Source organism: Prevotella sp. AGR2160 (genome assembly GCF_000424185.1).
Classification (GTDB): Bacteria; Bacteroidota; Bacteroidia; order Bacteroidales; family Bacteroidaceae; genus Prevotella.
The window spans coordinates 173,014-230,684 of sequence record NZ_AUJK01000003.1; the positions used below are offsets into that span (position 1 = coordinate 173,014).

Annotated in this window: 40 protein-coding genes and 1 tRNA gene (1 of these 41 running past the window's edge); 19 read left to right on the forward strand and 22 right to left on the reverse strand. The window is 52.0% G+C overall.

What is annotated here, in order from left to right:
* Positions 1-205, forward strand: the final stretch of a protein-coding gene (locus G604_RS0103580) for a GatB/YqeY domain-containing protein (protein ID WP_028909364.1). 248 nt of this gene lie to the left of the window's left edge; only the last 205 of its 453 coding nucleotides appear in the window; its start codon lies off the left edge, out of view; its stop codon occupies positions 203-205.
* A 30-nt stretch (positions 206-235) separates the two neighbouring features.
* Here G604_RS0103580 and recO read toward each other — a convergent pair whose 3' ends face one another.
* Positions 236-961 (reverse strand): DNA repair protein RecO, encoded by a 726-nt coding sequence (gene recO / locus G604_RS0103585; RefSeq protein ID WP_316928661.1) that lies wholly within the window; start codon positions 959-961, stop codon positions 236-238.
* A 199-nt stretch (positions 962-1,160) separates the two neighbouring features.
* Between recO and rpsT the strand changes: the two genes are divergently transcribed.
* From rpsT to G604_RS13405, 9 genes are all read left to right on the forward strand, one after another.
* Positions 1,161-1,415 carry a 30S ribosomal protein S20 gene (gene rpsT, locus G604_RS0103590; RefSeq protein ID WP_028909366.1) on the forward strand — a complete coding sequence of 85 codons (255 nt, stop codon included), beginning with the start codon at positions 1,161-1,163 and terminating at the stop codon, positions 1,413-1,415.
* Positions 1,416-1,659: 244 nt separating this feature from the next.
* The gene (locus tag G604_RS0103595) at positions 1,660-4,659 is read left to right on the forward strand and encodes a SusC/RagA family TonB-linked outer membrane protein (RefSeq protein WP_028909367.1); all 3,000 of its coding nucleotides are present in this window, start codon (positions 1,660-1,662) and stop codon (positions 4,657-4,659) included.
* Positions 4,660-4,675: 16 nt separating this feature from the next.
* Positions 4,676-6,172: a RagB/SusD family nutrient uptake outer membrane protein gene (locus G604_RS0103600; protein WP_028909368.1), complete on the forward strand. Its 1,497-nt coding sequence runs from the start codon at positions 4,676-4,678 to the stop codon at positions 6,170-6,172.
* A gap of 244 nt (positions 6,173-6,416) precedes the next feature.
* Positions 6,417-9,725, forward strand: a complete 3,309-nt coding sequence (locus G604_RS0103605; protein ID WP_028909369.1) for a SusC/RagA family TonB-linked outer membrane protein — start codon at positions 6,417-6,419, stop codon at positions 9,723-9,725.
* A 12-nt stretch (positions 9,726-9,737) separates the two neighbouring features.
* Positions 9,738-11,321 (forward strand): RagB/SusD family nutrient uptake outer membrane protein, encoded by a 1,584-nt coding sequence (locus tag G604_RS0103610; protein WP_028909370.1) that lies wholly within the window; start codon positions 9,738-9,740, stop codon positions 11,319-11,321.
* A 17-nt stretch (positions 11,322-11,338) separates the two neighbouring features.
* Entirely contained in the window at positions 11,339-12,271 is a 933-nt protein-coding gene (locus tag G604_RS0103615) for a putative zinc-binding metallopeptidase (protein WP_028909371.1), read from the forward strand.
* Positions 12,272-12,279: 8 nt separating this feature from the next.
* Entirely contained in the window at positions 12,280-13,581 is a 1,302-nt protein-coding gene (locus G604_RS0103620) for a DUF4302 domain-containing protein (protein ID WP_081657634.1), read from the forward strand.
* A 196-nt stretch (positions 13,582-13,777) separates the two neighbouring features.
* Entirely contained in the window at positions 13,778-15,091 is a 1,314-nt protein-coding gene (locus G604_RS0103625; protein WP_155941844.1) for a hypothetical protein, read from the forward strand.
* Between the two features lie 83 nt (positions 15,092-15,174).
* Complete coding sequence (locus tag G604_RS13405; protein ID WP_196801083.1) at positions 15,175-17,472, forward strand: M6 family metalloprotease domain-containing protein; 2,298 nt, start codon at positions 15,175-15,177, stop codon at positions 17,470-17,472.
* Between the two features lie 465 nt (positions 17,473-17,937).
* Here the strand turns inward: G604_RS13405 and G604_RS0103640 are convergent, their stop codons facing one another.
* Complete coding sequence (locus G604_RS0103640; RefSeq protein ID WP_028909374.1) at positions 17,938-18,213, reverse strand: hypothetical protein; 276 nt, start codon at positions 18,211-18,213, stop codon at positions 17,938-17,940.
* A gap of 206 nt (positions 18,214-18,419) precedes the next feature.
* On the opposite strand from G604_RS0103640, the gene G604_RS0103645 reads away from it, so the two are divergent.
* The 4 genes from G604_RS0103645 (at position 18,420) to G604_RS0103660 (ending at position 22,747) form a co-directional block, all read left to right on the forward strand.
* Entirely contained in the window at positions 18,420-19,634 is a 1,215-nt protein-coding gene (locus tag G604_RS0103645; RefSeq protein ID WP_028909375.1) for an SGNH/GDSL hydrolase family protein, read from the forward strand.
* A 191-nt stretch (positions 19,635-19,825) separates the two neighbouring features.
* Positions 19,826-21,346, forward strand: coding sequence for a 2,3-bisphosphoglycerate-independent phosphoglycerate mutase (gpmI, locus tag G604_RS0103650; RefSeq protein ID WP_028909376.1), 1,521 nt, complete (start codon positions 19,826-19,828; stop codon positions 21,344-21,346).
* A 145-nt stretch (positions 21,347-21,491) separates the two neighbouring features.
* A complete protein-coding gene (ung, locus tag G604_RS0103655; protein WP_028909377.1) occupies positions 21,492-22,157 on the forward strand; it encodes a uracil-DNA glycosylase in 666 nt (221 codons plus the stop codon).
* Positions 22,158-22,159: 2 nt separating this feature from the next.
* Positions 22,160-22,747, forward strand: a complete 588-nt coding sequence (locus tag G604_RS0103660; RefSeq protein WP_028909378.1) for a DUF3109 family protein — start codon at positions 22,160-22,162, stop codon at positions 22,745-22,747.
* A 101-nt stretch (positions 22,748-22,848) separates the two neighbouring features.
* Here the strand turns inward: G604_RS0103660 and G604_RS0103665 are convergent, their stop codons facing one another.
* The 11 genes from G604_RS0103665 to G604_RS0103715 form a co-directional block, all read right to left on the reverse strand.
* Positions 22,849-23,781 carry an alpha-L-rhamnosidase N-terminal domain-containing protein gene (locus G604_RS0103665; RefSeq protein WP_028909379.1) on the reverse strand — a complete coding sequence of 311 codons (933 nt, stop codon included), beginning with the start codon at positions 23,779-23,781 and terminating at the stop codon, positions 22,849-22,851.
* A gap of 184 nt (positions 23,782-23,965) precedes the next feature.
* Positions 23,966-25,936: a DNA topoisomerase (ATP-hydrolyzing) subunit B gene (gene gyrB / locus G604_RS0103670; RefSeq protein WP_028909380.1), complete on the reverse strand. Its 1,971-nt coding sequence runs from the start codon at positions 25,934-25,936 to the stop codon at positions 23,966-23,968.
* A 99-nt stretch (positions 25,937-26,035) separates the two neighbouring features.
* Positions 26,036-26,713: a ribonuclease HII gene (locus tag G604_RS0103675; RefSeq protein ID WP_028909381.1), complete on the reverse strand. Its 678-nt coding sequence runs from the start codon at positions 26,711-26,713 to the stop codon at positions 26,036-26,038.
* A 23-nt stretch (positions 26,714-26,736) separates the two neighbouring features.
* The gene (locus G604_RS0103680; protein ID WP_028909382.1) at positions 26,737-27,951 is read right to left on the reverse strand and encodes an aminotransferase class V-fold PLP-dependent enzyme; all 1,215 of its coding nucleotides are present in this window, start codon (positions 27,949-27,951) and stop codon (positions 26,737-26,739) included.
* Positions 27,952-27,960: 9 nt separating this feature from the next.
* Positions 27,961-29,304, reverse strand: coding sequence for a Fe-S cluster assembly protein SufD (gene sufD, locus G604_RS0103685; RefSeq protein WP_028909383.1), 1,344 nt, complete (start codon positions 29,302-29,304; stop codon positions 27,961-27,963).
* Positions 29,305-29,457: 153 nt separating this feature from the next.
* Positions 29,458-30,210 carry a Fe-S cluster assembly ATPase SufC gene (sufC, locus tag G604_RS0103690; protein ID WP_028909384.1) on the reverse strand — a complete coding sequence of 251 codons (753 nt, stop codon included), beginning with the start codon at positions 30,208-30,210 and terminating at the stop codon, positions 29,458-29,460.
* A gap of 93 nt (positions 30,211-30,303) precedes the next feature.
* A complete protein-coding gene (gene sufB / locus G604_RS0103695) occupies positions 30,304-31,749 on the reverse strand; it encodes a Fe-S cluster assembly protein SufB (protein WP_028909385.1) in 1,446 nt (481 codons plus the stop codon).
* Positions 31,750-31,902: 153 nt separating this feature from the next.
* The gene (gene infB / locus G604_RS0103700) at positions 31,903-34,629 is read right to left on the reverse strand and encodes a translation initiation factor IF-2 (RefSeq protein WP_028909386.1); all 2,727 of its coding nucleotides are present in this window, start codon (positions 34,627-34,629) and stop codon (positions 31,903-31,905) included.
* Positions 34,630-34,637: 8 nt separating this feature from the next.
* A complete protein-coding gene (gene nusA / locus G604_RS0103705) occupies positions 34,638-35,900 on the reverse strand; it encodes a transcription termination factor NusA (protein ID WP_028909387.1) in 1,263 nt (420 codons plus the stop codon).
* Positions 35,901-35,958: 58 nt separating this feature from the next.
* On the reverse strand, positions 35,959-36,426 hold the full coding sequence (rimP, locus tag G604_RS0103710; RefSeq protein ID WP_028909388.1) for a ribosome assembly cofactor RimP: 468 nt from the start codon (positions 36,424-36,426) through the stop codon (positions 35,959-35,961).
* Positions 36,427-36,627: 201 nt separating this feature from the next.
* On the reverse strand, positions 36,628-38,292 hold the full coding sequence (locus G604_RS0103715) for a S41 family peptidase (protein WP_028909389.1): 1,665 nt from the start codon (positions 38,290-38,292) through the stop codon (positions 36,628-36,630).
* 156 nt (positions 38,293-38,448) lie between these two features.
* Between G604_RS0103715 and G604_RS0103725 the strand changes: the two genes are divergently transcribed.
* Positions 38,449-38,522 (forward strand) — tRNA-Asn (locus tag G604_RS0103725).
* 471 nt (positions 38,523-38,993) lie between these two features.
* Here G604_RS0103725 and G604_RS0103730 read toward each other — a convergent pair.
* From G604_RS0103730 to G604_RS0103770, 9 genes are all read right to left on the reverse strand, one after another.
* Complete coding sequence (locus G604_RS0103730; protein WP_028909390.1) at positions 38,994-39,476, reverse strand: hypothetical protein; 483 nt, start codon at positions 39,474-39,476, stop codon at positions 38,994-38,996.
* Positions 39,466-39,978 carry an RNA polymerase sigma factor gene (locus G604_RS0103735; protein ID WP_028909391.1) on the reverse strand — a complete coding sequence of 171 codons (513 nt, stop codon included), beginning with the start codon at positions 39,976-39,978 and terminating at the stop codon, positions 39,466-39,468. The genes G604_RS0103730 and G604_RS0103735 overlap by 11 nt, the downstream gene beginning before the upstream one ends.
* Positions 39,979-40,055: 77 nt before the next feature.
* Complete coding sequence (gene argB, locus G604_RS0103740; RefSeq protein WP_028909392.1) at positions 40,056-40,829, reverse strand: acetylglutamate kinase; 774 nt, start codon at positions 40,827-40,829, stop codon at positions 40,056-40,058.
* Between the two features lie 6 nt (positions 40,830-40,835).
* Positions 40,836-42,728, reverse strand: coding sequence for a biosynthetic arginine decarboxylase (speA, locus tag G604_RS0103745; protein ID WP_028909393.1), 1,893 nt, complete (start codon positions 42,726-42,728; stop codon positions 40,836-40,838).
* An 18-nt stretch (positions 42,729-42,746) separates the two neighbouring features.
* Positions 42,747-43,283, reverse strand: a complete 537-nt coding sequence (locus G604_RS0103750; protein WP_028909394.1) for a shikimate kinase — start codon at positions 43,281-43,283, stop codon at positions 42,747-42,749.
* On the reverse strand, positions 43,280-45,622 hold the full coding sequence (topA, locus tag G604_RS0103755) for a type I DNA topoisomerase (protein ID WP_028909395.1): 2,343 nt from the start codon (positions 45,620-45,622) through the stop codon (positions 43,280-43,282). The genes G604_RS0103750 and topA overlap by 4 nt, the downstream gene beginning before the upstream one ends.
* Positions 45,623-45,764: 142 nt before the next feature.
* A complete protein-coding gene (locus G604_RS0103760) occupies positions 45,765-46,280 on the reverse strand; it encodes an NUDIX domain-containing protein (RefSeq protein ID WP_036904520.1) in 516 nt (171 codons plus the stop codon).
* Between the two features lie 2 nt (positions 46,281-46,282).
* On the reverse strand, positions 46,283-47,461 hold the full coding sequence (locus G604_RS0103765) for a TlpA disulfide reductase family protein (RefSeq protein WP_028909397.1): 1,179 nt from the start codon (positions 47,459-47,461) through the stop codon (positions 46,283-46,285).
* A 108-nt stretch (positions 47,462-47,569) separates the two neighbouring features.
* On the reverse strand, positions 47,570-50,452 hold the full coding sequence (locus G604_RS0103770) for a two-component regulator propeller domain-containing protein (RefSeq protein WP_028909398.1): 2,883 nt from the start codon (positions 50,450-50,452) through the stop codon (positions 47,570-47,572).
* A gap of 281 nt (positions 50,453-50,733) precedes the next feature.
* Between G604_RS0103770 and G604_RS0103780 the strand changes: the two genes are divergently transcribed.
* From G604_RS0103780 to G604_RS0103795, 4 genes are all read left to right on the forward strand, one after another.
* The gene (locus G604_RS0103780) at positions 50,734-51,873 is read left to right on the forward strand and encodes an arabinogalactan endo-beta-1,4-galactanase (protein ID WP_036904522.1); all 1,140 of its coding nucleotides are present in this window, start codon (positions 50,734-50,736) and stop codon (positions 51,871-51,873) included.
* A gap of 137 nt (positions 51,874-52,010) precedes the next feature.
* Positions 52,011-54,473 (forward strand): glycoside hydrolase family 2 TIM barrel-domain containing protein, encoded by a 2,463-nt coding sequence (locus G604_RS0103785; protein WP_028909401.1) that lies wholly within the window; start codon positions 52,011-52,013, stop codon positions 54,471-54,473.
* 175 nt (positions 54,474-54,648) lie between these two features.
* The gene (gene pnp / locus G604_RS13410; RefSeq protein ID WP_081657637.1) at positions 54,649-56,859 is read left to right on the forward strand and encodes a polyribonucleotide nucleotidyltransferase; all 2,211 of its coding nucleotides are present in this window, start codon (positions 54,649-54,651) and stop codon (positions 56,857-56,859) included.
* A gap of 144 nt (positions 56,860-57,003) precedes the next feature.
* Positions 57,004-57,633 (forward strand): DUF4840 domain-containing protein, encoded by a 630-nt coding sequence (locus G604_RS0103795; protein WP_081657638.1) that lies wholly within the window; start codon positions 57,004-57,006, stop codon positions 57,631-57,633.
* The last annotated feature ends 38 nt before the right edge of the window (positions 57,634-57,671 follow it).

Sequence of the window (57,671 nt, forward strand, 5' to 3'; positions counted from 1 at the left end):
TCAGGTGGCCGTGCTCGAGGAGTATCTCCCCAAGCAGCTCTCCGAGGCCGAGATCACGGAGAAGGTGAAGGCCATCATCGCCGCCACCGGTGCCTCTTCGATGAAGGACATGGGGAAGGTCATGGGACAGGCCACGAAACAGATGGCCGGTCAGGCCGACGGACGTGTCATCAGCACCATCGTCAAGAAGTTGTTGAACGCATGATACGCTGTAGGGACATGATGAATCATTTCTCTACCAAAGTTGCCTGAGAACCTCCAGGCTCTTCAGTTCGGGGAATTCCGGCAGATGGAGCCGATAATATTTGATGATTACCTCTGTGCAGTGATTCCGCTCCGTGCGGCTCATAGCACAGAGGTGCATTGTTTCATAGCGCAACCGCATGAGCATGACAAGCTGACGGGACTCCGTGGGGTTGAGGAAGTCGGGATGCGAGGGCGCGTAAGTGACGAAGGTACCTTCACGAAGGTCGAACCAGCGCCCCTCACGATAACTCTCCATATTCGGGAAAAAGCCGACGAACGGAGTGAGGCGCATCATCAGCACGAGATGAAAATTACCGATGGGGCGTGTTGTCGTGTCAAGCCAGAGAATACTTGCATGGAGGAAGGTGAAAAGAGGCGTGTCACGCTGTTCCTGTCGCGTCACATAGGAGAGGAACTCCGAAAGGAAGAGACTCACGGCGAGCTTTTTAGGATCAAAAGGGATGGAGACGAGAGGCTGCTCGATGCCCACGGTCTTCAACTTCTGTAATCGCTGCCGCTGGCGATAGTCATACTCCACCCTGAGGAGCATCAACGGCTGAAAGAGCTGTGGCCGGATTTTAGCTTTCGGACTATGCGAGATGCGGCAGATGAAAGACACCCTTCCCTGCGCCTCCGTTAGCGTGTCAACAATGAGTTGATCATCACCGAAACGGGTGATATGAAGCACGATAGCCCTCGTTTTCGTCAAAATCATGCCGCAAAAATACAAAAAAAATGGTTTTTGAGAAAAATTATCTTCAAAAATTTGCTCAATCCGATAAAAGTGGCTAACTTTGCACCCGCAAATCGGTGTAAGGCCTGTTCGTCTATCGGTTAGGACGAGAGATTTTCATTCTCTAAAGAGCAGTTCGACTCTGCTACAGGCTACAAATTAAAAAAGAAAGAATAATAAGATGGCAAATCACAAATCATCACTGAAAAGAATCCGTCAGGACAAGAAGAAGGCTCTGCATAACAAGTACTATGCAAAGACTATGCGTAACGCCGTGCGTAAGCTGCGTTCGCTGACCAACAAGGACGAGGCTGCAAAGCTCTATCCTACTGTACAGAAAATGCTGGATAAGTTGGCTAAGACCAACATCATCCACAAGAACAAGGCTGCCAACCTGAAGTCCAGCCTCGCTCTTCATGTGAACAAGCTCGGTTAATTCCCGAATCCATAGTTATTGAAATAAAGGCTGCAATCCGAGAGGGTGGCAGCCTTCTTTTTGTTTGCGCCACACGGCAAGATATGTTAAAAGCCAAAGAATATTTGCAAGTATTTGGTATTTTTATTACTTTTGTAGCCCCAAAACCAGAATAAGCAGCGCGTGAGCGTCCCCTTCAAAGCAAGCGTACATCAATAAAAGTACTTTACGAGAAAAAAATTAGTTTACATATTTAGAGAATTTTATGAGAAAAAAGTTAACGATGCTTCTTTCCCTCCTGTTCCTCTTCGTAGGAATGGCGATGGCTCAGAAGCAAGTATCGGGCACTGTCGTGTCCAGTGAGGATGGAGAGCCGGTCATCGGTGCCTCCATTAAAGTAATAGGTACCAACACGGGTGCCGCCACCGATATCGACGGACATTTCTCCTTCTCAGCCCCTGAGGACTGCAAGCTGGAGATTTCCTATATCGGTATGCAGACGAAAGTCGTCAAAGGTGGTGAGAACATGACCATTAAGCTCGTCAGTGACTCGAAGACCATCGACGAGGTCGTCGTCACCGGTTATGGTGTCCAGCGCAAGGCTTCTTTCACCGGTGCTGCATCCCTGATGGATGCCAAGGAGATTGAGAAGAAGAGTGATGCCAACTTCGTGAAGTCCCTCGAGGGTGCTGTCACTGGTGTGCAGATGAACAACTCCTCGAGCATGCCCGGTACATGGGGCTCTGTCTTCGTCCGCGGCCGTTCCTCTCTGAACTCCGGCACGCAGCCATTGTATGTCATCGATGGTGTACCTGTCAACTCTGACTACGATGCCATGAGTTCCACGGATAATAACCAGATTGACCCGATGGCCTCCATCAACCCCAGTGATATCGAGAGTGTCACCGTGCTGAAGGATGCCGCCGCCACGGCTATCTATGGTTCCCGTGCCGGTAATGGTGTCATCGTCATCAAGACGAAGAGTGGCAGCAAGGGCAAGATGAACATTGATGTCGATATCAAGCAGGGCTTTACCTATACCGGCAACAACAACATGAAGTTTGCCAATGCCGAACAGACCATGCGTGCCTATGCCACCGGTCGTGCCAACCGCTTTCAGGATGGTACTGCCGATGAGTATTATGATTATCTGAAGAACAACTACTACCACTGGGATGGCACCACCGATACCAACTGGCTGGATGAGATAGAGCGTCATGGTTATTACCAGGACTATAATGTCAGCGTCAGTGGTAAGGCCGGTGAGACAAGCTATTATGCCAGTGCCGGATATATGAACACGAAGGGTACGATTATCGGTAACGATTTCAAGCGTTATACCGGTCGTCTGAACGTGAACAGCAAGTATGGCATTTTCACCTTCGGCGCTACGGCCAACTATGCCTATACGCAGAAGAATGGTGGCTCACAGTCTATCAGTGGTTCAATGAGCTCCCCTGTCGTCGAGGCCATCACCACGATGCAGCCGTTCTACAGCATCTATAATGCCGACGGCACCTATGCCCACACGAATCTCTACAACCCCTTCGCCGTATGGGACGAGGACCTCGGTGGCCTCGACCGTATGACGACGAATACGCTGACGCTGAGTCCGTATCTCCAGCTCGACTTCGGCAAGGGTATCTATTTCAAGACCACCCTCGGCGTGAATATCTACGACATGGACGAGTATAGCTACGGCAGTGCCGTCTATGATCCTCAGTGGGCCGGTATTGGTGTCGGTCAGGACTACAGCTCCAAGACATCCACCGTTACGTGGAACAATATCTTGGGTTGGAACTATACATTCAACCAGCTCCATACGATCAGTGTTATGCTCGGTCAGGAGATGCAGAGCAAGAACTACCACTACGCTTATATGAGTGGTGACCACTTCCCCTATGCCTCCGACGGTCTCCGTGACCTCTCTACGGTAGGTCACTGGAATGATGGTGACTACTACAAGCGTCAGGCTCATCTCTCCTCCTTCTTCACGGATATCCATTATTCCTATGCCGACAAGTATTATATCTCCGCATCCTACCGTCGTGATGGCAGCTCCGTCTTCGGTAAGAACAACCGCTGGGGTGATTTCTGGTCCGTCGGTGGAAAGTGGCGCTTCACGTCTGAAGACTGGATGGGTCTGAAAGACTCTAAGGTTCTGACCAACGGTACGCTCCGTGCTTCCTATGGTACGGTAGGTAACCAGGATATTGACTGGTATGCCGCCCGTGAACTCTACTATACAGGTTACAACTATAATGGTGAGGCCGGTGCCATCTACTATCAGGCCGGTAACCAAAACCTGACCTGGGAGACCTCCCGTAAGTTTGACCTTGGCGTGGATCTGCAGTTCCTTCACCGCATCAACCTCAGTCTCGACTATTACAATGAGACCACGAGTGATGCCCTTTATGAGGTGCCTCTGTCCATGACCTCCGGTCTGACAAATGCCTATAAGAATCTCGGTAAGATCCGCAACCGTGGTCTTGAGGTCTCCGTCAATGCCACCATCATGCACCGTCATGATTTCGACTGGACGGCCTATGCCAACCTCACCTATAACCAGAACCGTGTCATCAAGCTCAATGGTGACCCGATCATCGGCAGCTACTACGGCATTGAGGAAGGCCGTGCCTACCATGAGTTCCGTCTGAAGGAATATGCCGGTATCGACCATGAGACCGGTCGTCCGCAGTGGTATAAGAATGCCACGGGTGACGAACTGACGACAAACTACAACGAGGCCGCCTACCGCTATCTCGGTCAGCCCGACCCGAAGGTATATGGTGGTTTCGGTACCTCTCTGAACTGGAAAGGCCTCGACTTCTCCATGACCTTCAACTACCGTCTCGGCAACAAGGTCCTCGACCGTGGTGCCAGCTTCACGGGATGGGGTATGGCAGGCCGTACGCCGCTGAAGGAGATGCTCGACAACAGCTGGACCCCGGAGAACAAGGATGCCAAGTATCCGCAGTATATCTATGGTGATCCCTATCACGCTACGAGTGAGTCTTCCCGCTTCCTGATGAGTGGCAACTATCTCCGTCTGAGCAATATCACGCTTGGCTACACCCTGCCGAAAGCCATCACGATGAAGGCTTACATGCAGAAGGTCCGCTTCTACATCTCCATGGATAATGTCTACACCTGGACGGCCAGTGACTTCACGGGCTTCAACCCCGAGACCTACGCCGCCGGTGTCATCGCTTGGCAGAGTCCGTCGGTAGCTACCTTCGTTGGTGGTGTACAGGTAACATTCTAACATAAAGACAGAACAAATGAAAAAATATATTTTTATCCTCCTGTTTGTGATGACAGGAGTGTTGAGCGGCTGCGACAGCTATCTCGATACCGAATTCAGTCGTGGTAAGGATGCCAACGAGGCTATCCAGAATGTCGACAATGCCAATACTGCCCTGCAGGGTACTTACAGCCTGTTCTATGACTACCGTTTCGCCGGTAACTTCGCCATGACGCTGAGTGATATCCCCACGGACATCAGCTACTGGAACCAGCAGACGGGTCACATGAATGGTATCTACGAGTATGCCACGGATGATAATGACACCTATCTGTATTATATCTGGGACTATGGTTATAAGATCGTCAGCAATGCTACGCGTCTGATCAACCAGGGTGACGACCTCGCCAAGAACCTGTCCTCTGCCTCCGACAAGGCAACGCTCAACGGCTACCTCGCGCAGGCTCACGGCCTCCGCGCCTTTGCCAACCTCTATATGGTCAACTATTTCGCTCACCAGTATAAGGTCAATGGTCAGGACTTCGGCAAGGAACCGGGCATCGTCATCAGCGACGCCACCATACAGCCGTATGACACCGTCCACCGTGCCACCATCGCCGAGTCCTATGCCTTCATCGTGAAGGATCTCAAGACGGCCCTCGACCTCTTCAATAATGGCGCCGACGAGCCTGCTGAGAAGGTCTATCTCACCAAGCCGGCTATCGAGGGTCTCCTCGCCCGTACCTATCTCTATATGGAGGACTGGGCTAACGCCAAGAGTTATGCTGAGGCAGCACTGAAAGACGGCGACATCGACCTCAACAAGGGTCTGGCCCATACGAAGGCCGACTATGCCGCCCTCTACCAGTCTACGGGTTCCAACAATGAGAGCTTCTTCTATCTCTCCATCGACGACACGCACAACTTCTCTGCCAATGCCGCCGGTAATATCTGGAACACCTACAGCTACAGTCCGAGCCCGAAGCTCCAGAGACTCTATGCCAGCACGGATTGCCGTGACACCCTCATCGCATGGGATGTTGCTGTCAGCAGTTCCACACCCACCGTTCCTTACTATGCCGGTGGTAAGTATGGTGCCACCAAGAATGGTGTCAACGGTGTTGCCTATGAGACGAACTATCTCATCAACGCACCGGAGATGTTCCTCATCATCGCCGAGGCAGACATCAAGCAGGGGAATCTCAGTGGGGCTCAGGAGAACCTCTTCCAGGTAGCCCGCCGCAACACGGCCATCAAGAGTGTCGCCGACCTGCCACAGACCCTCGACGGTCTCTACAGTTTCCTGAAGGACGAGCGCGCCCGCGAGCTCTTCCAGGAGGGACACCGTCTGTGGGACCTCCGTCGCTGGGGTGACAAGGTCAGCGTAGTGGCCTATGGCGCACCGAACGTGAAGTTCAACTACACGGACTATCAGATCTCCGACCTCGTCTACCCGATTCCTAACGCAGAGATCAACGCTCACTTCGGTGTAGAGCAGAACGAGGGCTGGGCAAAGACCTTCCCGAAGAAGTAAGATTTTTCATACTAGCAATAACACTTATCAATGCCGACATGGAATATTTTCCATGCCGGCATTTTTCGTTGCTGACGGAACATGATAAATCATGTCCCTACAGCAGGAAAAATGTACAAATTCATGTAAAATATAATATTTTTGCAATTTTTTATCATTTCATTTTTCTCTTTACGAAAAAATCAATACCTTTGCAACCAATTAATTTATTTGGGTCAAGATTTTAAATTATTTACGAGAATTTATGGAGAAAAGATTTAGCATGGTTTTGGCTGGTCTGTTCCTGAGTTCAGGAATGGCACTTGCTCAAACGAAGATCTCAGGAACCGTAATCTCGGCAGAAGATGGCCAGCCTGTTATCGGCGCCTCCATTATGGTGCAAGGCACGAAGACAGGTACTGTTACGAATATCGATGGTCAGTTTGACCTCGACGTTCCTGCCGGGAAGAAGTTGGTAGTCACGTACATCGGCATGCAGCCGCAGACCGTGACAGCAAAACCTGGGATGAAGATCACCCTGAAGAATGATGACAAGACATTGCAGGAAGTCGTCGTCACCGGTATGACGACACAGGACAAACGATTGTTTACAGGAGCCACCTCAAAGATCAGTGCCAAGGACGCCAAGCTCGACGGTGTTGCCGATATCAGCCGCTCGCTGGAAGGCCGTGTCGCCGGTGTGAGTGTCCAGAATGTCAGTGGTACCTTCGGTACCGCTCCGAAGATCCGTGTCCGTGGTGCTACGTCCATCTACGGTAGTTCCAAGCCGTTGTGGGTTGTTGATGGTGTCATCATGGAGGATGTGACGGATGTCGATGCCGACGCCCTCTCTTCCGGTGATGCGAACACGTTGATCTCTTCCGCTATCGCCGGTTTGAATGCCGATGATATCGAGAGTTTCCAAATCCTGAAAGATGGTTCCGCTACCTCTATCTACGGTGCCCGCGCCATGTCCGGTGTAATCGTCGTGACGACGAAGAAAGGTCATGCCGGTCAGTCACGCATCAGTTACACGGGTGAGTTCACCATGCGTCTGAAACCGAGTTACAGCGAGTTCAATATCATGAACTCTCAGGATCAGATGAGTGTTTACAATGAGATGTATCAGGATGGATTCCTGTCCTTCAGCCGTACTTACCGTGCTGCCTCCAGTGGTGTCTATGGTAAGATGTATCAGTTGATGAACACTTATAATGAGTCTAATGGCCAGTTCGGTCTTGCCAATACGCAGGAGGCGATGTATGACTACCTCCATCAGGCAGAGATCCGCAACACGAACTGGTTTGATGAGTTGTTCAGAAACAGCATTCAGCAGAACCACTCTATCAGTATCTCCTCTGGTTCTGACAAGGCACAGTATTATGCTTCTTTCTCCTTGATGGATGACCCGGGATGGACGGAGAGAAGTAAGGTGCGTCGTTATACGGCCAATATCAATGCCCTGTATAACATTTCCAAGAAGGTCAGCCTGAATTTGATCAGCAACTCTTCTTACCGTCAGCAGCAAGCTCCTGGTACGACGAGTTCGAGTGTGGACCCGGTGAATGGTACGGTATCCCGTGATTTCGATATCAACCCGTACTCCTACGCCATCAACACCTCACGTACGCTTGATCCGAATACGTTCTATACGCGCAACTATGCGCCGTTTAACATCCATAACGAGTTGGCCAACAACTATATGGATTTTGACGTGATGGATTTCCGTCTGCAGGCAGAGCTGAAGTATAAGCCCATCAGCAAGGTCACCCTTTCCGCTCTCGGCGCTTATAAATATTCTACGACGACACAGGACTGGAAGATTACGGAGAACTCCAACCTCGCCCAGGCTTATCGTGCCATGGATGATGCCGTGATGCGCGATGCCAACCCGTGGCTGTACACCGATCCCGACAAGGCCAACTCCCTGCCTATCTCTGTCCTCCCCGAGGGTGGTTTCTTCCGTGAGACGAAGTACAAGATGAATTCCTGGGACTTCCGTGCCACGGCAGCCTACAACGATGTGTTCAACAAGGATCATATCGTCAACTTCTTCGGTGGTATGGAGGTGAGCGATGTCACGCGTAACAAGACCTACTTCAATGGTGTCGGTATGCAGTATGACATGGGTATGCTCGCCAACTATGACTATCGCTATTTCAAGCAGGCCAGTGAGGAGAATTCCATGTACTATAATGTCACGAACAGTTATACGCGTACGACGGCATTCTTCGCCACAGGAACCTATTCTTATAAGGCCCGTTACACCTTGAACGGAACGGTCCGTTATGAGGGTAGTAATATGTTGGGCAAGAGCCGTTCTGCCCGTTGGATGCCAACGTGGAACGTCTCCACGGCATGGAACATCCATGAGGAGCCATGGTTTGAGCGGGTCTTCAATAACAAGCTCTCCCACGCTACGCTGAAGGCTTCTTACTCCCTGACCGGTGACCGTCCTTCCGTCAATAATGCGCAGGTGATCGTCCAGAGTTATTCTCCCTGGCGCCGTTACGCTACCGATAAGGAGACGGGGCTGGAAATCAAGGAGTTTGCCAATCCAGATCTGACCTACGAGAAGAAGCACGAGCTGAACCTCGGTGCTGACCTTGGCTTCTTCGACAACCGCCTGAACGTCACGTTCGACTGGTATACGCGTAACAACTACGACCTGATTGGTCCGAAGCGTACCACGGGTACCACGGGAACGACGATCATGTATGCCAATGTGGCCAGTATGAAGTCGCATGGTGAGGAACTTTCCATCTCTTCGAAGAATATCAAGACGAAAGACTTCGACTGGAATACCGACTTCATCTTCTCTCATACAAAGAGCCGTGTGACATCACTCGACAGCCGCAGCCCGATTTACGACTTCATCTTCGGCACCGGTTTCACGATGGTCGGCTATCCCTACCGTGGCCTCTTCTCCATCGACTTCAAGGGTCTGAACAAGGAAGGTCTGCCTACCTTTATCAATGAGAATGGTGAGTTGACAACGAGTAATATCAACTTCCAGTCGTATGTCCTCGACCATCTGGTATATGAAGGACCTACCGATCCTACGATTACTGGTAGTTTGGGCAACACATTCCGTTATAAGAACTGGCATCTGAACATCTTTGCCACCTACTCTTTCGGCAACGTGATCCGTCTCGATCCGTTCTTCAAGTCCTCCTACTCCGATCTCGACGCCATGCCGAAGGAGTTCAAGAACCGCTGGATGCATGCCGGTGATGAGAATATCACGAATATCCCGGTCATCGCCGACCTCCGTCAGCTGCAGAACGACACCTATCTGAGCCGTGCCTACAATGCTTACAACGCTTCTACGGCCCGTACGGCAAAGGGTGACTTCATCCGTATGAAGGAGATATCCCTCTCTTACGACTTCCCGCGCAAGTGGGTGGCTCCGCTGGGCCTGAGCACGGCGAGTCTGAAGTTGCAGGCCACGAACCTCTTCCTGATCTACTCCGACAAGAAGTTGAACGGACAGGATCCTGAATTCTTCAATACTGGTGGTGTTGCCGTTCCTATGGCCCGTCAGTTCACATTCACTGTTAGACTTGGTATTTAATCAAAGAGAAAAATGAAGAAACTAAATATTTTTCTGCTCTCCATCGGCGTGTTGCTGGCATTCTCGTCTTGTGACACCTATCTCGACAAGTTGCCTGATGACCGTGCGGAAGTAGACAGTAAGGATAAGGTCGCCAAGTTGCTGGTCGATGCCTATCCCCAGGCAGAGGGAATCCTTATCCAAGAGTTAAGCTCCGATAATGTTGCCGATAACGGCAAGCAGTACAGTACGGAGTCCTACATCGACGAGATGTATCGTTTCAAGACACCGGAATATGAGTCTACGGACAGCCCCTATGCTATCTGGGACTACGGCTACCGTGGCGTGGCCACCGCCAACCAGGCGTTGGCAGCCATTGACAAGCTCGGAGACACGGATGAGCTGAAGCCCTACAAGGGAGAGGCGCTGCTGTGCCGTGCGTTGAACATGTTCATCCTTTCCAACGTGTTCTGTATGGCTTACGACTCCACGAAGTGCGATACCTATCCCGGTCTGCCTTATCCGACCACTACCGATCAGCCGATCAAGGGTATGACGGAGCGTGGCACCCTTCGTGAGCTCTATGCCCATATCAATGCCGATATCGAGGAGGCCCTGCCTCTGATTGATGATAATGCTTACAGCATACCTAAGTATCACTTCAACAAGAATGCGGCCTATGCTTTTGCTGCCCGCTTCAACCTCTATTATCATCACTACGACAAGGCCATCGCCTATGCCACGCAGTGCCTGGGCAGTGATCCTACCGTCTATCTGCGTAAGTGGACGAACTACCGCACGCTGGCCGGTTCACAGGATATCTTCAACAACTATATCCAGAGCAGCGATGCCGCCAACTTCCTGCTGATTCCTTCTGTATCCATCGTCGGTCGTTGGACGGAGGGAAACTGGCTGCGCTATGTCCACAATGATGTGATCACGAAGTATGAGACCTACTGGGCCGCTTGTCCGTGGGCTTACGGCGCCACATCCAGCAATGACCTCTACCAGTGCGCCCACATGCTCTATGGTAACGCTCAGGTCACGATGTTCCCGAAGCTCTTCGAGACTTTAGAGTATACGGATAAGGTCAATGGTATCGGTTATCCCCATACCGTGGATGCCTATTTCACCGGTGATGAGACCATCCTTGTACGTGCTGAGGCTTACGCCCTGCGCAATGGCAACGGTGATCTCCAGAAAGCCGTTGATGACCTGAACACATGGGCATCTACGAACCTCGAAGATAAGGATGATCAGATGACCCGTCCGACCTATACGGTGGCCAACCTGACGAATTATGTAGAGAGTGTACATTATGCCTCTGTCACACCTGTCGAGGATGCTGAGCGCAGTTTCCGTAAGGTGCTCCATCCGCAGGGCTTCACCGTTGCCAAGGGCAGTCAGGAGGATATCATTCAGGTCATCCTTCATGCCCGTCGACTGACAACCTGTTTCCAGGGTATGCGTTTCCAGGACTGCAAGCGTTATGGCATTGAGTACACGCACTTCGTCGACAAGGAAGATCCTATCGTCTTCAAGGCCGGTGATCTCCGTGGTGCCATCCAGATTCCTGAGGCCGTGATCAATGCCGGTCTTGCCGCTAATCCGAGATAAATAAAAAATTATCAGCAATGAAAAAATTAGTATTATATATATTTCTCATGGGTTTCGTCTTCGCCATGGCCGGTTGCTCCAATGATGACATCGACGAGACCAACAGCGTTTTCACGCATGAGAAGGTCGACTCTTCTGAGTTCGACCACTGGCTGGCCAAGAACTATACACAGCCCTATAATATTCGACCGCTCTACCGTTATCATGACCTGGAGACCGACAACTCTTACAATGTTATCCCGGCCAAGGTGAAGAACGTACAGGCACTGGCTGTCATCATGAAGCATATCTGGCTTGACGCCTATGCAGAGGTGGCCGGTCCCGACTTCCTGAAGAAGTACTGTCCGCGTATCTTCCAGTTCATCGGATCCGGTGAGTACAACTCCAACGGTTCTGTTGTCCTCGGTACTGCCGAGGGAGGTATGAAGATCACGCTGTTCCGTGTCAACGCCATTGATCCCGACAATATCTTTATTGACAGTGTCAGTGCCGTCCCTCAGACGGAACATCTGCCGCTGGACCTGAACTACTGGTATTTCCACACGATGCACCATGAGTTCTGTCATATCCTCACGCAGCACAAGAACTACTCCACCGACTTCCAGCTCGTCTCTGCCGGTAAGTACCACTCCAGCGACTGGGTGAATGTAAAGGATGAGGATGCGCCGGCCCTCGGTTTCGTCTCCGGCTATGCCAGCGGCGAGTATAACGAGGACTTCGCTGAGATCTATTCCACCTATGTCACCCACACGCAGGAAGCCTGGGACAAGCTCCTGGCTTTGGGCGTGAAGAATGGCGACACTTCCGGCCGTGATGCCATCGTGAAGAAGCTGGCCATTATCAAGGAGTATTTCAAGAGTTCCTATGGACTGGATATTGACAAGCTCCGTGAGGTCGTCCTTCGTCGCTGCCATGAGGTTCAGAATATGGATTTGTCTAAATTGAATTAGTATTTCCTATGAAAAAGTTATTATTCGCATTGCTTGCTCTGACAGCAATCATTTCATATACATCCTGTACGCCGACGGTCGATGATGTCTACGACAAGGCTTACGACCAGCGCAAGGCCGAGAATCTCGCCGATATCAAGTCGACACTGGAGAGTGCCAAGAACGGCTGGGTCATGTACATCTATGGCAACCAGTCATTGGGTGGCTACAACCTCCTGCTGAAGTTCCATAATGACTCCGTCGTCGCCAGTTCCGAGCTCAACAAGGTCGACACCATCAGCGCGCCCTCCCATTATCAGGTGGGTTACAGCGCAGGCCCAATCCTGTCCTTCGATGAGTATAACAGCATCATCCACCAGTTCTCCGACCCCGTCAACCAGAAATACGGCACCAACGGCAAGGGTTTCGAGGGCGATCTGGAATATCGTGTGCAGAGCTATTCTGCCGACTCCATCGTCCTTCTGGGCAAGAAGCATGAGAACAAGATTGTCATGCTTCCTCTGGCTGAGAGCACTTCCTGGAAGAGCTATCTCGAGAAGGTGAAGGAAGTGGACGACTCCATGTTCACGTCCAACTACGACTTCGTCATCAACGGCAAGGACACCATCCACGCACGCCGTTCCAACCGTGTCCTCAACTACACGGTGCTCGACAAGGACAGTCAGAAGGTAGTCAACACCATTGGCTACTGCATCACCGACAAGGGTATGCGCCTCTATGAGCCGATCTCTCTCGACGGTCAGCAGATCACGGGCTTCACCTATCAGCCGAATTCCGATATCTATACGGATGTGGCCAATTCGAGCGTTACCCTGAAAAAGCGTATCATGAATCCGAATGCCCTCCTCGTCGACGGCACTTGGTATATTGATCTTGCTGAAGCCGGTGCTTTTCCTTCCAACCAGTGGAAGATTGCCCGTTCGGAGATGCTTGCACAGGGTGACTCTCTGCTGATGGGCTGTCTGGGAACTTACAGCACGGAGTTCGCCTTCACGTTCGCCCTCGGCAATGCAGACACCGGCTATTATCTGGCTGCCCTCAACTTCGACTACAAACTGATCGGCAAGGATGAGATCTCCATGACCTTCAATGGCTATGGCGATGCCCTCGGCAACGGTCTGCAGTTCCTGAATGGCTCATACGGTGTCGATGCCCTCATCGCGCCGTTCGGCTATAAAAAGACACGAACCTTCAAGGTGGAGACGGACGACTTGAAGCGTCCCTCCTATATGATTCTTACTGACAAGAGTAATCGAAGGAACAAGATGAAACTGGTCAGCAACACCGTCTATTTCCCTCTCCAAAAATAGACTTGACCCAATGAGCAGAAGATCCGGTGGCAAGGCAACTTGTCACCGGATTATATTTTTAGGGTGAAGTGAGTAAAAATAATTACGTTTTTTCGAGAAAGTGAATATTTTTGTTATATTTTCTTTGCAAATTAAAGAATAATGCGTAACTTTGCAGCCGAAGATAATTGATAACAGAAATTTTATTTACAGACGTATGAGAAAATTTACTTTTGTACTTGTTGCCGCATTTATGGCTGTATCAGCCCATGCGCAAGTTTCCCTGAAAGGCGCTGAATTTGAGCGCATGACAAATGGCGGTTTCGCCACAAGATTGGTTAAGGATAACGCACGTCCCTCTGCCGCACAGATGAAGAAGGTCGCAGAGGGTAAGGCCCTGCTGAAGTTAGCTGCTCCCCGTAAGGCTGACACGAATGTGACGCTTGAGGATGCTTATGCAGTTTCCAGCCATACCTATGTCCCCAACAATGGTTTCTTCTCCGCTACGATGGCTCCTGCTGCTTACGCAGTAAGTGGCACAAAGATTTACTTTGACGCTTTCGGAGTTGGTGCCGGTATCGAGGGTAACATCATTTCCGGTGATAACCTGTTGACCAAGCAAGGTATTGCTGCCGACTCTGTCTACTTCGCACCCGATCAGACCCTTGGTCAGAATTCAAAGGGTACGGATATCAAGGTCTCCGGTTGTACCTACGACAATAATACGGGTGTGGCCAAGTATTCTGCTACAACGGCTATCACTGGCTATTACTTCTCTGCCACTAAAGAATTATATATCACTTCTATCGTAGGTGTTCAGGTCGACTCCCTCATCGCTGCCGGCGCAGATTTTGACTGTCAGCCCAAGTCTGAAATCGATGCCTATCTGAAGAAGGCGTCAGTGGATTATATTGATAATAAAGGTAATGAAAAAACTTTGAGTGCCTATGCCATTCCGTTCGAAAATGGTTACGCTGTCAAAGGCTTCGACTCAATGTTTGAGGACAGTTGGCTGATGTTTGGCTATAACAAGTCCGCTGACGGTAAGAGCTATGATACGACAGGAGGTACGGTAGAGGCTTTCTCTTATATTACCTCCGTTTCTTTATACAAGGATGAGACTAAAACGTCTACTTATGATGCCTACCTCGTACTTTATCCTTGCACAAAGGGAGATGATGGCCATTTTCATCCGGTTTCTACAGGCTTAGGCTTCACGGCAAGTACCGACTCCAAGACGAATATTACAACGCTGGAGTCTGATGGTGAGTCGCTGTATGCGGCATTGGGTATTTGTCCTTATTACGCTGATGGCGAAGGCATCTACTACTACTACAACGACTGGTCTATCACCATTACTGATGAGAGTGCTACAGCCATCAAGGGCATCACCTCCAATGCAACGGGTAAGAAGAGCGAGGCATACTTCGACCTGCTCGGCCGCCGCGTGAGCAAGGATGCCAAGGGCGTGCTGATCAAGCGGACAGTGGCTGCTGACGGTTCCGTCTCCGCTCAGAAGATTGTAAAGTAAAGAAAATATTTTAACCTGACATAAGTCCACATACTTCTAGGGGTGTGTGGACTTTTTTTATGAACAAAATAAGTTTCAGATTTATGAAGAAAATACTTTTGGCCCTGTTGCTGATGCTCGTCATGGGCACACAATCCTGGGCCGTACCGGCTCTGCACCGCCTGCTGACGATGCGGCAGAGCGACGGCACAACCTTAAGTTATTATCTGTACGGTGATGAACACTTCTCCTTCCGTGCTACCGCGGATGGTGTCGTCGTGACCCCGAATGCCGCCGGCAGCCTCTGCTATGCCCGCTTGGAGAACAACCAGCTTGTGGCCTCGACGATGATCGCCCACAATGCTAACCTGCGCGGACAGGTGGAACAGACGTTCGTGAAGGGCTCTGATGCCGTACGCCTTGGTGAACAGAAGTTGGGACAGCTCGTCCAGGCCCGTCGGGCCGCCGCCCTGCCGCAGCTCTCCGCGAAGGGCGCGAAGGGCGCGAAGGCTCCCCGCCGTATCGGTGCCTCCACCTCCGACGGTCTCGGCCGTGAAGGTTATGCCGCTGACGGCTGCGTGAGCAGTATCGGCGAGGTGAAGATTCCCGTCATCATGGTCAACTTCAAGAACAAGAAGTTTAAGTCGACAACTACGGTCGATAAGATGACGCGTTATTATAATGAGAAAGGCTATTCCGAAGATCCTTATACCGTTGGTTCCGTGAAAGACTATTTTGAGAGCGTGAGCAACGGTAAGTTCCGTCCCACCTTTGTTGTCGTTGATTCCGTGACGCTCAATCGCAACTATTCCTATTATGGAGCAAATTCAAATACCTATGGCAAGGATTACAATGTGATGAAGTTCGTCCGGGAGGCCATAGAGAAGGCCGAGGATGATGGTGTAGACTTCTCTCCCTATACCGTCAATGGCGAGATTCCTTTGATCTCTTTCTTCTATGCTGGTTACGGTGAGGCAACGGGAACGCCGAGCGGAGATGATCCCAATACGATCTGGCCTCATGAGTTGAGTCTTAGTGATCTAAGAGATTATTATGAAGACTATAACGTCACGGCCGGCGGTTATGCCCTGAATGGCTATTTCGTCGGTAATGAGTTGAACGGTGATAGTTGCCTGATGGGTATGGGCGTGTTCTGTCATGAGTTCGGCCATGCCCTCGGATTGCCCGACTGGTATGCCACCGATTATTCCTACGACGGTGACTCTCCCTACGGTATGTTCTCCATCATGGACTCCGGTTGCTATTATCCCAATAACTACGCTACAGCGCCCGTGGGCTATACAGCTTATGAGAAGAGTTACCTCGGCTGGCAGACACTCCCGGAGCTCGACGCCACACAGTCTGACACAGTCACGCTGACAGATCCTGCTGACGGCGATGACAACTTCGCGGCTGTCCTCCGCAATCCAAAGAACAATAAGGAGTATTATATCTTTGAGAACCGCCGCCCCTCAACGTGGTATCCTTCGGAACTCTCCGACGGCATGCTGGTGGAGCACATCACTTATAATCAGGACGCCTGGAATAATGATACGCCCAACAACACGCAAAGTGCCAAGCGGGCCTATGTCGTGACAGCTGACGGTTCAACGATCGGCAGCGTCAATACCCCGGCATCTTTTGGCAGTAACGACCAGCTCTTCGGCAATGGCGTCAGCAAGATCAAGACCTTCAAGTGGTATGGCGGAAAAACGGATAAGACGCGTTCCGTCAGCAAGGTCACGAAGCAAGATGACGGTACGGTGACATTCAATTTCAACTATGGCAAAGTCTATCCTAAAGATCAGGAGAAATACGTGAAGGTGACGTCTACTGACAGTCTCTATGACGGCGACAGCATCCTCATCGTCTGTGCGGACGCGGAGATGGCCATGGGATCCTTCAGCAATTATTCCTTCACCGGTGTCGACATCGTACTGAATGATGGCGGTGACAGCGTGTATGTCGATCCCGCCTGCTGGACCTTCACACTGAAGAATGTCGGCGACTCTGCCTGGCAGATCACGCGCGACGATGGTTGGATCTCCGGTCTCAGTTCGCTGTTGAAATATGGTACGACGGAGGGTAACAAGGCCATAGCGAAGATCTCCTTCGACGACAGTGGCAATGCCCTCATCTCCTTCATCGGTGTTGCCAATAAGAAGATCAGCTTCTACAACGCCACAAATCGCTTCAGCATGAAGACCACCGACAATGCGCCCGTCCAGCTCTTCAAGCGTCCTTCGAAGAAGCCAGAGGCGACGGCTATCCTCGGCGTTGCTCAAACGTCAACGCCGACTCATCCTCAGTACTTTACCCTCGATGGCCGCCAAGTGACCAAGGATTATCAGGGTATCGTGATCGTGAAAGAAGGGAATGTTGTGAAAAAAGTAGTGAAATAGTAGGTGGCCGCCATGTTGCGGCCACGCACCCGCTGTAATTTTAATACTTATTAACGCTGAAAAATGCCGGTTTCAGATTTCGGTTTTAGCCTGTTTTCGAACTTTCTGAGACCGGTTTTCGGCTTTTGTGACTTCTGTTCCCAACAGAATTTTCTCTGCTTCGTGCATAATTTTATAAACATCGTGTTTATGAAATTCTCTACGATAGTTACGCACGTAAATACCCTGCATAATCATCTATTTTCAGCACCATTTTTCCTATACTTTTGACTATTTATGCGCATAATTATACGGACGCTTAGAAGTCTTATTTTAGTGCATTGATTATCAGTGGGTTACAAAATACCCGTAATTCCCGTATTTCCGTCCGGTCGGTTTCCGCCGCCATTTGCGCCATTTAAAATCCTTTACTTTTAAGATTTGTTTACATTTTTGTCATCACATCAATGATCATCAATAAGAGGATCATTCGTATCTCGCGTTTTTTCGTCTCAGCCAACGGGCAAAGAAACGGTCGTAGACGAGATAGGTGTTGTCCTGCTTGTAGACAAACTCGCGGTTGACGAGAACCGTCAGGGCAATGCTGATACTGCTGGGCGCGGGAAGCCGGTAACGGGAGATAAACTCCATGGAAGTGACCGACTTCACGCGCCCTTCTTGTGCAATGGCGGAGAGAAGGGCGGCCTGATTGTCGGTCAAACTCTCGTAATAGCTGTTGAAAGCTACATCCTGCTCATCCACCAGTTCTTCAATCGTTTGATCAAATGACGAAAGGATTATTCAGTTTTTTCATATTTCCCGTTTCATGTTTTATGAAATATCCGTTTGCGGATATAGGTAAAAATTGGTGCGCAGACAAATTATTCCCATGATTTTTTGTAATTTTGCAGGTTGGTAGGGGCGGAACATGATGAATCATGTCCTTACAATGTAAAAAGATTGGGAAAATGAAAAAACTCTTGCTATTGATTCTCGGGTGTGTGCTGGCGCTGACAGCCACGGCACAGCCGACCTCCCTGCGCGGCGTCACGGGACGCCACTGGGTGGGGACCTGGGCCACGGCGATACAACCCGTGGTGAAATCCTTCATGCCTTACAACAACTGCATGACGAACCGGTCGGTCAGACAGGTCGTGAAAGTCTCTATCGGTGGTAATGTCGTACGGCTGAAGATCTCCAACGAACTGTCGACGGAGCCCCTCGTCATCCGCAGTGTCTATATCGCCCCGGCCCTGGAGGGTGCGGCCATCGTGCCAAAGGAGGCCCGTTATCTGCAGTTTGGCAAGAAATATAAGGTCACGATCCCCGCTGGTAAGGCCGTGTGGAGCGATGCCCTCAGTTTCCCGCTGAAGGCCCTCAGCCGCCTCGCCATCACGATCAACTATACGAAGGCTCCCGTGGTGCCGACAGTCCACATGGGTTCCCGTACGACCTCTTATATCGTCAAGGGCTGTACGAATGCCCACAGCAGTTTCGCCAAGGCCTTCCGGGAGGAGCACTGGTTTAATATCGCCGCCCTCGATGTCTACGACTTCCAGGCCTCTGCCGTCGCCATCATCGGCAACTCCATCACCGACGGAAAGAACTCCACCGACAACGCGCAGAACCGCTGGCCCGACATCCTCTCGGAGACGCTGCAGAAGAAATATAAGAAGACCGATCTCGGCATCCTCAACCTCGGCATCGGCAACAACCGCGTGGCGACCACCGGTGGCTTCGGCTATCCCGCGAAGACCCGTTTCGACCATGACATCCTCGAGCAGAGCGGTGTCTCCGCCGTCGTCATCTTCGAGGGTATCAACGATATCGGCAATGCTCGCACGGGAGAGTCGGAGGCCGTGGCGCAACTGTTGATCCGCTCCTATGAGGAGATGATCAAGAAAGCCCGTGAGCATCATCTGAAGGTATACCTCGGTACGATCACGCCGATGAAGGGCTGTGGCGTGTACTATAACCTCTTCCATGAGGCTGCCCGCGAACAGGTCAACGAATGGATCCGCAAGCAGAGGGGCCGTGTCGACGGCATCCTCGACTTCGATGAGCTCCTCCGGGACCGTGAGGAGCCCCACCAGCTCAAGCGGGAGTACCAGAGCGACTGGCTGCACCCGAACCCCGAGGGGTACCGGGTTATGGGGGAGTATGCGGCTTCTGTGCTCAAATAGCTACCTTGCGCTTGCAAAGCGCAAGCACGGAACGGCAGGCCATTCAACAATTCCGTGTGAATCCGTGTTATCCGTTGCAATAAAAAATCCGCGGCATCCGTTGCAAAATTATCGGGCATATCCGTGGCTATATCAATTTTTTTCCTTACTTTTGCAACACAGAAAAGAACAACAACAAAAATATAAAAATTATGGCAAAGAAAGCACTTCTGATGATCCTCGATGGATGGGGAATCGGTAAACATGACAAGGGTGACGTGATCTATAACACGCCGACACCTTATCTCGACTATCTCAATGCTGTGTCCGCTCACTCACAGCTCCAGGCTTCCGGCGAGAATGTCGGTCTCCCTGACGGACAGATGGGTAACTCCGAGGTCGGCCACCTCAATATCGGTGCCGGTCGTATCGTCTTCCAGGACCTCGTGAAGATCAACAAGGCCTGCGAGAGCGGCAGCATCCTGAAGAACCAGGAGGTCATCAACGCCTTCAGCTACGCGCAGAAGACGGGCAAGAAACTGCATATCATGGGTCTCACCTCTACCGGTGGCGTCCACTCCTCTCTGAACCATTTCTTCAAGTTCCTGGAGATCGGTAAGGAGTACAACCTGAAGAATGTCTTCGTACACTGTTTTATGGATGGCCGTGACACTGATCCGAAGAGCGGCAAGGGTTTCATCGCTGACATGCAGAAGCACTGTGAGGCCAACGGCGCACATATCGCCAGCATCGTCGGTCGTTTCTACGCCATGGACCGTGACAAGCGCTGGAACCGCGTGAAAGAGGCCTATGACCTTCTCGTAGAGGCTAAGGGTAAGCAGGCCAAGGATATGGTCCAGGCCATGCAGGAGAGCTATGACGAGGGCGTAACGGATGAGTTCATCAAGCCGATCAACAACGCCAATGTCGACGGTACGATCCAGGAGGGTGATGTCATCATCTTCATGAACTTCCGTAACGACCGTGCCCGTGAGCTCACCTATGTGCTGACACAGAAAGATATGCCGGAAGAGGGCATGCATACCATCAAGGACCTGCAGTACTACTGCATGACACCGTATGATGCCAACTTCACAGGCGTGCACATCCTCTTCCCGAAGGAGAACGTGAAGGATACCCTCGGTGAGTATCTCTCCCGCCTGGGCAAGAAGCAGCTGCATACCGCAGAGACGGAGAAGTACGCTCATGTGACGTTCTTCTTCAATGGTGGCCGTGAGGAGCCGTTCCCCGGTGAGGACCGTATCCTCGTACACTCTCCGAAGGTCGCTACCTATGACCTGCAGCCGGAGATGAGTGCCTTCGAGGTGAAGGACAAGCTCGTCGGTGCCATCAACACGCAGCAGTACGACTTCATCGTCGTCAACTTCGCCAATGGTGATATGGTCGGTCATACGGGTATCTATCATGCCATCGCCAAGGCTGTCGTCGCTGTTGACCAGTGTGTCAAGGAGGTCATCGAGGCTGCCAAGGCCAACGACTATGAGGCTATCATCATCGCAGACCACGGTAATGCCGACCATGCCATCAATGAGGATGGAACGCCGAATACCGCGCACTCCCTGAACCCCGTGCCATTCATCTATGTGACGAACAACAACAGCGCAAAGGTCAAGGACGGTCGTCTGGCTGATGTCGCTCCCTCTATCCTGCATATCATGGGCCTTGAACAGCCTGAGGATATGACGGGTGAGTGCCTGATTGAGGATAAATAATCACCCACTTGCAGGGGCCGGCCCTTGTGGCGGCCTGTCGGCGGAACGCCGAATCGGACGGGGAATAATCTCCCCATTGTGAATGCCGTACCGGCATCGGGCCGCCACAAGGGCCGGCCCCTGCAAAGGGATGAATATGAATATTATGAACGTTAAGATCGAAGAATCGTGGCGTCGTGAGATCGGTGATGAATTTGACAAGCAATACTTCATCGATCTCACGAATTTTGTCCGGGAGGAGTATCTGCACCAACAGTGCTTCCCTCCCGGACATTTGATTTTCAATGCCTTCAACCTCTGTCCCTTCGATGAGGTAAAGGTCGTCATCATTGGACAAGACCCCTATCATGAGATGGGACAGGCCATGGGACTCTCGTTTTCCGTGCCCGACGGCGTGATGATGCCGCCGTCGCTCATCAATATCTTCAAGGAGATCAATATGGACCTCGGGACACCGATGCCGAAGAACGGCGACCTCACACGTTGGGCCAAACAGGGTGTGCTGCTCCTCAACGCTACCCTCACCGTCCGTGCCCACCAGGCCGGCAGTCATCAGCGCCGCGGCTGGGAGGAGTTCACCGATGCCGCCATCCAAGCGCTGAACCGTGACCGTGACCACCTCGTGTTTATCCTCTGGGGTGGTTATGCCCGTTCGAAGGTGAAGTTCATCGACCAGAGCCGCCATCTCGTCCTTCAGAGTGTCCATCCGTCGCCCCTCTCCGCCAACCGTGGCGGGTGGTTCGGCAATCACCATTTCTCCCGGTGTAATGAGTATCTGAAGGCCAACGGGATTAAACCTATTGAATGGTAATTATGAACAAGGAACTGCATATACTACAGATTAGAGACGTGCTCGTGTCACCGGATATTTTCACGGTGAAATTCTGCTGTGACCTCGACGCCTGTCATGGACAGTGTTGCGTGGAGGGCGACGCGGGGGCTCCCGTGACCCTCGACGAGATCGGGGAAATCGAGCATGTCCTCGATACCGTCTGGCCCGACCTCAGCGCCTCGGGACAGGCTGCCATCGACAAACAAGGCGTGGCCTATACGGACCGCGACGGGGAACTCGTGACGAGTATCGTGGGCAACAAAGACTGCGTCTTCACGTGCTATGAGAAGGACTGTTGTCTGTGTGCCTTAGAGCGTGCTTACCGCGCCGGGAAAACGAAATGGTGCAAGCCCATCTCCTGTGCTCTTTATCCTCTTAGAGAGAAATATTTCGGTAACCATACGTGGGGACTGAACTATCATGAGTGGGACATCTGTAAACCGGCGCTGAAGAAGGGCAAGGAGCTCGACCTGCCGCTGTATCAATTCCTAAAGGGGCCGCTGACGCGGCGCTTCGGAGAGGAATGGTATCAGGAGTTGTGCGAGGTGGCGGAGCAGATCCTGGCGTAATAAAAATGGCTACGGGGCCTGCTTTGACATTGGCACCTCCTTGCGCTTGCAAAGCGCAAGCACACGACGGCAGGCCATCCAACAGACCATCCAACATGGCATTAATACTCCCAGGGATCGCGACGGATGGGCGCAATCTCCACGCCTTCGATGGACTGAATCTGGGAGGGACGGAAATGACGGTCACCGACGATGACGACATCCTGCTGACGAACAGCCGTGAAACGGCGGCAGGCCTGTTCGTCCATATTGCCGTTGCAGGTGTATTGGTAGTCGTCGATGTAGATCTCCTCACCACGGCGGGCACCACGAATCGTGAGACGGACCCATCCGTAGAAAACCCTCGGGAAATGGACATAGAGGGCCGTATCCCTCTCTTCGACGCTTTCGGGATCGAAGACCTTGACGAGCTTCATGTTCTCGTCCGTCATGGAGGCAGCTTGAAGCGGGAAGGACGTGCGGTCCTGGGAATAGGAGCAACGGGACCAGCCACGCACCGGCGTTATCTGCCCCTTCCACAGCGGATCATAGTTTTTCGCATCCCACGCCTCGTAATCGGGATCAGAAGGATCAACAGAGCCCCATGCGGGCTTACAGAGCCACGAATCGTCCGTGGTGTGGGCAAATGCCCGTCCGTCGGCATAACGGCCATATACGGTCACGGAGAGTTGCTTATCGGAGAATCTTCCGGCGATGGGTGAGTACCACACGGCGACGGTGTTGCTGTCGTTCCGCAGAAGGGCGGAAAGATCGAACACTTGTTCGCGGAGAATGGAGTCATCGGGAGTAACGGAGGGGAGGAGGACATCACGGCTGAGGCGGTGCTCGTTGAAGTTCACCTGATAACGGCCCGTGGAACAGATGGCGAGTTTAGCCCATCGGATGCGTCGTGTCGGCAGCCAGGTCTTCTTAAACAGCCATTGCGAACTGCTGTCGGCCTCCTGGGCACAGATCCACCGCTGCCCGAACTCCTGGGCGTGGACAGTAGTTACCAGTAGGATGAACGTGAATATTATCCCGAATAGTCTTGACATTTGTTTTTTTTAGAAAGGATCCAATTGCAGGGGCCGTCCCTTGTGGCGGCCCGATGCCGGTACGGCATTCTTAACAGGGCATCATTTGTCGTTCGATTCGGCGTTCCGCCGACGGGCCGCCACAAGGGATGGCCCCTGCAATTGGATTGATTCCCGGTTAGGACGGCCACAAGGGCCACGCCCCTTATGCGTCGATTTTTGCGTAGGTAGCGTTCTTCTCGATAAACTCACGGCGGGGCTCGACATCATCGCCCATGAGCATGGAGAAGACCTCGTCGGCATCGGCGGCATTCTCGATTGTCACCTGTTTGAGTAGACGCGTCTGCGGATCCATAGTCGTCTCCCATAGCTGCTCGGGATTCATCTCACCAAGACCTTTGTAACGCTGCGTATGGATATTCTTATCCTCTACGCCATTGCCATACTTGTCGAGGAAGGCCTGGCGCTGCTGGTCGGTATAGCAGTACTCGCTGACCTTGTTCTTGTAGGAGCACTTATACAACGGCGGCGTGGCGATATACAGATGTCCCTCTTCGATGACCTTCGGCATGAAACGGTAGAAGAGCGTCATGATCAGCGTGTCGATGTGGGAACCATCGACATCGGCATCGGTCATGATGATGATCTTGTCGTAACGGAGCTTGTCGATATTGGCCTCACGGTCGTCCTCACCGTCAACACCGAAGCGGACGCCGATGCTCTGGATGATGTTCATCACCGATTCAGCCTCGAAGACACGGTGCCACTGTACCTTCTCCACGTTCAGGATCTTACCACGCAGCGGGAGGATAGCCTGGGTGTAACGGTCACGGCCCTGCTTGGCGGAGCCACCTGCGGAATCACCCTCGACGAGGAAGATCTCACAGTTCTTCGGGTCCTTATTGGAACAGTCGGCGAGCTTACCGGGCAGACCGCCACCACTCATCACGCTCTTGCGCTGCACGCTCTCACGCGCCTTGCGGGCGGCGATACGTGCCGTGGCGGCGAGGATGACCTTCTCGCAGATCTTATGGGCCTCGTCGGGATGCTCCTCGAGATAATTCGTCAGGGCCTCACCGACGGCCTGCTGGACAGCACCGGCGACCTCACTGTTGCCGAGCTTCGTCTTCGTCTGACCCTCAAACTGCGGCTCTGCCACCTTGATGGAGATGACGGCCGTCAGACCCTCACGGAAGTCCTCACCGGCAATCTCGATCTTGTTCTTCTCGATCTGCTTGGAGATCTGCGGATCGTTGTCGGCATAATTCTTCAACACACGCGTCAGGGCAATGCGGAAACCCGTGACATGGGTACCACCCTCGATGGTGTTGATATTGTTGACGTAGGAATGGAGATTCTCACTGTAGTCAGTGTTGTACATGATGGCGACCTCGATGGGCACGCCCTGCTTCTCCGTCTTCAGATAGATGACATCGTCGAAGAGATGCGTACGATGGCGGTCGACATAGCGTACGAACTCCTTCAGACCATCCTTGGCATGGAAGACCTGCTGGCGCGTGTGGCCCTCCTCATCGGGACGCATGTCAGTGAGCGTGATCTTCACGCCGGCATTCAGATAAGCCAGCTCACGCATACGGGAGGCGACGATATCCCATTTGAATGTCGTCGTGGTGAAGATGGAGCCGTCGGGCCAGAACTGCTGGCGCGTACCACGCTTCTCCGTCGTGCCGACGACCTTCACGGGATACAGGGGCTTGCCCTTGGCATACTCCTGCTGATAGATCTTGCCGTCACGGAACACCTGACTCTTCATGTGGGTCGACAGAGCGTTGACACAGCTCACGCCGACGCCGTGGAGGCCACCGGAGACCTTATAGGAGCCCTTGTCGAACTTACCACCGGCATGGAGGACAGTCATCACGACCTCCAGGGCACTCTTGTGGAGCTTCGGGTGCTCATCGACAGGGATACCACGGCCGTCATCCTCTACGGTGACGCTGCCGTCGGCATTGATGGTTACTTCGATATTATGACAGAAGCCTGCCATGGCTTCATCAATGGAGTTGTCAACGGTCTCGTTGATCAGATGGTGCAAGCCCTTCTCGCTGATGTCACCAATGTACATAGCAGGGCGTTTGCGGACAGCCTCCAAGCCCTCAAGGACCTGGATATTATCCGCAGAATAATGATTCTCAGTGTTCTGAATATCTGCCATTTGTTTTTTCGTAATATATGCTGCAAAGTTACGAAAAATTCTTGACATACGGAAAGAAAAAATGACAAAAATCCGTATGTCCTCCAACGGCAAGAAAAATTAAAAATCCAACGACAATTCACCTCCGGAAAGGTTGAAACTCTTCCGATGATAAGGGGAGATGCCATGGAGGCGGATACCCTCACGGTGCTTCCTCGTAGGATAGCCTTTATTGCTTTGCCAGTCATAATAAGGATATTCCTCGGCAAGGCGGTCCATATAGTCATCACGGTAGGTCTTGGCCAGGATACTCGCCGCGGCAATATTCTGAAAACGGGCATCGCCATGGACCATACAAGTGTAGGGCAACGGCTCCTTCGCACGCTCCCCGGAAACGGTGACTACCCCACCCTCCTTGGTCGTCTCGTGCGCTCCCCCTTCCTTCAAAGGGAAATAAGGATCAAAACGGTTCCCGTCGATGAGCAGGGTCTCGGGGCGAACCCACAGCTGGTCCAGGGCACGGTGCATGGCGAGGAAAGAGGCATGGAGGATATTGATGCGGTCAATCTCCTCAGGCGTGACGATGCCTATGGCCCAGGCCACGGCATCCCGCTCGATCGTCTCCCTCAGGACATAGCGTTTCCTGGCCGTGAGTTTCTTACTGTCGTTAAGGTCGGGATTGTCATAGTCGGGCGGCAGGATGACGGCAGCAGCATACACGCTCCCCGCCAGACACCCGCGTCCCGCCTCATCACAGCCGGCCTCAACGACATCTTTCCGATAACAATTCTCCAACATTTTATTTGCCCTACGGTGGATCTTTAAAACATCTTTGAAACTCTCTTCACCCCTGCCACCAACGCGTCGATCTCTTCCTTCGTGTTGTATAAGGCAAAGGAAGCGCGGACGGTGCCGAGGATGCCGAGGCGGTCCATCAACGGCTGGGCACAATGGTGACCGGTACGTACGGCGATGCCAAGGCGGTCGAGGAGCGTGCCCATGTCCATGTGGTGAATATTCCCGACATTGAAGCTCACGACGGCGTCATGATGCTCTTTCGGACCGTAGATCTTCATGCCATCGATCTGCGAGAGCTGTTCCATGGCATAACGCGTCAGCTCCCGCTCATGAGCCTCGATCTGCTCCAGTCCGAGCTTATTCATATAGTCGATAGCCACAGCAAGGCCATGACTGGCGATATAGTCGGGTGTGCCGGCCTCAAACTTCAAAGGCGGGCGCTCAAAGGTGGTATGTTCGAAACTGACATGGTCGATCATCTCACCACCACCCTGGTACGGGGGCAGTTTGTCGAGCCAGTCCTCCTTACCGTAGAGAATACCGATGCCCGTGGGACCATACATCTTATGTCCACTGAAGACAAAGAAGTCGCAGTCCATATCCTGTACGTCAACCTTGAAATGCGGCGCACTCTGCGCACCGTCGACGAGGCACGGCACGCCATGCTCATGGGCGATACGCACGATCTCCTTCACGGGATTGATGGTACCGAGGACATTGCTCACCTGGGTGGCACAGACGATCTTTGTCTTCTCCGTGAAGAGTTGCTGATAAGCCTCAAGATCGAGGACGCCGTCATCACTCATCGGGATGACCTTCAGCACAATCCCCTTACGGCGGGCCTGCAACTGCCACGGCACGATATCACTATGATGCTCCATGACGGTGACGATGACCTCATCGCCCTCCTTCATGAAGTCCTCAGCGAAGGAGGAGGCCACGAGGTTGATACCCTCCGTAGTACCACGCGTGAAGACGATTTCCGTGGTCTTGGCGGCATGGATGAACTGGCGGACGGTCTCCCGGGCCTGCTCATGGAGCTCCGTGGCCTGCTGACTCATCCAGTGGACACCACGGTGCACGTTGGCATTGACGTTGAGATATTCCTCCCGCATGGCATCAAGGACACACAACGGCTTCTGCGTCGTCGCCGCATTGTCGAGATACACCAGTGGCTTGTCGTAGACATTCCGCGACAAGATCGGGAAGTCGTTTCTGATATCGTTGATATTATACATAATCACCAATTATTTACACAGATTGCAACCCTCGCACTTGTTCAGCTCACCACGGAACCGCTTCTCCACGAGGTAATGGAGGCGCTCACGGAGGGGCTCGAGGTCCATTTTGTCGATGACCTCATCGATGAAGGCAAACTCGAGGAGGAGCTTCGCCTCTTGCTCACTGACACCACGCTGTTCCATATAGAACAGGGCAGCATCGTCGAGCTGACCGACGGTAGAGCCATGGGAACATTTCACGTCGTCGGCATAGATCTCCAGCATCGGCTGGGTATACATCCGTGCCTGCTTCGTGGATACGAGGTTCTTATTCGTCTCCTGTGAGGTCGTCTTCTCCGCGCCATGGCGTACGAGAACCTTACCGGCGAAGGCACCGACGGCAGCATCGTTGACGACATATTTATAGAGCTCATTACTCGTGCAGTGACCCACCTGATGGTCGATGAGCGTGTTGTTGTCAACATGCTGGTGCTTGTCAGCGATGACACAGCCATTGCAATAGCACTCTGCTCCCTCACCCCTGAAGACGAGGTTGAGCATATTACGGGTCACGCCGTTATGGAGGGTGATGACATTATGCGTCACATGACTGTTGGCCTGCTGGTCGATATAGACATTGCTGACACGCGTATTCTTCTCATGCGTCTCCTCCAGACAGTTCAGTTCGAGATGGGCATTCTCACCGACAAAGGCCTCAATGACCTGGGTGGTGAGGAACTTCCGGTCGTCAGCGGCATGATCACAGAAGAGGAAGTTGGCCTGGGCTCCCTCATCGAGGACGATGAGGACCCGGCGGTTGACCATCAGGTCGACATCGGCACGGAGGATATTGATGACCTGGATACAACGGTCTACCTTCACGTTCTTCGGCACATAAACGAGGAGGCCATCCTCGGCGAGCATCGTGTTCAGCGCCGTCACGGCATCTTCGTCGCTCTTGGCGATCTTCGCGTAATAACGGCTGACGAACTCCGGGTCACGCTCGGCAACGGCGCGGAGGCTGTCGACGATGACACCCTCGGGGAGCTTCGTCTGCGGCAATGCCTTCGTGTAGAATGCGTCATTAACGATGAAATAGAGTGACGTACTCAGATTGGGCACATCACAACGGAAAGCCTCATAGGGATCGACAGGAATGTCTAAGCGGTTGACATTCACACCGTAATCGGGGGCGAAGAGCTCCGCCATATCCGTATATTTGTACCGCTCGACCTTACGGGAGGGGAAGCCCTGACGCCGGAAAGCCTCGAAGGCGGCATCACGCACGACATTCAGCGGTGCCGCGGAGTGGGCCTTCAGCGCTTCCTGCTGGTCCTGGTAGAGATCGATATATTGTTTTTCTGAAGTCATAACAATCACTATTTAATTTGATTCATCATTGATCCATTTGCAGGGGCCGTCCCTTGTGGCGGCCCGATGCCGGTACGGCATTCAAAATATTCCCGCTTTGATTCGGCGTTCCGCCGACGGGCCGCCACAAGGGACGGCCCCTGCAAGAGGATCCTATCCGTCAACCTCTTCCTTGATCCAGTCGTAACCTCGTTTCTCGATCTCCTTGGCGAGCTCGGGACCGGCGGTCTTGACGATACGGCCCTTGTAGAGGACGTGTACCACATTGGGCTTGATCATATCGAGGAGGCGCTCGTAATGGGTGATGACGATGATGGACTTCTCAGGAGTGAAGAGTTTGTTGACACCCTCAGCGACGATACGCATGGCATCGACATCGAGACCGGAGTCGGTCTCATCGAGAATGGACAGCTTCGGCTCGAGCATAGCCATCTGGAAGATCTCGTTACGCTTCTTCTCACCACCGGAGAAGCCTTCGTTGACGCTACGACGGGAGAGTTTCGGATCGAGTTCGACGATCTCACGTTTCTCACGCATGAGTTTCATAAACTCACCGGCCGTCAGTGGCTTCTCACCATTATACTCGCGCTTGGCATTGACGGCAGCCTTCATGAAATTCGTCATGGAGACACCGGGGATCTCTACGGGATACTGGAATGAGAGGAAGAGGCCCTCACGGGCGCGGTCCTCGGGCTTCATTGCCAGCAGATCCTTGCCGTTGAAGATGGCGGAGCCCTCGGTGACGGTATACAGGGGGTTACCCGTAAGGACAGCGGAGAGCGTAGACTTGCCTGATCCGTTAGGACCCATGATGGCGTGAATCTCTCCGTCCTTGACGGTGAGATTGATTCCTTTCAATATTTCTTTGCCAGCAATGGTGGCATGGAGATTTTTGACTTCAAGCATTTTTCTTATCGTTTTTATAGCGCGCTATAGATTGGTATAGATCGCTATAGTTGTGGTTCTATTGGGAGCTATTGGTTCTATCGGGAGCTATATCTATCCTACCGTTCCCTCGAGGCTGACGCTGAGGAGCTTCTGGGCCTCGACGGCGAACTCCATGGGGAGCTTGTTGAGGACCTCCTTGGCATAACCGTTGACAATCAGTCCGACGGCATCCTCCATGGGGATACCACGCTGGTTACAATAGAAGAGCTGATCCTCACTGATCTTCGACGTCGTCGCCTCATGTTCCACAACGGCGGTGTCGTTATGGATATCCATATACGGGAAGGTATGAGCGCCACAGTTGCTGCCGAGGAGCAGGGAGTCACAAGAGCTGTAGTTGCGGGCATTGTCGGCATTGGCGGTGGCACGGACGAGGCCACGGTAACTATTCTCGCTGTGGCCGGCAGAGATACCCTTGGAGATAATCGTACTCTTCGTATTCTTTCCCATATGGATCATCTTCGTACCCGTGTCAGCCTCCTGGTAGTTATTCGTCACGGCAACACTGTAGAACTCTGCCTGGGAGTTGTCGCCACGGAGCACGCAGGAAGGATATTTCCACGTGATGGCGGAACCCGTCTCCACCTGAGTCCAGGAGAGCTTGGAGTTGACGCCCCGGCAGTCGCCGCGCTTCGTCACAAGGTTCAACACACCACCTTTGCCATGTTCGTCACCGGGATACCAGTTCTGTACGGTAGAGTATTTCACCTCCGCGTTGTTCAGTACGACGATCTCCACAACAGCGGCATGGAGCTGGTTCTCATCACGCATCGGCGCCGTACAGCCCTCGAGATAAGAGACATAAGAGTCATCATCGGCGATGATCAGTGTACGCTCAAACTGACCCGTGTTACGGGCATTGATGCGGAAATAACTGCTGAGCTCCATCGGACAGCGCACGCCTTTCGGGATATAGACGAAGGAGCCGTCGCTGAAGACAGCACTGTTGAGTGCCGCACTGAAGTTATCCCTGTAGGGTACAACAGAGCCGAGATACTGACGGACGAGGTCGGGATGGTTCTTCACAGCCTCACCGATGGAAGAGAAGATAATACCCTTCTCGGCGAGCTGCTTCTTAAAGGTCGTCTTCACGGATACAGAGTCCATGATGGCATCGACAGCCGTACCGCTGAGGGCCAGACGCTCCTCCAAGGGGATGCCGAGCTTGTCGAAGGTCTTCTCCAGCTCCGGGTCGATCTCCTTGTTCTGAGGTTTCTTCGCCATCGGGTCAGCATAATAGGAGATCTCCTGGAAATCGATCTCAGGGACATGGACATGCCCCCAGTGAGGCACCGGCAGCGTCTTCCAGTAACGGTAGGCCTTCAGACGGAAATCGAGGAGCCAGTCGGGCTCTCCCTTCTTCTGGGAGATGAGCCTGACGACATCCTCGTTGAGTCCCTTCGGAATGACCTCGGTGTGTATGTCTGTGGTGAAGCCGTACTCGTATTTCTTCTCGGCGACTTCCCGGACAAATTCGTTTTCTTTCATCTGTGCCATTTCTGTTTCCTTTCTGTTTCGAAATTGCAGACAAAAAATGTACCAGCCCGGGGGCTGGTAACATTTGTGATATATTTATTGTGAAACCTTGCGCTTGCAAAGCGCAAGCACCCGACGGCAAGCCATACGGGGGGGGGGGGGGGGTGAGGCTCTTTACAGTTTCTGCTCCACCTCAATCTCGGTGAAGGTCTCGATGACATCGCCGACCTGGATATCATTGAAGTTGACAAGACTCAGACCACATTCGAGACCGGTAGCGACCTCCTTGACATCATCCTTGTAACGCTTCAGGGCGTTGATGGCTGCCGTCTTGATGACGATACCGTCACGGACCACATGGGCCTTGTCCTTGTTATGGACCTTGCCCTCGGTGACAAGACCACCGGCGATAGTACCGACCTTCGAGATCTTGAAGACCTGTTTGACCTCCACCTCTCCGGTGACGACCTCCTTCTTGACCTTGTCAAGCATACCGACCATGGCACTCTTGACATCATCGATGGCATCGTAGATGATGGAATAGGTATTGATCTCCACACCCTCACGATCGGCGAGCTTACGGGCATCGGACGACGGACGGACCTGGAAACCGACGATGATCGCGTCGGAAGCACTGGCGAGCATGACATCATTCTCCGAGATCTGACCGACAGCCTTGTTGATGACATTCACCTGGACCTTCTCCGTAGACAACTTGATGAAGGAGTCGGACAGGGCCTCAACGGAACCGTCGGTATCACCCTTGACGATAATATTCAACTCGTGGAACTCACCACGTGCGATACGGTGACTGATATCACCGAGCGTCAGACGCTTCTGCGTACGCAGGCTCTGCTCACGCTGCAGCTGTTCACGCTTATTGGCAATCTCACGGGCCTCCTGCTCGGAATCGAGGACATGGAAACTGTCACCGGCCGTAGGTGCGCCGTTAAGACCTAGGATGATGGCGGGATCAGCGGGACCAGCCGACTCGATACGGGCATTACGCTCGTTGAACATGGCTTTGATACGTCCCCAGGATGTACCGGCGATAACAATATCACCGACCCGGAGGGTACCATTGCTCACGAGAACCGTAGAGACATAGCCACGACCCTTATCAAGAGAAGACTCGATGACGTTACCCGTGGCCTTACGGTTTGGGTTGGCCTTGAGATCGAGCATGTCGGCCTCGAGGAGCACCTTATCCATGAGGTCGTCGACACCGATGCCCTTCTTGGCACTGATCTCCTGACACTGGTACTTACCACCCCACTCTTCGACGAGGAGGTTCATATTGGCCAGGTCCTCACGGATCTTGTCGGGGTTGGCTCCCGGCTTATCAATCTTGTTGATGGCGAAGACCATCGGCACGCCGGCAGCCTGACAGTGGGCGATAGCCTCCTTCGTGGTAGGCATCACGGAGTCGTCGGCGGCGATGATGATGATGGCGATATCCGTCACCTGGGCACCACGGGCACGCATGGCCGTGAAGGCCTCATGACCCGGCGTATCGAGGAACGTCACCTTACGGCCGTTCTTCAACGTCACGCTGTAAGCACCGATATGCTGCGTGATACCACCGGCCTCACCGGCGATCACATTGGTATTGCGGATATGGTCGAGGAGCGAAGTCTTACCATGATCGACATGACCCATGACGGTGACGATCGGGGCGCGCGGCACGAGATCGTTCTCATCGTCCTCCTCCTCGCTGATGGCCTCCTGGACCTCGGCACTGACATACTCGGTCTTGAAGCCGAACTCCTCAGCCACGAGGTTGATGGTCTCGGCATCGAGGCGCTGGTTGATAGACACCATAATGCCTACTCCCATAAGGGTCCCGATAACCTTTGTCACCGGTACGTTCATCATCGTGGCAAGCTCACTGACGGTGACAAACTCCGTCAACTTCAGCACCTTACTCTCTTTCTTCTCCTGCTTAGCCTCCTGCTCAAGCTTCTCCTGGACAGCCTCACGCTTCTCCTTACGGTACCGGGCGCCTTTCTTGTTCTGGTTCTGCTTGTTCGTCAGACGGGCCAGCGTCTCCTTCACCTGCTTGGCAACATCCTCCTCACTGACTTCCTGAGGCTTGTTGTTACCACCACGGTTGCGGTTACGCTTGCGGTTCTTCTTACTGCCGCCCTGTGGCTGAGGTTGGTTGGCCGCGGCATTGATGTCGACACGCTCCTTGTTGATACGGACACGCTTCTTGCGTTCACCATTATGCACCTGGCCATTCTTCTCCTCACGCTCCCGGCGACGCTCCTCCTTAGACTTCTTCTTCGGACGAGTGCTCTGGTTGAGCGATGAGAGATCGATCTTACCCAGTACGGTAGGACCAGCGGTCTGAATCTTCTTCTCACTCTTCAGAGTGAAAACTTTCTGTTCTGCAGGTTTGTCTGTCATCTTATTTTCAGCAGGTTGTTGGGGATTATCGGAAGTGGCCACCGGCACAGCAGACGCTGCGGGCTTGACAGGTTTCGGGGAAGCCTTCTGACTGACGGCAGCAGTCGCCGACTTGCCCGGTGCAGAGTTTTTATGGACATCAGACTTCCCGACAGCCTTCGGCTTGCCGACAGTGCTGAGATCGATCTTACCCAGCGGCGTGAACTTCTGCACTTTCGCCAACTGCTGCTTCTCAGTCTTCGCCTCGGCTTTCTTCTTTTCCGAAGCCTCCTTCTTGTCCTGAGTCTTTTTCTGCGTGAGCTTCTCGGCCTGGCTGCGGACCTCAGCATCCTGCTTGAAGGCCTTCTCCAAGGCATGATACTGCCCGTCATTGAGCTTAAAGCTCAATTCGGGCTTGAATTTGCCGAGCTCACTCCTCTTTTCCAGGAATTCAACTGCCGTCTGAAATCCTATGTTTAACTCTCGTATTGCTTTGTTTAATCTGATGCTCATTAAAATGTTTAATTTTCGAATTCTGCTTTTAATACTTTAATCACATTGTCTACCGTCTCCTCTTCGAGGTCTGCCTTTTCTACCAGCATCTCGCGCGGAGCATTGAGAACCTGACGGGCGGTCTCCAAACCAATACCCTTGATGGCATCGATGACCCACTGGTCAATCTCATCGGAGAACTCATCGAGATAGATATCATCCACCTGCTGACTCGGATCGATCTCACGGAAGACATCAATGGTGTAACCGGTAAGCATAGAGGCGAGTTTGATATTCATACCACCCTTACCGATGGCCAGACTGACTTCCTCCGGACGGAGATAGACTTCGGCCTTTTTGTTTTCCTCATCGACATTCATCGAGGAGATCTTTGCCGGAGCAAGGGCACGCTGAATGAAGAGTTTCGTATTATCCGTATAGTTGATCACATCGATATTCTCGTTGCCCAACTCACGGACAATACCATGCACACGACTACCACGAACACCAACGCAAGCGCCGACGGGATCGATACGCTCGTCGAACGTCTCCACAGCGACCTTCGCACGTTCTCCCGGCATACGGGCCACACGACGGATCGCGATCAGACCCTCACTGATCTCCGGCACCTCTGCTTCGAGCAGACGCTCAAGGAATTTCGGGGAGGTACGGGAGAGGATAATCTTCGGGTTGTTGTTCTCGTTGTCGACACGCTCAATGACGGCACGCACGGTCTCACCCTTCCGGTACTGGTCAGAAGGAATCTGCTCACTCTTGGGAAGGATAAGTTCGTTGTTCTCATCATCGACCACGAGGACCTCACGCTTCCATACCTGATAGACCTCACCGGAGATAACCTCACCCACACGGTCCTTATATTTATTATATAAGGTGTCATGCTCGAGCTCCAGGATCTTCGAGGCAAGGGTCTGACGGAGGTTCAGGATAGCACGGCGACCGAACTTAGCGAAGTCGATGCGCTCACTGACCTCCTCACCGACCTCATAGTCGGGTTCGATCTTCCGAGCCTCAGTGAGGGAGATCTCCTTGTTCTCATCCTGTACCTCGCCATCGGCGACAACAGTACGATTGCGGTAGATCTCGAAGTCTCCCTTATCAGGGTTGACAATGACGTCGAAATTTTCATCACTGCCATAGATCTTTGCCAGCACATTGCGGAAACTCTCCTCCAGGACGCTGACGAGGGTGGTACGATCGATGTTCTTGGTCTCTTTGAACTCACGGAACGTATCGATCATGTTCGGGGTATCATCTTGCTTTTTTGTTGCCATTGTATATTATTTTTTCTTTTTTTCCTTTCGTTTTGAGGCGGAATCGTTCCCGCCGGGGTTATTTGAAATTAATGACGTACTTGGTGTACTTGACATGATCCATCTGGTAGGTGTGGTCGACATCCATCTTCACGGGACGCTTCTTACCCTCGACCTTCACCTTCTCGTTGACGGTGACGACGAAGTCATTGCCATCGACGCTCTTCAGCGTGCCCTGGACCTTACGGCCCTCGGCATCCATGACCTCCACTTCCTTACCGATGAAATTGATATACTGCTGCGGCACCTTGAACGGCTGTCCAAGGCCAGCGGAGCCCACCTCAAGCTCATAGTCCTCATCATCACGGGAGAGATGATCCTCAATGTAACGGCTGAGCTCTACACAGTCTTCAATCCACACACCATCGGCATGGTCGATCTCGACAACAATCTTGTTATCGGGACTGATCTGAATGTCTACGAGGAAGTATTCCTTGTCCTCAAGCCACTGGTCAACGATTTTCTTTACGACGTTTTTGTCAATCATATATGAATCCTATTAAAAAGAAATGAGGAACTCTCTCGGAGTCCCTCATTCCACTGAACGTTTGCAAAATTAACAAAAAATTCCCACCCGTCCAAATCTTTTTCCATATTTCTTTGCGTAGGGACATAATTTATTATGTTCCGCCCGTGATGCGGAACATGATGAATCATGCCCCTACGGCAGTTTTACTTTTTTACTTTTTTAATTTTTTAATTTTCCCAACAGCTTCTTATACCTTGCACTGTCGTCGATAACCTTCTCTGCCTCCTGAAACTGCTTGTCATAGCGCAGTCCCTGTTCGATGGCTCCCTTCTGGTAATAATAGGCGGCAACGATATCGGCCTCAAGGAGTTGTTTGATCTTTCCCTTGTTGAAATCAAGATCTTTTGCCACATTATGTTTCAACTTTTCCTGCAAGGCATCAAACTCCGGTTTGGCATCATCATAATAGCCCTCAAATTTCGCCAATTTAACGAGATCCTTGAGGTATTTCTCCGTCTCACGGTCATACTTGAAATTACTCTTCAGCACACGGGCCTTAAAGTCGGCATAGTCGGCATCAGAGAGTACGAAGTTCTTCGGCTGCGCGATGGTAGGATGCTTGGCGATATAGTCGACAACATAGTTCAACATCACCTCACTGCTATCCCTGGCACTGGCAAGGTAATAGGCGATATTCGGCAAGGAGTCCGGTTCGACTTCCACGTCAGGCTTGATACCACCACCGTCACGTACCTCACGGCCGTCGGCGGTATGGAACACATGCGTCAGCGAGTCGGCGACATGCTCCACATAGCCGCCATGGGCATGCTTGTAGTTGATAGCCTGGATGCAACGGCCCGAGGGAATATAGTATTTCGCCGTCGTGAGTTTCAACTGGCCATTGTAGACGATGTCTACAGGTGTCTGCACAAGGCCCTTACCGAAGGTTCGTGTACCGAGGATGACAGCACGGTCAAGGTCCTGGAGACTGCCACTGGTGATCTCACTGGCACTCGCCGTATTCTCGTTGACGAGGACGACGATGGGCATCACAGTGTCAATGGGCTCCACCGTGGTTTTGTAGTCACGGTTCACACGATCCAGACGGCCCTTGATCTTCACGATGGAGATGCCCTTGGGTACAAACATGTTGACAATATTCACCGCCTCCTGTACCGATCCGCCGCCATTGTTGCGCAGGTCGAAGACGAGGGCTTTCGCACCCTGTTTCTTCAGGTCTATAAAGGCACGGCGCACATCCTTCGAGCAGTTCTCCGTGAAAGAGGTAAGACTAAGATAGCCGATATGATCGTTCACTATCCCATAATAAGGCAACGAGGGCATTTGGATAGCCCGCCGTGTGATCTTCATCTTCATCACCTTTCCCGTCGAGGGGCGCTTGATACGGATAACGAACGACGACCCGGCCTCACCCCGCAGATGACTGCTCACATAGCTCACGTCTTTGTCCGTCATCGTCGTGTCGTCAATACTCAGGATGATATCACCTTTCTTCAAACCGGCCTCAGCGGCAGGCATCCCCTCATAAGGCTCGTCGATAACGACGCGCTGAAGCTGTTGATTATAACGGATGAGCGACCCCACTCCGGCATATTTGCCCGTGAGCATCGTCTTGAGATTCTTCACGTCATTCTCGGGATAGTAGACGGTATACGGGTCAAGACTCTTGAGCATGGCCGTAATGCCGTTGCCAATGACTTCATTGGCATCAAGCGTATCGACATACATCAGGTCGAGATATTTATAGATATCGGTGAAGATCTCCATATTCTTCGACGCGTCGAAATGCCGGTCGTGGTCAGTCTGTGCGCCTGCCGGCAATACAGCCAACAAGGCGAAAAGAAAAGCGATGATCTGTTTCATGACTGCAAAAGTAACATATAAAAGCGGTATAACCATCAAAAACGGGGAAAATTTTCAGAAAATTCATCTTTTTCTCAAAAAAGTCAAGAAAAAATTTGCACGGATAAAAAAATGTTCTTACCTTTGCACTCGCAATTCAGCAATGAAGAGCAACATGCTTCAATAGCTCAGTTGGTTAGAGCACCTGACTGTTAATCAGGGGGTCGTTGGTTCAAGCCCATCTTGAAGCGCTGAAAAAGGAACTACCGCAAGGTGGTTCCTTTTTGCGTTCCATAAGAAAAGGCACAAAAAAAAGGTTGGTATTTTCACAAACACCAACCTTGATTTTCGATAACTAACTTTTCACAAAAGATTCATGTTTTTATAGACTTTACTTGTCTTTTAAAATACAGTATCACTACTGGAAATATCTTCGTTTCGTTTCGAAATATCAACCTTTTCATTTATCTGTTCGCAAAGATACGAATAATCTCATAAACCTCCAAATCTTTTCCGTCTTTTTTCAAAATATTTTACAAAAAAATCTACTACCCTCTATCGCTCCCTCCTTACAAATCCAACTATAACGAATAAGGGCTACCAATAAAATTGGCAGCCCTTTTCTACGTTAGTATGTTATGAAAAATTTGAGAGAATCTGAAACTTCACAGTTTCGAAATTGTTTTACTAAACATGATTTTATAGAGAAAGCATAGAAATATCTACTGGATAGCAGTATTCGTAGGGGTTGTAGAACCGATACTGCTCTGTTGAAGACTGTCTATCGTGGTGGAGTCCTCGTTGACAGCCGTACTGGCGCCCTTCATGATCTCCATGCCCGGCATATTGTCGGAAGCGGGGTCATTACTCTTATAAGGCATCTGTGCAGCATTGCCGAGGACAAGGAAGATGGCAACGACGGCTGCTGCCTTGAAGAGGGGCATGAGGCGCTGGCGCATCGGGATGACGCGAGCCTTTACGGGCGTAGCCTCTTGAATCTTGGCCCGGATCTTCTCATCAAAATCATCTCCCAGCACATCCACCTTGGGCTCTTCTGCCAGATAGGCAAAGAGGCTGCGATAGGGCTGAAACTCTGCCGGCACATCCTCCTGGCTGAAAAAAGCGCGGAGGATCTCCTCTTCTTCCAGTGTCGTCTGCCCGTCAAAATAACGGTCCATGAGTTGATTGATGTATTTATAATCCATAACGGTCAAATTTCTTGAAGTTCTGCTTCACTGTCTGGCGGGCCCGGAAGATATTGACTTTTACCTGTTCTTCCGTAATACCCAGGATAACAGCGATCTCCTTGTAACTCTTCCCTTCGAAATCGCGGAGCTGCATGCAGCTCCGCTGCTTCTCGGGTAAATCGTCTACGAGCTTTTTCACCGCCAGGATCTCATCCTTTTGCTGCATCTGCTCATAGGGATTGGAGGTGTGGTCGGGTCGCTCTATCGGACTTTCATCCAGACTTCTGACTTGGTTATCGTGCAGTTTTTTGCGATCGAGAGCGAGGTTTCTCGCGATGGTGAGACTATAGGCCTCTATAGAGTCGATATGGTCCCAATTGTCGCGGTTGTTCCAGACCTTGACCAGTGTATCCTGCGTAATGTCTTCCGACTCTTCTCTATTGAGCGTAATGCGAAGCGCTACTCGATAGATGATATTCTTGAGCGGCAAGATGTCGTTGGTAAAACTGATCTTTTTCATCCTCTCTATTATTAACGACGACTATAGGAGTCGAAAGTTACAAGTTTCGTTGATTTTCTCCCAAATTTAACGTTTTTTTATTTTCTGATCATGGTGCCGTGTTTCCCGTCGATGGCGGTAGCGAGGGTGATGTTGACGGCCTTAACACCAGCTCGGACGGCAGCGAGGGCATTTTCTATCTTCGGCAGCATACCACCGGAGACGACGCCCTCTGTCTTCAGGTGTTCGAAATCTGCGGGAGTGATTGTCGGGATGACACTGTCGTCATCATCGGGATCACGGAGCACGCCCTTTTTCTCGAAGGCATAGACGAGGGTCACGTCATAATACGGCGCAAGGGCCTTGGCGGTCTCCGAGGCGATAGTATCGGCATTGGTGTTGAGGATCGAGCCCTTTCCGTCGTGTGTCAGCGGTGCCATCACGGGGGTAACACCCTCCTCGATGAGTGTCTGGAGCATACGGCCGTTAACTTTCTCGACATCGCCGACGAAACCAAAATCGACGCCATCCTTCACGGGACGGCGGTGACTGCGGATGACATCCATGTCAGCACCCGTCAGACCGAGGGCATTGACACCGGAGGCTTGCAGACGGGCCACGAGATTCTTGTTGACGAGACCGCCATAGACCATCGTCACGACTTCAAGCATATCGGCATCGGTGATCCGGCGTCCACCGACCATCTTACTCTCGATGCCGAGGGCGGCAGCGATCTTTGTAGCACGGCGCCCGCCACCATGGACGAGGACCTTACGGCACGGGATGGCCGCGAAATCAGCCAACAGACGTGTCAACCGGTCAGTATCCTCCACAATGGCGCCACCGACCTTCACAACAAACAATTTTTCCATATTTTTTTACTCCAGATACGTATATCCGTACAGCCCCGAACGATAGGTACTGAGGAATTCCTTGCCTTCATCGAGCGACAGCTTACCTTCCTTGACACTCTTCGTCACCCACTGTTCGAGACGTCGTACGAGTTTCTTCGGGTTGTACTGCACATACTCCAAGACTTCCTCCACCGTCTCACCATCGATGATCTGATCAATATGATAATTACCGTCCTTCACACTGATATGAGCGGCATTCGTGTCACCGAAGAGGTTATGCATGTCACCGAGAATCTCCTGATAGGCACCGACGAGGAACACGCCGATATAATACGGTTCACCGGGGCGGACAGTATGAACGGGCAGCACATTCGACTGCGTGCCGTTGACGGCGAAGTTGGCCACCTTGCCGTCACTGTCGCAGGTAATATCCTGCAGCGTACAGTTGCGCGTCGGCCGTTCGTTGAGTCGCTCGATAGGCATGATCGGAAAGAGCTGATCGATGCCCCAGCAATCGGGGAGACTCTGGAAGAGGGAGAAGTTGCAGAAATACTTGTCCGCCAACAGTTTGTCAAGGCCCTTCAACTCGTCGGGGACATGCTTGAGGGTCTTGCAAATGGCGTTGATCTCATGGCATACGCTCCAATACATCGCCTCCACCTCAGCACGCGTCTTCAGATCAACCATGCCATGGGCGAAGAGGTCGAGACAGTCCTCACGAATCTGATCAGCATCATGCCAGTCCTCCAACATCGACTTCGGACTGAGGTGGTCCCAGATCTCATAGAGGTCCTTCACAAGTTGATGGTCACTCTCCTTGGCCTCAAACTCCTCTGGCATCTCGGGCAATGAGGCGACACCGAGGACATCGAGGACGAGGACGGAGTGATGGGCGGCAAGGGAGCGGCCGCTCTCCGTGATGATATTCGGATGGGGGATATTGTTCTTATTGGCTATATCTACGAAAGCATAGACACAGTCGTTGATATACTCCTGGATGGAATAATTCACGGAACTCTCACTGTTGCTCGAGCGCGTACCATCATAGTCGACACCGAGACCACCGCCACAGTCGACATACTCGATGTTGTAGCCCATCTTCCGGAGATTGACATAATATTGTCCGGCCTCCGTGAGGGCGTTCTGGATGCGGCGGATCTTCGTGATCTGTGAACCGATATGGAAATGGATAAGTTTCACACAGTCGTGGAGACCGACACTGTCAAGTTTCTCCAAAGCCTGCAGGAGTTCCGACGGCGTGAGACCAAATTTCGAGGCGTCTCCACCACTTTCGGCCCATTTGCCGGAGCCGGAACTGGCGAGTTTGATGCGGATGCCGAGATTTGGCTTCACATGGAGACGCTCAGCGGTACGGGCAATGACATCAATCTCATTGAGTTTCTCAACGACGATGAAGATACGCTTACCGAGCTTCTGGGCCAGCATGGCGAGTTCGATATAGCTCTCATCCTTATATCCATTGCAGATGATCAGCGAGTTACTCTTGCACTGTACGGCAATAACGGCATGAAGCTCAGGCTTTGAGCCAGCCTCCAGACCGAGGTTGAACTTCGCGCCATGGGAGATGATCTCGTCGACAACAGGCTGCATCTGGTTGACCTTGATGGGATAGATGATATAGCTCTCACCCTTAAAATCATACTCCTTACGCGCCTTGTCGTAGCACGATGCCATCTTCTCAATACGGTTGTCGAGGATATCCGGGAAACGAAGGAGCACCGGCGGCTGCACATCACGCAGGGCGAGCTCATCCATCACGTCACGCAGATCGATCTGTGTATTATCCTTACAAGGGGTGACATAAACGTCTCCTTTCTCGTTGATACCGAAATAGGAAGTTCCCCATCCATTGATATTATAGAGTTCTTTAGAGTCCTCTATCGTCCACTTTTCCAACTGTAATATGATTTTAAGTTATTTCTTTTCCAACTGAAGCAGCTCTTCGAGTTTCTCCACGGAAATCTTGATCTTGTCATAATTGTCCATCAGACAGACATCGAGGGTATACTTTGCCTTCGAATAATAAGGCTCACGCTGTCGCAACTGCTCGCGGACGAATGTCTGTACCTCTTCCGACGTCTTGTTGAGCAACAACGGACGGACCGTCTTGCCCATCTTCAGATGGCCGTACAGCACCTCGGGGGTCGCCTTCAGATAAACGGTATCGCCCTGTTGGTTCATATAGTCCATATTATCGAAGAAACACGGTGTGCCTCCTCCACAGGAAAGGACGACATTCTCAAACTCCGCCACTTCATGGAGGAGGTTATGCTCGATCTTGCGGAAACCTTCCTCGCCTCGCTCGTCGAAGAGCTCCTTCACGGTCTTGCGCATACGGTTCTCGATATACCAGTCGAGGTCATAGAACTCCAGACCGAGGTCCTTCGCCAGGGCGCGGCCGACGGTCGTCTTGCCGGCACCCATATAACCGATGATGATGATCCGTTTCATTTCTTTGCCGTTCTGGTTCTTCTCATTCTTGTCTTCGGTTCCGGAGCTTTGGCAATAATATCCTTACACTGCTCATAGGTCAGCGCCTCCGGCTTCTCGGCGAGGCTCTTCGGCATGATCTTATAGTTGCGGCCGTCATAGGCAATATACGGACCAAAACGACCATTAAGAATCTCCATCTTGTCGTCCTCGGGGAATGTCTTGATATGGCGTTTCTTCTCCGCCTCCCGCTTCTTGATGACAAGGGTGATCGCCTCCTCCAGACTCATCTTCATCGGGTCGAGGGTCTTCGGGACAGAAACATATTTCTTGTTATGGAGGACATAAGGGCCAAAACGTCCGGCACCAATCGTTACCGGCGTACCCTCGAAATTACCGACGGTACGAGGAAGTTTGAAGAGTTCGAGAGCCTCACTGAGCGTGATGCGCTCCATGCTCTTATCCTTCGGGATCTGCGCAAACTTTGGCTTCTCCTCATCCTCAGCGGTACCGATCTGTACCACAGGACCATAACGGCCAATTTTCACAAAGACGGGACGGCCACTCTGTGGATCCTTGCCGAGCTCACGCTCACCGGCCTTGTGCTCGCTGCGGGCATTCAGCACCTTCTCCACCGTCGGCTCAAAATGCTTGTCGAAATCCTTCAGCATCTGGTGCCACTCTTCCTTGCCTTCAGCAATCTGGTCGAACTGTTGTTCCACCTTCGCGGTAAAGTTATAATCCATGATTTCCGGGAAGTTCTTCATCAGGAAGTCATTGACGACGATTCCGATGTCCGTCGGCAACAACTTTCCCTTATCGGACCCGGCCATCTCATGTTTCTCCGTATGACTGACCGCATCGTCCTTGAGCGTATCGATGGTATAGACACGATCCTCTCCGGGACGATCACCCTTTATGACATATTCGCGCTGCTGAATCGTGGAGATCGTCGGCGCATAGGTAGATGGACGACCGATGCCCAGTTCCTCGAGTTTATGAACGAGACTGGCCTCAGTAAAGCGTACGGGTCCCTGGGAGAAACGCTCCGTGGCCGTTACCTCTTGACGCGTCAGCACATCACCACGCTTCATGGCGGGGAGCATGCGGAGATTGTCATCCTGCGAAACCTCATCATCGGTGGATTCACGGTAAACTTTCAGGAAACCGTCAAAAGCGACGACTTCACCAGTAGCCACGAAATGCTCGTCAGCACCGCTGATATTGATAAGAGCCGTTGTCTTCTCCAACTGTGCATCAGCCATCTGGCAGGCAGCGGTACGCTTCCAAATCAGGTTGTAGAGACGTTTCTCCTGGTTTGTACCGTCAATTTCCTGATCCGACATAAATGTAGGGCGGATGGCCTCATGAGCTTCCTGAGCGCCCTTGGAATGCGTATGATAGGTACGGGGCTGACTGTACTCCTTACCCCAGAGCTTGATAATCTCATCTTTACTCGTATTAATAGCCAATGACGAGAGATTCACAGAGTCGGTTCGCATATACGTGATCTTTCCCGCTTCATAGAGACGCTGGGCGACCATCATCGTCTGCGACACGGTGAAACCGAGCTTTCGCGCTGCTTCCTGCTGCAGCGTAGAAGTGGTAAAGGGAGGTGCCGGAGAACGATGTAACGGCTTCTTCGTCACACTGTCAACGGTGAATGTGGCATTCGTGAGTTTATCGAGGAAAGTGACAACCTCGGCATGGGTCTTAAAACGGCGGTCCAGCTCTGCCTTTACCTCACTCGTCTTACCGTCGGAGGAGAGGACAAAAATGGCAGTAACGCGATAGTAAGGTTCACTTTTAAAAGCTTGAATCTCCCGTTCACGCTCTACAATAAGACGGACGGCAACACTCTGCACACGACCGGCACTCAGCGCCGGCTTCACCTTACGCCATAACACCGGGGAGAGTTCAAAACCAACTAAACGGTCAAGGACACGACGGGCCTGCTGGGCATTGACAAGATTCATATCCAGATGACGAGGATGCTGGATAGCATCGAGAATGGCTGGTTTAGTGATCTCATGGAAGACAATACGACTCGTATGGGTCTCATCAAAACCGAGGACCTCACAGAGATGCCACGAGATGGCCTCTCCCTCACGATCCTCATCGGAAGCCAGCCATACCTTCCGTGCTTTCTTGGCATTTTCACGAAGTTCAGCAACGACATTCCGCTTGTCTTCCGGAATCTCATAATGCGGTTCCATCGTCGCCTTGTCTATACTGAGTTCCTTACGCTTCAGGTCGCGGATATGTCCGTAAGAGGACATCACCTTGTAATCCTTGCCCAAGAACTTCTCTATGGTCTTGGCCTTCGCCGGGCTCTCTACAATAACCAGATTTTCTTGCATATTTCGCTTACCTTATATTTTTCTCGGCACAAAAGTAAGCAAAACTTTTCCTTATACCTTATTATATAGAAGAAAATTTTGGTTTTTTAATATTTTTAACGGCTCGTCTTCACCGTAGGGACATGATTGATCATGTTCCGTCCTATCGCCCTAAATATTGATGCAACCCCTGACGGACGGAACGGAGGCCAAACTGTTCCGTCTTGATCTCAGCTTTGGGAATCCAAAGATATCCCGCGGCATCATCGGCAGCATGGACGACAGAAAGATCGCGGACCTGACAACGATAGAACATATCCAGCGTGTGAATATCCATGCCACTGTAACGGTAAAGATTCGGGATACTGAAGAGATAGTCGACATGCGTCACGTCAAGGCCCGTCTCCTCTTTCACCTCGCGGATCATTCCCGCCTCACCCGTCTCATCCATATCGACGAAGCCACCGGGGAGGTCGAGAGTCCCTTTGCCGGGATCATTCTTCCGGCGGACGACAAGGAGCTCTCCCTTCTCGTTCTCAATGAGGGCTACCGTGGCACTACTCGGATTAGCATAATAGATGAATCCGCAGTTCTCACAACGCTTGCTCTTCTCATTGTTCTCCACAAAATGGGACGAGCCGCAGACAGGACAAAATTTGAAATGATCTAATGGATGCATAATTATAACAGACTTTGTATATACGCGTCGAGATTATCGATCTGGACATCACGCTTCTGTAGGGTATTGTTCTTATCGATGATAAAGAATGTCGGGACATCCTGAACATTATACGCCTGAACACTACGGCCCTGGATACCATCCTCGTCACGCACACAGATCCACGGCAGCGCTGCCGTCTGCGTCTTCCAGAAATGCTCATCGGGATCAACGGACACCTGATAGATCTCAAAGCCTCGACTATGATACTTATTATAGAGGTCTCGCATCAACATAATCTGACGCATACTCTCCTTATTGGCAAAGAGATGGAACTCCAACATGACAACCTTCCCCTTGAGGTCGGTGAGATGGCGCAGGTCACCGTGGTTGTCGTAGAGTGGCAGATCGATACAACCAGCAACACTGGCCTTAGAGGCGTCGATCTGAGTCTCCTGCTGGTTCGCTTGCATGATACGCTGATCCTTCATACCCTCCAACGCGATATTGTGGAGATTCTGACCACGGGCTGCCCCTGGATAATAACTGTCCCAACTCGTGGCGACAGCAGCATAGACCTTCACGTCATCCTTCGACGCACGGGGGTTGAAGATGAGATTCACCATTCCGTTGAGGGTATAGGTCTGGAAGAGGGCGTAATAGGCATAGGCCTTCATCGGCTCCTTGAAAATATAGTTGCGCATGACCTTATCCTTATACTGCGCGAGAAGCTGGCCGATGGCCGCCTGCGTCTGGTCCATACTCAGATTCGGATTAGCCACGACGGCATTGATCTGACCCTGGAGGCGCATCTGCATATACGTCAGTTCTTGAATCTTCGTGCACTCGTCGGAACCGCTGACATCGTAGTTGGCAGCCATCGTAGGATAGGTGGCATTGACCGTCACCGTCTCCGTAGAATCGATAGCCAAGGAGATAAACTGCCCGGCAATACGCAGACGGTAAAAATCGGGCGTGATGGTGTCAAGGGCATTCTCATCAAACTGGAAACTGCCGTCATCGCCAAGCTTCACGGAGTCGACCTTTACAGGACCATCGAGACCAATATTCTCAAGATAGAGCATGGAGTCCTTTGCATTCTTGATCGATCCATTGATATGGAACTTACGATTATGACAAGAGGTCATCAGCAAGGCAGCAACACAGAGAACGACTGCCCACAGGTAGCGGTTTATCTTCATACGTACAAATATTTGCTTTTTAATATTGCAAAAGTACTGCAAAAGAAAGAAAAAACCAAATTATTTCCTGATTTTTTCTCTCTTTACTTCTTTGCTTTTTTTACTTCATTACTTTTTTACTTCTTTACTTTTACAATATTCCGACGGCGTCATACCGAAGGCCTTCTGGAAACAACGGGAGAAATAACCGCTGTTGGAGAACCCGACAAGATACATCGTCTCCGTGATTGTATATTTCCCTTGCCGCAAGAGCTCAGCAGCACGCTGCATGCGCATGTCACGGATATACTCCACGGGGGTCTTCCCCGTGAGCTGCTTCAACTTCCGGTAGAGTTGCTTACTGCCATAACCGATTTCCTCCGACAAACTGGTCACATTGAACTCGCTGTCCTCCATATGCGCCTGCACCGTCTTATGAACCTCCTCCAGCAGACGCTGCTCGAAAGGTGTCGGAGCAGGGACTCCTACAGAATTCTCCGAAACAGATTTCATCGGGATGACTGGCATGGTGCCTTCCCCCTCATCAAGCTTGTCATGGATAAGGGCGGCAAGAGCCGGGAGGTCATTGGCTTTTAAACGGTCCTTCATCTCTGCCGATACACGGGCATAATAACTTTTGCGCTGGTGAATTTCATCAAGCGTCTTACGACGCTCCTCCTGTTCCTGACGAAGTCGACGGCGTGTCCGCATATAGACAAGGATACTTCCGACGAAACCAACAACGAAAAGGGTATAAAAGAGGTCAGCCCACCAAGACAGATACCATGGCGGAAGGATATGGACTTTTAACTGATAGACCACAGCACCACGGTTGCCCTGACCATCCACGGAACAGACCGTCAACGTGTAATGCCCCGGTGCCAGACCGGAATAGGACAGACGACCATCAAGGGGCATATTTTTCCAGTCCTTATCAAAGTTCGCGAGCTGATAGATAAAAAGCGACGACGGACGGCCCTCATAAGGCAGATCGGAGAGTAGAAAGTCGAGGTCGTTCTCATCATAAGGCAGCGTCACTTCACGAAGATAGCGTACACTCGTCTTTCCGTCACCAGGCCACGAATGACCGTTGACGATGAGTCCGGAGAGAAGAAAAGGAGATGTCCAGCCGGGGGCCTCGATACGATGGGGATCGACGAGATAGAAACCATCATTACCAGCCAGACAAACACGATGCTGACGGGAATCAACATGGGCGGCAAGGATTTCAAAGTCAGGCAGCGCAAAGGTGCTGTTCCGGCCCTTACTGCCAAGGATACGGCCGATTCGTCCGGCGAAAGCCCAGATATGGCCATCGACTTCTACCATCGTGGAAACATGACCTGCTGTGGTCTTGTCATGGAAAGGATAGTCTTTGCCACTCTGATGGGGTCCGGGAAAACAAACGACGCCACCGGCATAACCAGCCCACAAGCGGTCCTTATGATCTACGAGGATATAACTATAGGTCTGTTGAGTCCCGAGATGGCTCACGGCAAATGTACGACTATTGATACAGTCAATGCCATGATCGAAGAGGGAGGCATAGACGTGTCCTCGTCGGTCCTGGGCGAGCTGACCGACATGAAGACCGGAAAGCCCTCGCGATGGTGTCATCCAGTAGTCGGCTGCTACAAAAATCTTCGATGAATTCATCACTTTCTGTTTGTCGACGATGGCGATACCTCCAAGATATGAAGCCACCCACAGTCGATGCTGATGATCGAGAATAATATCATACGCCCATGTTGTCGATAGTGACGGCTGACGGGGATTGGTGAGAATAATATTCTTAAAAGTACGAGTCTGACGATTGTAGAGATCAATGCCATGATCGGTACAGACCCATAGGTCACCATCACGATCTTCATAGATCTTCCGTACGCGATTGTGGGAGAGATAACGAACAGGATCATTCTGACGATACCAAGTAACATCGATGAAATGGCCCTTTTCCGCATGATAACGGATCAATCCATCTGTTCCGCCGAGCCAAGAATCTCCATAACTGTCGACAAAGGTGTCGTGAATACAGTTGCCCTCACCATTTCCCGTAACGGCACTCAACGGTATCCATTTGTAAGTATTTTGCTGCGGTATCAGCGAGAGACCGCGATCGGTGCCTAGCCACACATTACCGTCACGGTCGGTAAAAGAAGCCCAGACGATATTATTCAACAATGAACTTGTCTGACGAGAATCATGACTGTAGCGTATCAGTGGACGCTCATGGGCTTGAACATAGAGACCATTGTCCGTTCCGACGAAAAGGGTTCCACCATTCTCCGTCATCGTCTTGATAGAGTTACCCTCAAGACCCGGTAGCGTCTGCTGAACGCCACTGCCCTTATAGAGAAGCATTCCCTCACAACCAAACCATACGCCCCGACGAAGGGGATCGATGAGTAGACTGTTCACCAGTCGGTTCCCGACGTCCATCGACAGGACACGACCACTTTTACGCAAAAGGAAGGCTCCCTTTGTCGTTCCCACAAAAACGCCGTCCTTCGTCTGCGCAAGGGCATATACCGATCCTACATTACCCGCTACCATCGTCAGCGAGGAAGAAGAAAGAGACAGCCGATATACACCATCCGTCGTACCAAGAAGCAACGACCGACCTTCCGGAAGAATAGCCCTCACGTCCGTCAACGCCTTCGCCTCCAACGGTTCATAACAGGCTTTACGGATATTATAGAGAAGGATTCCACGGGCCGTTCCAACAAAGATGCTGTCACCTTGGACATACAGGCTATGTACCCAACTATTCTGATCCTTGTCACCAAGAGTATAGTGGCTGATCATGTGATAGCCGTCAAAGCTGAACAGGCCCTGATCGGTTCCTAGCCACATCATGCCATCATGATCCTGAGCGATGGCCTGAACGGAAGAGGCGCCTGGGATAGACATATTCGTGAAATGGAGTTCCTGACCACTTACCCATGTAGGCAGTAGGAACACGAAGACTATCGAGAGGAAAAAACTGATCCTGATCTTTTTCTTTTCTTTCATCACTGCAAAGATACGTCTTTTTCTACAAAACAAGCCCCTATTATGTCTATTTTTTAGCCTTCTTTGTCCGTTTTCTAACCTGAAGATTGAATTTATACCCGTATCTTTGCAACCACAAAACACAAACAGAGAAGTATTTACTCTCATAGACGAAAATGGTTAACAGTGCCGGCGCGACAGAGCGCCGGCCTTTTCGCTCCTTTTCTTCGATAAGCTTTATAAAAAACAACACAAGCACTATTACTTTAGGATATTACTGCAAATATAAACAATAGATCAAGATGAATAAGTTGAAAACAATGATGGTGGCACTCTGCTGTGCCCTCGCTATCTCCGCCTGCGGTAGTAGTGATGATACTACCTCTTCTAATAATGGCGGCAACAATAACAACAACTCCGGTACCACAACACCGTCGGAACAGCCTTCGACGAACACCACCACCTTTGTCAAAGGCGCTGATGTCAGTTGGGTCACGGAGATGCTCGCCGACGGAAAGACCTTTAACAACGGAAAGGTCAAGGATCTCGACGGTTTCATGAGCTATATGAAATCTCTCGGCGTCAACAGTATCCGTCTGCGCGTATGGGTGGACCCAAAGAACGAGGGAACTTCCTACTGTGATGTCGCTGACGTCACGAAGAAAGCCGTGGCGGCACGGAAAGCCGGTATGAAACTCATGATCGACTTCCATTACTCCGACACATGGGCTGATCCCGGCAACCAGAAGGTCCCCAAGGCTTGGAGCAGCTACACCTTCGCACAGATGAAACAGGCCGTCAGTGACCATACCCAATCGGTCCTCAGCGCACTGAAGAGCGCCGGTGTCGACTCCGTGGAATGGGTACAGGTAGGCAACGAGACAAGTGATGGCATGCTCTGGAATGACAATGACATCTCCGTAACGGGAAAATGCTCAAAGAATCCGTCCAATTTCGCCGCATATATCACTGCCGGCTACAATGCCGCCAAGCGTGTTTATCCCAAGACAAAAGTGGTCGTCCACCTCGCCGAGGGACAGAATTCTTTCCTCTACACCCGGCTCTTCGGTCTGCTGAAGAAATACAACGCCTCCTACGATATCATCGGCATGTCACTCTATCCCGAGGACAGCAACTGGTCGTCTTATATCACCGATTGCATCGCGAATATCAAATCGCTGAAGTCCACCTTCGGTAAGGACGTGATCATCTCTGAAATCGGCATGACATGGAACAGCAGTCAGGCTGACAGCTTCATCAAGACGATCCTCGCCAACGCTAAGACTACGGACGGCTGCGAGGGCGTCTTCTACTGGGAGCCCGAGGTCTACGGTGGCTGGAAACCGGCAGATTATACCGCCAAGGGGTGGAACGCCTACGGCAAGGGCGCTTTCGACACCACTGGTTCCGCCACCACCGCCTTCCAGGAGTTCAATAAGTAGAGAGGGGCCCTCCCGACCCTCCTCGAAAGAAAGGGCTACGAATTTGCTCCCCATAAATGGCGCGTCCGTCATGTGCTTGCGCTTTGCAAGCGCAAGGTAGCGCAGATGTGCCAACTTGCAAACCAGTCAACCAACATATGTCTTTCAATCACAAACTACTATTCACGATAGCCTCAGCCCTCTGCCTCCCCCTCGGGATGGCAGAGGCGGCACAGGCGCAGGTCCGTCAGGAGATCACGCTCCAGGACGGCTGGCAGTTCTCCCGCGACAGTATCCACTGGCAAACGGTCTCCGTTCCCCACGACTGGGCCATCGCCGGTCCCTTCGATAAGAAGTGGGACTTACAATATGTCGCCATCACTCAGAACGGTGAAACGGAGAAAAGCGAGAAATCTGGTCGGTCTGGAGCCCTGCCGTGGATCGGCAAAGGCTACTATGTCCGTTCATTCTCAGTTCCATCGCGTTATCAGCATGCCGTGCTCCATTTCGACGGCGCCATGAGTGAACCCACGGTCTATGTCAACGGCCACCGCGCAGCCTACTGGGCTTACGGCTACAATGCCTTCCGTGTGGATGTCACGCCTTATATCCATCACGACGGCCGTCCGAACACCCTCTCCGTCAGTCTCAGCAATGAGGAAGAGAGCAGCCGCTGGTATCCCGGTGGTGGTATCTATCGTCCCGTAACCCTCATCCTCACGGGGAAAACACGCCTAGACAGATGGAAAACCTTCTATCAGGCCACAAGCGTACAAGGCGACGAGGCTCTACTCCGCCTGCAGACAGCCATAGACGGTAAGGGAAAGGGGCTCGCTCTGGCTTTGACGCTCCTTGATGCCAACGGTCACTCCGTGGCCACGAAGCGTATCGACATCTCCGATGGAATGGCTGATTTTTCATTCTCCGTAAAAAATCCGAAACTCTGGAGTCCGGAGACACCTTATTTATATAGTGCACGGTTGCAGCTCTATCAGGGAAAGAAACTCATTGATGAGCGACAGGATAAGATCGGCATCCGCACGATCTCCTTCAGCAAAGAGCACGGTTTCATGCTCAACGGCAAGAGCCGCAAGTTCCAGGGAGTCTGCCTGCACCATGATCTCGGTCCTCTCGGTGCCGCCGTCAACAAGGCCGCACTCATCCGTCAGGTGGAGATCCTCAAGGATATGGGCTGCGATGCCATCCGCACCTCTCATAATATGCCGTCGACAATGCAGATGGAAGTCTACGATTCACTCGGTATGATGGTCATGGCCGAGAGCTTCGATATGTGGAAATATCCGAAATGTAAGAACGGCTACGCCCGCTTCTTCGACCGTTGGGCCGACAAGGATATCACGAACCTTGTATTGAATCACCGCAACCACCCGTCGCTCGTGATGTACTCCATCGGTAACGAAATTCCCGAACAGTGGAGCGAAGAAGGTCGGCAGATCGCCGAACATCTTCAGGACCTATGCCATCAGCTCGATCCCACACGTCCCGTCACACAGGGAATGGACCGTGCGGAAGACGCGCTGAAGAGTGGTTTTGCGCAGACGATGGACATCCCGGGCTTCAACTACCGTGTACAGAAATACGACACGAATATCCAACAGCTGCCGAAGGGCTTCCTGCTCGGCTCGGAGACGGCATCTACCGTCAGCAGCCGCGGTGTCTATAAATTCCCCGTGACGATCTCCGATCATAACACCTATCCTGACGGACAGTGTTCAAGCTACGACACGGAATACTGTTCCTGGAGCAACCTCCCCGATGCCGACTTCCTCATGCAAGACGACCGCACCTATACCATCGGACAGTTCGTATGGACGGGCTTCGACTACCTGGGCGAGCCGACTCCTTACGACAACTACTGGCCAAGCCGCAGCAGCTATTTCGGGATCTGTGACCTCGCCGGTCTGCCGAAAGACCGCTATTATCTCTATCGGTCTGTATGGAACAAGCACAGTCACACGCTCCACGTACTGCCCCACTGGACATGGCCGGGACGGGAAGGACAGGTGACACCTATCTTTGTCTATACCGACTATCCCAGTGCCGAACTCTTCATCAACGGTAAGAGTCAGGGACGGCACAGCAAGAAAGCCTACACGGTCGCCGCTGCCGACGCAAATACCGAGAAGCCGTTGCTCGAGACAAAAGGACTGCTGGAGCGCTACCGGTTGATGTGGGACAGTGTCCGCTATGAGCCGGGAGTCGTCAAGGTCGTTGCCTACGATGAGAAGGGAAATATCGCCGATTCCACCGTAGTCAAGACCGCAGGACCTGCGGCAAAGCTCATGCTGCAGAGTGACCGTACAAGTCTCCACCGTGACAAGAATGATCTCGCTTACATCACTGTATCTCTGACCGACAAGGATGGCACGCTCTGCCCCGATGCCGACGATGAGATCACCGTCAATGTCACGGGCAACGGTGGCTTCGAGGCTATCTGCAACGGTGACGCCACAAGTCTGGAGTCCTTCAAGTCCCCGCACATGAAACTCTTCCACGGCCAGCTCGTCATCACCGTCCATGCCGGCACCGCCACAGGTCCCGTCACCGTCACCGTGAAAGGCCACGGCTTGCAGAACAGCATCTCCATACCCGTAGAGTAGGGCCTCTTGTGTTTTGCAAGCGCAAGTCCCCTCCCTTAAGGTTTTTCAAAAAAAAGATGGCAAAAATCTTTGTCATCTTTTTTATTTTCCGTAACTTTGTAGCCGTTTATGTTTGTCGGGGAAAAGCCCGGGCAAATCTGATGTTTAGTCAAAACAATAAAGTTTTAATTTTTTCATGAACGTAATTACGAAAAGTGTTCAGTTGCCTGATGGAAGAACCATCACAATTGAAACCGGAAAAGTTGCGAAACAGGCTGATGGTGCTGCGGTTCTCCGCATGGGCAACACAGTACTCTTGGCAACCGTTTGCGCAGCAAAGGAAGCAGTTCCGGGTACCGATTTTATGCCTTTGCAAGTAGACTACCGTGAGCAGTACAGTGCTGCCGGTCGTTTCCCCGGAGGCTTCACCAAGCGTGAAGGCAAAGCTAACGATGACGAAATCTTAACCTCTCGACTCGTGGACCGCGCCCTGCGTCCACTCTTCCCCGCTGATTATCACTGTGAAGTTTATGTACAGGTCATGCTGCTGTCCGCTGACGGCAAGGACCAGCCCGATGCCCTCGCCGGCTTCGCTGCCTCCGCTGCCATGGCTTGCTCCACCATACCTTTCGAGTGCACGATCTCCGAGTGCCGTGTAGCACGTATCAACGGTGAGTTCGTGATCAACCCGACCTTCGACCAGATGAAGGATGCCGACATGGACCTTATGGTCGGTGCCACGAAGGACAACATCATGATGGTCGAGGGTGAGATGGATGAGGTTCAGGAGAAAGACCTCATCGACGCCCTCAAGGCCGCTCATGCCGCTATCAAGCCAATGTGCGAGTTGCAGGATGAGATCGCCAAGGAGCTCGGCACGGACAAGAAGCGTGAGTATGACGATGAGATCAATGATGAGGACCTCCGTCAGCAGATCAAGGACGAGCTCTACAAGCCGGCATACGAGATCAACCACAAGGCACTGCCGAAGCAGGAGCGCAACGATGCCTTCGACAAGCTCCTCGCTGACTTCCTGGAGAAATACGATGCCGCTCATACCGACCTCTCTGAGGAAGACCTCGAAGAGAAGCATGCGGAGGCTACCCGTTACTATGCCGACGTGATGCGTGACGCCATGCGCCGCTGCATCCTCGACGAGAACCTTCGTATGGATGGCCGTAAGCCTACTGATATCCGTCCGATCTGGTGCGAGGTCAGTCCGCTGCCGATGCCCCACGGAAGTGCTATCTTCCAGCGTGGTGAGACGATGTCGCTCTCTACCTGTACCCTCGGTACGAAACTTGATGAGAAGATGGTTGATGATGTCCTTGTCAAGGGCTATCAGCGCTTCCTCCTCCACTATAACTTCCCGCCGTTCTGTACCGGTGAGGCTAAGGCCCAGCGTGGCGTTGGCCGCCGTGAGATCGGTCATGGTCACCTCGCCTGGCGTGCCCTCAAGGGTCAGATCCCTGAGGACTTCCCCTACACGATCCGCCTCGTCAGCCAGATCCTCGAGTCCAACGGCTCCTCTTCCATGGCTACGACTTGCGCTGGTACCCTCGCCCTGATGGACGCCGGTGTACCTATCAAGAAGCCCGTCAGCGGTATTGCCATGGGTTTGATCAAGAACCCCGGTGAAGACAAATACGCTGTCCTCTCCGATATCCTCGGTGATGAGGACCACCTCGGTGATATGGACTTCAAGACCACGGGTACCCGTGACGGTCTGACAGCCACACAGATGGATATCAAGTGTGATGGTCTGAGCTTTGAGATCCTTGAGAAGGCGCTCATGCAGGCTAAAGCCGGCCGTGAGCACATCCTCAACAAGATGATGGAGACCATCTCCGAACCCCGTAAGGAACTCAAGCCGCAGGTACCGCGTATCGAGGCCTTCGATATTCCTAAAGAGTTCATCGGCGCTGTCATCGGCCCGGGTGGAAAGATCATCCAGCAGATGCAGGAAGAGACCGGTGCCACGATCACCATCGACGAGGCTGACGGCAAGGGCCATGTACAGGTCAGTGCTCCTAACAAGGAGAGCATCGACGCCGCTCTGGCAAAGATCAAAGCTATCGTCGCCATTCCGGAGGTTGGTGAGGTCTATGAGGGTACGGTCCGCAGTATCATGCCTTACGGCTGCTTCGTAGAGATCCTGCCGGGTAAGGACGGACTCCTCCATATCTCTGAGATCGACTGGAAGCGCCTCAACACTGTTGAGGAAGCCGGCATCCACGAGGGTGACAAGATCAAGGTCAAACTCCTGGAGATCGATCCCAAGACCGGTAAGTATAAACTCTCTCACCGTGTTCTCCTCCCGAAGCCGGAAGGCTATGTGGAACGTGAGCGTCGTCCCCGCCGCGACCGTGGCGAGCGTCGTCCCCGTCGTGAGCAGAAAGAGGATTAATTAGAGAATTCTTCTATAGATGATAGAAGCCCCGCTTGGTCAGTGATGGCCGACGGGGCTTTTTTGTTACTTTAACATTGTATTGAAGCAAGGAATCGAAAATATTCCGTTATACAAACAGATTAAAAACAAACAGCAAATAAGATGAAAGCAAAGAAAATGATTTTGAGCCTCCTGGCTGTAGCAGCCATGGCGCTCACCCTGACCGCTTGTAATGATGATGACAATGACACGTGGGAGAAAGCCTCCAGCGCTCAGATTACCGCAAAGGCCACACAGATCCGCAGCTACCTCACCCCTTCCGGTAAGTTCTATTATAAGAGGTATACAGCCAACAAAATGGACTCTGTACAGAACCGCCTCGCGCTGACCATGCCTAATGACACGACGATCATGGTCTACAACATCCCCAACACCGTCTTCGCCTCTGCCATCGACTCTACGACGGCTGAAGGACTGAAACTCAAGCACGCCGTCATGAACGCCACGGAGAAGACCGTCAACCTGAATATCCGTCTGGCATACTTCACCTACTCAGGTGATAATTCCACCTACTGTTTCCTCACGCCGCGTGATGTGACGTTCACCATCCCCTACTCTTCTACAACGGCTTCCGACAAGATTACTTTCAGCTTCTGGCTGAACCAGTATCAGGCTGCATGGGACAGCAACAAAGTCCTCGTGCTGCAGGGCCTCCTTGCCGGATATACATTGAACAAAGGCTCCTTCCAGCAGTTCTCTAACCCCACCTACTGCTTCGTATATTGCAAATAAAACATTTGCTACGAATATACACAAAAATGAAACGGATA

Coding starts and splice junctions, on each gene's coding strand:
- recO (WP_316928661.1), bottom strand. CDS start 961: ATGATTTTGACGAAAACGAGGGCTATCGTGCTTCATATCACCCGTTTC.
- rpsT (WP_028909366.1), top strand. CDS start 1,161: ATGGCAAATCACAAATCATCACTGAAAAGAATCCGTCAGGACAAGAAG.
- G604_RS0103595 (WP_028909367.1), top strand. CDS start 1,660: ATGAGAAAAAAGTTAACGATGCTTCTTTCCCTCCTGTTCCTCTTCGTA.
- G604_RS0103600 (WP_028909368.1), top strand. CDS start 4,676: ATGAAAAAATATATTTTTATCCTCCTGTTTGTGATGACAGGAGTGTTG.
- G604_RS0103605 (WP_028909369.1), top strand. CDS start 6,417: ATGGAGAAAAGATTTAGCATGGTTTTGGCTGGTCTGTTCCTGAGTTCA.
- G604_RS0103610 (WP_028909370.1), top strand. CDS start 9,738: ATGAAGAAACTAAATATTTTTCTGCTCTCCATCGGCGTGTTGCTGGCA.
- G604_RS0103615 (WP_028909371.1), top strand. CDS start 11,339: ATGAAAAAATTAGTATTATATATATTTCTCATGGGTTTCGTCTTCGCC.
- G604_RS0103620 (WP_081657634.1), top strand. CDS start 12,280: ATGAAAAAGTTATTATTCGCATTGCTTGCTCTGACAGCAATCATTTCA.
- G604_RS0103625 (WP_155941844.1), top strand. CDS start 13,778: ATGAGAAAATTTACTTTTGTACTTGTTGCCGCATTTATGGCTGTATCA.
- G604_RS13405 (WP_196801083.1), top strand. CDS start 15,175: ATGAAGAAAATACTTTTGGCCCTGTTGCTGATGCTCGTCATGGGCACA.
- G604_RS0103645 (WP_028909375.1), top strand. CDS start 18,420: ATGAAAAAACTCTTGCTATTGATTCTCGGGTGTGTGCTGGCGCTGACA.
- gpmI (WP_028909376.1), top strand. CDS start 19,826: ATGGCAAAGAAAGCACTTCTGATGATCCTCGATGGATGGGGAATCGGT.
- ung (WP_028909377.1), top strand. CDS start 21,492: ATGAACGTTAAGATCGAAGAATCGTGGCGTCGTGAGATCGGTGATGAA.
- G604_RS0103660 (WP_028909378.1), top strand. CDS start 22,160: ATGAACAAGGAACTGCATATACTACAGATTAGAGACGTGCTCGTGTCA.
- G604_RS0103665 (WP_028909379.1), bottom strand. CDS start 23,781: ATGTCAAGACTATTCGGGATAATATTCACGTTCATCCTACTGGTAACT.
- gyrB (WP_028909380.1), bottom strand. CDS start 25,936: ATGGCAGATATTCAGAACACTGAGAATCATTATTCTGCGGATAATATC.
- G604_RS0103675 (WP_028909381.1), bottom strand. CDS start 26,713: ATGTTGGAGAATTGTTATCGGAAAGATGTCGTTGAGGCCGGCTGTGAT.
- G604_RS0103680 (WP_028909382.1), bottom strand. CDS start 27,951: ATGTATAATATCAACGATATCAGAAACGACTTCCCGATCTTGTCGCGG.
- sufD (WP_028909383.1), bottom strand. CDS start 29,304: ATGACTTCAGAAAAACAATATATCGATCTCTACCAGGACCAGCAGGAA.
- sufC (WP_028909384.1), bottom strand. CDS start 30,210: ATGCTTGAAGTCAAAAATCTCCATGCCACCATTGCTGGCAAAGAAATA.
- sufB (WP_028909385.1), bottom strand. CDS start 31,749: ATGGCACAGATGAAAGAAAACGAATTTGTCCGGGAAGTCGCCGAGAAG.
- infB (WP_028909386.1), bottom strand. CDS start 34,629: ATGAGCATCAGATTAAACAAAGCAATACGAGAGTTAAACATAGGATTT.
- nusA (WP_028909387.1), bottom strand. CDS start 35,900: ATGGCAACAAAAAAGCAAGATGATACCCCGAACATGATCGATACGTTC.
- rimP (WP_028909388.1), bottom strand. CDS start 36,426: ATGATTGACAAAAACGTCGTAAAGAAAATCGTTGACCAGTGGCTTGAG.
- G604_RS0103715 (WP_028909389.1), bottom strand. CDS start 38,292: ATGAAACAGATCATCGCTTTTCTTTTCGCCTTGTTGGCTGTATTGCCG.
- G604_RS0103730 (WP_028909390.1), bottom strand. CDS start 39,476: ATGGATTATAAATACATCAATCAACTCATGGACCGTTATTTTGACGGG.
- G604_RS0103735 (WP_028909391.1), bottom strand. CDS start 39,978: ATGAAAAAGATCAGTTTTACCAACGACATCTTGCCGCTCAAGAATATC.
- argB (WP_028909392.1), bottom strand. CDS start 40,829: ATGGAAAAATTGTTTGTTGTGAAGGTCGGTGGCGCCATTGTGGAGGAT.
- G604_RS0103750 (WP_028909394.1), bottom strand. CDS start 43,283: ATGAAACGGATCATCATCATCGGTTATATGGGTGCCGGCAAGACGACC.
- topA (WP_028909395.1), bottom strand. CDS start 45,622: ATGCAAGAAAATCTGGTTATTGTAGAGAGCCCGGCGAAGGCCAAGACC.
- G604_RS0103760 (WP_036904520.1), bottom strand. CDS start 46,280: ATGCATCCATTAGATCATTTCAAATTTTGTCCTGTCTGCGGCTCGTCC.
- G604_RS0103765 (WP_028909397.1), bottom strand. CDS start 47,461: ATGAAGATAAACCGCTACCTGTGGGCAGTCGTTCTCTGTGTTGCTGCC.
- G604_RS0103770 (WP_028909398.1), bottom strand. CDS start 50,452: ATGAAAGAAAAGAAAAAGATCAGGATCAGTTTTTTCCTCTCGATAGTC.
- G604_RS0103780 (WP_036904522.1), top strand. CDS start 50,734: ATGAATAAGTTGAAAACAATGATGGTGGCACTCTGCTGTGCCCTCGCT.
- G604_RS0103785 (WP_028909401.1), top strand. CDS start 52,011: ATGTCTTTCAATCACAAACTACTATTCACGATAGCCTCAGCCCTCTGC.
- pnp (WP_081657637.1), top strand. CDS start 54,649: ATGAACGTAATTACGAAAAGTGTTCAGTTGCCTGATGGAAGAACCATC.
- G604_RS0103795 (WP_081657638.1), top strand. CDS start 57,004: ATGAAAGCAAAGAAAATGATTTTGAGCCTCCTGGCTGTAGCAGCCATG.